The 55,032-nt window shown below is 65.5% G+C and carries 59 protein-coding genes and 2 tRNA genes (1 of these 61 only partly in view); 29 read left to right on the plus strand and 32 right to left on the minus strand.

All coding sequences use genetic code 11. The features are described 5' to 3' along the window. The first annotated feature begins 232 nt into the window (after positions 1–232). On the plus strand, positions 233–1,222 hold the full coding sequence (locus tag AC3A6B_RS00005) for a Bug family tripartite tricarboxylate transporter substrate binding protein (RefSeq protein WP_487834714.1): 990 nt from the start codon (positions 233–235) through the stop codon (positions 1,220–1,222). A 12-nt stretch (positions 1,223–1,234) separates the two neighbouring features. Here AC3A6B_RS00005 and AC3A6B_RS00010 read toward each other — a convergent pair whose 3' ends face one another. Beyond that, entirely contained in the window at positions 1,235–1,711 is a 477-nt protein-coding gene (locus AC3A6B_RS00010) for a molybdenum cofactor biosynthesis protein MoaE (protein ID WP_487834715.1), read from the minus strand. A 246-nt stretch (positions 1,712–1,957) separates the two neighbouring features. Between AC3A6B_RS00010 and dapA the strand changes: the two genes are divergently transcribed. Further along, positions 1,958–2,854: a 4-hydroxy-tetrahydrodipicolinate synthase gene (dapA, locus tag AC3A6B_RS00015; RefSeq protein WP_487835218.1), complete on the plus strand. Its 897-nt coding sequence runs from the start codon at positions 1,958–1,960 to the stop codon at positions 2,852–2,854. Here dapA and moaD read toward each other — a convergent pair. Genes moaD through AC3A6B_RS00045 form a run of 6 tightly spaced genes read right to left on the minus strand, consistent with a single transcriptional unit; the run spans position 2,841 to position 8,890 of the window. Further along, positions 2,841–3,092: a molybdopterin converting factor subunit 1 gene (gene moaD / locus AC3A6B_RS00020; RefSeq protein ID WP_126836506.1), complete on the minus strand. Its 252-nt coding sequence runs from the start codon at positions 3,090–3,092 to the stop codon at positions 2,841–2,843. The genes dapA and moaD overlap by 14 nt on opposite strands. Before the next feature lie 2 nt (positions 3,093–3,094). After that, positions 3,095–4,342 carry a molybdopterin molybdotransferase MoeA gene (locus tag AC3A6B_RS00025; protein ID WP_487834716.1) on the minus strand — a complete coding sequence of 416 codons (1,248 nt, stop codon included), beginning with the start codon at positions 4,340–4,342 and terminating at the stop codon, positions 3,095–3,097. After that, entirely contained in the window at positions 4,335–4,880 is a 546-nt protein-coding gene (gene mobB / locus AC3A6B_RS00030) for a molybdopterin-guanine dinucleotide biosynthesis protein B (RefSeq protein WP_487834717.1), read from the minus strand. Before mobB ends, AC3A6B_RS00025 begins: the two co-directional genes overlap by 8 nt. A gap of 18 nt (positions 4,881–4,898) precedes the next feature. Further along, positions 4,899–6,314 carry a threonine synthase gene (gene thrC / locus AC3A6B_RS00035; protein ID WP_487834718.1) on the minus strand — a complete coding sequence of 472 codons (1,416 nt, stop codon included), beginning with the start codon at positions 6,312–6,314 and terminating at the stop codon, positions 4,899–4,901. Then, positions 6,314–7,636: a homoserine dehydrogenase gene (locus tag AC3A6B_RS00040; protein WP_487834719.1), complete on the minus strand. Its 1,323-nt coding sequence runs from the start codon at positions 7,634–7,636 to the stop codon at positions 6,314–6,316. Before AC3A6B_RS00040 ends, thrC begins: the two co-directional genes overlap by 1 nt. Positions 7,637–7,666: 30 nt before the next feature. Next, positions 7,667–8,890, minus strand: coding sequence for a pyridoxal phosphate-dependent aminotransferase (locus tag AC3A6B_RS00045; protein WP_487834720.1), 1,224 nt, complete (start codon positions 8,888–8,890; stop codon positions 7,667–7,669). Positions 8,891–8,956: 66 nt separating this feature from the next. On the opposite strand from AC3A6B_RS00045, the gene AC3A6B_RS00050 reads away from it, so the two are divergent. The 6 genes from AC3A6B_RS00050 to AC3A6B_RS00075 all read left to right on the plus strand — a co-directional run bounded on the left by AC3A6B_RS00050 (position 8,957) and on the right by AC3A6B_RS00075 (position 13,647). Then, positions 8,957–9,343 (plus strand): Mth938-like domain-containing protein, encoded by a 387-nt coding sequence (locus AC3A6B_RS00050; protein ID WP_487834721.1) that lies wholly within the window; start codon positions 8,957–8,959, stop codon positions 9,341–9,343. A gap of 135 nt (positions 9,344–9,478) precedes the next feature. Next, positions 9,479–9,955: a peroxiredoxin gene (locus AC3A6B_RS00055; RefSeq protein WP_093109821.1), complete on the plus strand. Its 477-nt coding sequence runs from the start codon at positions 9,479–9,481 to the stop codon at positions 9,953–9,955. 191 nt (positions 9,956–10,146) lie between these two features. After that, the gene (locus AC3A6B_RS00060; protein ID WP_487834722.1) at positions 10,147–11,895 is read left to right on the plus strand and encodes a PhoH family protein; all 1,749 of its coding nucleotides are present in this window, start codon (positions 10,147–10,149) and stop codon (positions 11,893–11,895) included. A gap of 75 nt (positions 11,896–11,970) precedes the next feature. After that, positions 11,971–12,420 carry an EVE domain-containing protein gene (locus AC3A6B_RS00065; RefSeq protein WP_487834723.1) on the plus strand — a complete coding sequence of 150 codons (450 nt, stop codon included), beginning with the start codon at positions 11,971–11,973 and terminating at the stop codon, positions 12,418–12,420. A gap of 20 nt (positions 12,421–12,440) precedes the next feature. Continuing rightward, the gene (locus AC3A6B_RS00070; protein ID WP_487834724.1) at positions 12,441–12,893 is read left to right on the plus strand and encodes a GyrI-like domain-containing protein; all 453 of its coding nucleotides are present in this window, start codon (positions 12,441–12,443) and stop codon (positions 12,891–12,893) included. Between the two features lie 43 nt (positions 12,894–12,936). Continuing rightward, on the plus strand, positions 12,937–13,647 hold the full coding sequence (locus tag AC3A6B_RS00075; RefSeq protein ID WP_487834725.1) for a helix-turn-helix transcriptional regulator: 711 nt from the start codon (positions 12,937–12,939) through the stop codon (positions 13,645–13,647). A 24-nt stretch (positions 13,648–13,671) separates the two neighbouring features. Here AC3A6B_RS00075 and dnaB read toward each other — a convergent pair whose 3' ends face one another. The 7 genes from dnaB to ppsA form a co-directional block, all read right to left on the minus strand. Continuing rightward, positions 13,672–15,075 (minus strand): replicative DNA helicase, encoded by a 1,404-nt coding sequence (gene dnaB / locus AC3A6B_RS00080; protein WP_487834726.1) that lies wholly within the window; start codon positions 15,073–15,075, stop codon positions 13,672–13,674. Between the two features lie 188 nt (positions 15,076–15,263). Next, positions 15,264–15,716, minus strand: coding sequence for a 50S ribosomal protein L9 (rplI, locus tag AC3A6B_RS00085; protein WP_126836496.1), 453 nt, complete (start codon positions 15,714–15,716; stop codon positions 15,264–15,266). Between the two features lie 13 nt (positions 15,717–15,729). Next, complete coding sequence (gene rpsR / locus AC3A6B_RS00090) at positions 15,730–16,011, minus strand: 30S ribosomal protein S18 (RefSeq protein ID WP_007830781.1); 282 nt, start codon at positions 16,009–16,011, stop codon at positions 15,730–15,732. 21 nt (positions 16,012–16,032) lie between these two features. Further along, the gene (priB, locus tag AC3A6B_RS00095; RefSeq protein WP_487834727.1) at positions 16,033–16,335 is read right to left on the minus strand and encodes a primosomal replication protein N; all 303 of its coding nucleotides are present in this window, start codon (positions 16,333–16,335) and stop codon (positions 16,033–16,035) included. Positions 16,336–16,339: 4 nt separating this feature from the next. Continuing rightward, positions 16,340–16,714, minus strand: a complete 375-nt coding sequence (rpsF, locus tag AC3A6B_RS00100) for a 30S ribosomal protein S6 (RefSeq protein WP_093109828.1) — start codon at positions 16,712–16,714, stop codon at positions 16,340–16,342. Positions 16,715–16,835: 121 nt separating this feature from the next. Beyond that, on the minus strand, positions 16,836–17,333 hold the full coding sequence (locus tag AC3A6B_RS00105) for a hypothetical protein (RefSeq protein WP_487834728.1): 498 nt from the start codon (positions 17,331–17,333) through the stop codon (positions 16,836–16,838). Positions 17,334–17,543: 210 nt separating this feature from the next. Next, positions 17,544–19,937: a phosphoenolpyruvate synthase gene (gene ppsA / locus AC3A6B_RS00110; protein WP_487834729.1), complete on the minus strand. Its 2,394-nt coding sequence runs from the start codon at positions 19,935–19,937 to the stop codon at positions 17,544–17,546. A gap of 193 nt (positions 19,938–20,130) precedes the next feature. On the opposite strand from ppsA, the gene ppsR reads away from it, so the two are divergent. Next, entirely contained in the window at positions 20,131–20,952 is an 822-nt protein-coding gene (gene ppsR / locus AC3A6B_RS00115; RefSeq protein WP_093109831.1) for a posphoenolpyruvate synthetase regulatory kinase/phosphorylase PpsR, read from the plus strand. Positions 20,953–20,972: 20 nt separating this feature from the next. Here the strand turns inward: ppsR and ahpF are convergent, their stop codons facing one another. Both ahpF and ahpC read right to left on the minus strand, forming a co-directional pair. Beyond that, entirely contained in the window at positions 20,973–22,550 is a 1,578-nt protein-coding gene (gene ahpF, locus AC3A6B_RS00120) for an alkyl hydroperoxide reductase subunit F (RefSeq protein WP_487834730.1), read from the minus strand. An 81-nt stretch (positions 22,551–22,631) separates the two neighbouring features. Beyond that, the gene (ahpC, locus tag AC3A6B_RS00125) at positions 22,632–23,204 is read right to left on the minus strand and encodes an alkyl hydroperoxide reductase subunit C (protein WP_093109835.1); all 573 of its coding nucleotides are present in this window, start codon (positions 23,202–23,204) and stop codon (positions 22,632–22,634) included. 241 nt (positions 23,205–23,445) lie between these two features. On the opposite strand from ahpC, the gene bfr reads away from it, so the two are divergent. The 13 genes from bfr (at position 23,446) to hemP (ending at position 34,358) form a co-directional block, all read left to right on the plus strand. Continuing rightward, on the plus strand, positions 23,446–23,922 hold the full coding sequence (gene bfr, locus AC3A6B_RS00130) for a bacterioferritin (protein ID WP_487834731.1): 477 nt from the start codon (positions 23,446–23,448) through the stop codon (positions 23,920–23,922). A 106-nt stretch (positions 23,923–24,028) separates the two neighbouring features. Beyond that, positions 24,029–24,673, plus strand: a complete 645-nt coding sequence (locus AC3A6B_RS00135) for a PepSY-associated TM helix domain-containing protein (protein ID WP_487834732.1) — start codon at positions 24,029–24,031, stop codon at positions 24,671–24,673. 19 nt (positions 24,674–24,692) lie between these two features. Next, complete coding sequence (locus AC3A6B_RS00140; protein WP_487834733.1) at positions 24,693–25,214, plus strand: DUF2271 domain-containing protein; 522 nt, start codon at positions 24,693–24,695, stop codon at positions 25,212–25,214. A 35-nt stretch (positions 25,215–25,249) separates the two neighbouring features. Beyond that, positions 25,250–26,056: a DUF4198 domain-containing protein gene (locus tag AC3A6B_RS00145; RefSeq protein ID WP_487834734.1), complete on the plus strand. Its 807-nt coding sequence runs from the start codon at positions 25,250–25,252 to the stop codon at positions 26,054–26,056. A 74-nt stretch (positions 26,057–26,130) separates the two neighbouring features. After that, on the plus strand, positions 26,131–27,084 hold the full coding sequence (locus AC3A6B_RS00150; protein WP_487834735.1) for an FAD:protein FMN transferase: 954 nt from the start codon (positions 26,131–26,133) through the stop codon (positions 27,082–27,084). Then, the gene (locus AC3A6B_RS00155) at positions 27,081–28,442 is read left to right on the plus strand and encodes a sulfite reductase subunit alpha (RefSeq protein ID WP_487834736.1); all 1,362 of its coding nucleotides are present in this window, start codon (positions 27,081–27,083) and stop codon (positions 28,440–28,442) included. Before AC3A6B_RS00150 ends, AC3A6B_RS00155 begins: the two co-directional genes overlap by 4 nt. A gap of 225 nt (positions 28,443–28,667) precedes the next feature. Further along, complete coding sequence (locus tag AC3A6B_RS00160) at positions 28,668–30,956, plus strand: catecholate siderophore receptor Fiu (protein WP_487834737.1); 2,289 nt, start codon at positions 28,668–28,670, stop codon at positions 30,954–30,956. Between the two features lie 85 nt (positions 30,957–31,041). Continuing rightward, entirely contained in the window at positions 31,042–31,722 is a 681-nt protein-coding gene (locus AC3A6B_RS00165; RefSeq protein ID WP_487835219.1) for a Fe2+-dependent dioxygenase, read from the plus strand. A gap of 103 nt (positions 31,723–31,825) precedes the next feature. Then, a complete protein-coding gene (locus AC3A6B_RS00170; RefSeq protein ID WP_487835220.1) occupies positions 31,826–32,098 on the plus strand; it encodes a (2Fe-2S)-binding protein in 273 nt (90 codons plus the stop codon). 96 nt (positions 32,099–32,194) lie between these two features. Further along, positions 32,195–32,902, plus strand: coding sequence for an energy transducer TonB (locus tag AC3A6B_RS00175; RefSeq protein WP_487835221.1), 708 nt, complete (start codon positions 32,195–32,197; stop codon positions 32,900–32,902). Positions 32,903–32,918: 16 nt separating this feature from the next. Next, positions 32,919–33,632, plus strand: coding sequence for a MotA/TolQ/ExbB proton channel family protein (locus AC3A6B_RS00180; RefSeq protein WP_126836491.1), 714 nt, complete (start codon positions 32,919–32,921; stop codon positions 33,630–33,632). A gap of 5 nt (positions 33,633–33,637) precedes the next feature. Continuing rightward, entirely contained in the window at positions 33,638–34,051 is a 414-nt protein-coding gene (locus AC3A6B_RS00185; RefSeq protein ID WP_487834738.1) for an ExbD/TolR family protein, read from the plus strand. A gap of 94 nt (positions 34,052–34,145) precedes the next feature. Further along, positions 34,146–34,358: a hemin uptake protein HemP gene (gene hemP / locus AC3A6B_RS00190; protein WP_487834739.1), complete on the plus strand. Its 213-nt coding sequence runs from the start codon at positions 34,146–34,148 to the stop codon at positions 34,356–34,358. 178 nt (positions 34,359–34,536) lie between these two features. On the opposite strand, the gene AC3A6B_RS00195 is transcribed toward hemP, so the two are convergent. Then, complete coding sequence (locus AC3A6B_RS00195) at positions 34,537–34,944, minus strand: GlcG/HbpS family heme-binding protein (protein WP_487834740.1); 408 nt, start codon at positions 34,942–34,944, stop codon at positions 34,537–34,539. A gap of 179 nt (positions 34,945–35,123) precedes the next feature. Here AC3A6B_RS00195 and AC3A6B_RS00200 point away from each other — a divergent pair, with 179 nt between their 5' ends. Beyond that, entirely contained in the window at positions 35,124–35,825 is a 702-nt protein-coding gene (locus AC3A6B_RS00200) for a Bax inhibitor-1/YccA family protein (RefSeq protein ID WP_487834741.1), read from the plus strand. 42 nt (positions 35,826–35,867) lie between these two features. Here AC3A6B_RS00200 and rlmD read toward each other — a convergent pair whose 3' ends face one another. The 5 genes from rlmD to surE are packed head-to-tail and all read right to left on the minus strand — an operon-like array spanning position 35,868 to position 40,889. After that, the gene (gene rlmD, locus AC3A6B_RS00205; protein ID WP_487834742.1) at positions 35,868–37,304 is read right to left on the minus strand and encodes a 23S rRNA (uracil(1939)-C(5))-methyltransferase RlmD; all 1,437 of its coding nucleotides are present in this window, start codon (positions 37,302–37,304) and stop codon (positions 35,868–35,870) included. 43 nt (positions 37,305–37,347) lie between these two features. Further along, complete coding sequence (locus AC3A6B_RS00210; protein WP_487834743.1) at positions 37,348–38,388, minus strand: sigma-70 family RNA polymerase sigma factor; 1,041 nt, start codon at positions 38,386–38,388, stop codon at positions 37,348–37,350. Between the two features lie 8 nt (positions 38,389–38,396). Further along, on the minus strand, positions 38,397–39,338 hold the full coding sequence (locus AC3A6B_RS00215; protein ID WP_487834744.1) for a peptidoglycan DD-metalloendopeptidase family protein: 942 nt from the start codon (positions 39,336–39,338) through the stop codon (positions 38,397–38,399). 11 nt (positions 39,339–39,349) lie between these two features. Continuing rightward, positions 39,350–40,123, minus strand: coding sequence for a protein-L-isoaspartate(D-aspartate) O-methyltransferase (locus AC3A6B_RS00220; protein ID WP_487834745.1), 774 nt, complete (start codon positions 40,121–40,123; stop codon positions 39,350–39,352). A gap of 1 nt (position 40,124) precedes the next feature. Then, positions 40,125–40,889: a 5'/3'-nucleotidase SurE gene (gene surE, locus AC3A6B_RS00225; protein WP_487834746.1), complete on the minus strand. Its 765-nt coding sequence runs from the start codon at positions 40,887–40,889 to the stop codon at positions 40,125–40,127. Between the two features lie 126 nt (positions 40,890–41,015). On the opposite strand from surE, the gene AC3A6B_RS00230 reads away from it, so the two are divergent. Then, entirely contained in the window at positions 41,016–42,002 is a 987-nt protein-coding gene (locus tag AC3A6B_RS00230; RefSeq protein ID WP_487834747.1) for an NADPH:quinone oxidoreductase family protein, read from the plus strand. A 66-nt stretch (positions 42,003–42,068) separates the two neighbouring features. Here AC3A6B_RS00230 and AC3A6B_RS00235 read toward each other — a convergent pair whose 3' ends face one another. The 7 genes from AC3A6B_RS00235 to AC3A6B_RS00265 all read right to left on the minus strand — a co-directional run bounded on the left by AC3A6B_RS00235 (position 42,069) and on the right by AC3A6B_RS00265 (position 47,191). Next, positions 42,069–42,407 (minus strand): H-NS histone family protein, encoded by a 339-nt coding sequence (locus tag AC3A6B_RS00235; RefSeq protein ID WP_487834748.1) that lies wholly within the window; start codon positions 42,405–42,407, stop codon positions 42,069–42,071. 118 nt (positions 42,408–42,525) lie between these two features. Further along, a tRNA-His gene (locus AC3A6B_RS00240) sits at positions 42,526–42,601 on the minus strand. Positions 42,602–42,631: 30 nt separating this feature from the next. Beyond that, the gene (locus tag AC3A6B_RS00245) at positions 42,632–44,545 is read right to left on the minus strand and encodes a SurA N-terminal domain-containing protein (RefSeq protein WP_487834749.1); all 1,914 of its coding nucleotides are present in this window, start codon (positions 44,543–44,545) and stop codon (positions 42,632–42,634) included. 74 nt (positions 44,546–44,619) lie between these two features. Further along, positions 44,620–44,695 (minus strand) — tRNA-Val (locus AC3A6B_RS00250). A 17-nt stretch (positions 44,696–44,712) separates the two neighbouring features. Further along, positions 44,713–44,985, minus strand: a complete 273-nt coding sequence (locus AC3A6B_RS00255) for an HU family DNA-binding protein (RefSeq protein ID WP_007830705.1) — start codon at positions 44,983–44,985, stop codon at positions 44,713–44,715. A 227-nt stretch (positions 44,986–45,212) separates the two neighbouring features. Further along, a complete protein-coding gene (locus AC3A6B_RS00260; protein ID WP_487834750.1) occupies positions 45,213–46,298 on the minus strand; it encodes a tartrate dehydrogenase in 1,086 nt (361 codons plus the stop codon). Next, positions 46,295–47,191 (minus strand): alpha/beta fold hydrolase, encoded by an 897-nt coding sequence (locus AC3A6B_RS00265; RefSeq protein ID WP_487834751.1) that lies wholly within the window; start codon positions 47,189–47,191, stop codon positions 46,295–46,297. The genes AC3A6B_RS00260 and AC3A6B_RS00265 overlap by 4 nt, the downstream gene beginning before the upstream one ends. Before the next feature lie 74 nt (positions 47,192–47,265). On the opposite strand from AC3A6B_RS00265, the gene AC3A6B_RS00270 reads away from it, so the two are divergent. Continuing rightward, positions 47,266–48,210: a LysR family transcriptional regulator gene (locus AC3A6B_RS00270; protein WP_487834752.1), complete on the plus strand. Its 945-nt coding sequence runs from the start codon at positions 47,266–47,268 to the stop codon at positions 48,208–48,210. A 33-nt stretch (positions 48,211–48,243) separates the two neighbouring features. On the opposite strand, the gene AC3A6B_RS00275 is transcribed toward AC3A6B_RS00270, so the two are convergent. The 3 genes from AC3A6B_RS00275 to uvrC are packed head-to-tail and all read right to left on the minus strand — an operon-like array spanning position 48,244 to position 51,694. Next, on the minus strand, positions 48,244–49,125 hold the full coding sequence (locus AC3A6B_RS00275; protein ID WP_487834753.1) for a DMT family transporter: 882 nt from the start codon (positions 49,123–49,125) through the stop codon (positions 48,244–48,246). Beyond that, complete coding sequence (gene pgsA / locus AC3A6B_RS00280; protein WP_093109863.1) at positions 49,122–49,688, minus strand: CDP-diacylglycerol--glycerol-3-phosphate 3-phosphatidyltransferase; 567 nt, start codon at positions 49,686–49,688, stop codon at positions 49,122–49,124. The genes AC3A6B_RS00275 and pgsA overlap by 4 nt, the downstream gene beginning before the upstream one ends. Before the next feature lie 44 nt (positions 49,689–49,732). Further along, entirely contained in the window at positions 49,733–51,694 is a 1,962-nt protein-coding gene (gene uvrC, locus AC3A6B_RS00285; protein WP_487834754.1) for an excinuclease ABC subunit UvrC, read from the minus strand. Between the two features lie 17 nt (positions 51,695–51,711). Between uvrC and earP the strand changes: the two genes are divergently transcribed. From earP to AC3A6B_RS00305, 4 genes are all read left to right on the plus strand, one after another. Further along, positions 51,712–52,782, plus strand: a complete 1,071-nt coding sequence (gene earP / locus AC3A6B_RS00290) for an elongation factor P maturation arginine rhamnosyltransferase EarP (RefSeq protein ID WP_487834755.1) — start codon at positions 51,712–51,714, stop codon at positions 52,780–52,782. A gap of 109 nt (positions 52,783–52,891) precedes the next feature. Beyond that, positions 52,892–53,446 (plus strand): elongation factor P, encoded by a 555-nt coding sequence (efp, locus tag AC3A6B_RS00295; protein WP_093109866.1) that lies wholly within the window; start codon positions 52,892–52,894, stop codon positions 53,444–53,446. Between the two features lie 63 nt (positions 53,447–53,509). After that, positions 53,510–54,286, plus strand: a complete 777-nt coding sequence (locus AC3A6B_RS00300; RefSeq protein WP_487834756.1) for a crotonase/enoyl-CoA hydratase family protein — start codon at positions 53,510–53,512, stop codon at positions 54,284–54,286. Positions 54,287–54,327: 41 nt separating this feature from the next. Beyond that, positions 54,328–55,032, plus strand: partial view of an LOG family protein gene (locus tag AC3A6B_RS00305; RefSeq protein WP_487834757.1) — the 5' portion only. 162 nt of this gene lie beyond the right edge of the window; the window shows 705 of its 867 coding nt (coding positions 1–705); it begins with the start codon at positions 54,328–54,330; its stop codon lies off the right edge, out of view.

Below are 55,032 nucleotides of genomic sequence, written 5' to 3' on the forward strand. Positions count from 1 at the left end.
GAGCGAGCGATTGCGCGTCGGCGAGGGCTTCCTGGAATTTGGTTGTGAGTTTGTCTTGGCGCATGAATGACTCCGTTTCCCCGGCATGTAGGGATGTATGGCACGAAATTCAAGCCAAAGTCGTCGGTCGAAGCCGCGTCGGCGCCCCCTCGTACAGAATAGCCATCCGCGGCGCCGGCACGCCAGTTACTCGCCTGTTCGCCTGTTATTCATCAATCATCTGGAGTTGCTCATGTTCTGTTCAAGGTGGATTGCCGCTTCCGCATCGCGCCGGGTCTTCGCGCTCGGCCTGCTGGCCGCTGTGGCGGGCTTCGCGCAGGCGCAGCAGGGCACGCCGATCAAGCTGCTGGTCGGCTTTCCTGCCGGCGCCGGCAGCGACGCGATCGCCCGCACGCTGGCCGAGAAGCTCAAGGACCAGCTGGGCGCGCCGGTGGTGGTCGAGAACCGCGCCGGCGCGGGCGGCCAGATCGCCGCGCAGGCCCTCAAGGCCGCTGCGCCGGACGGCCACACGCTGTTCCTCTCGCACGACCACAGCATCTCGATCCTGCCCCAGGTGGTGAAAAACGCGGGTTTCAATCCGGCCACCGATTTCGTGCCGGTCGCGGGCTTCGCGACCTTCGCCAACGTGCTCGCGGTATCGGGCGGGACGCCGGCGAAGAACCTGGACGAGTACCTCAAATGGGTGCGCACCCAGCGCGGCGGCAAGGACACCATCGGCGTGCCGGCGCCGGCCTCGATCCCCGAGTTCCTGGTGAAGATGATTGGCGCCAAGTACAAGATCGACGTGCAGTCGGCGCCCTACCGCGGCAGCGCGCCGATGACGGCCGACATGCTGGGCAACCAGATCAGCGCCGGCATCGCCTCGGTGCCCGACTTCATCGAGAACCACCGGGCCGGCAAGGTGCGCATCGTGGCCACCATCGGCAGCAAGCGCCAGGCGCTGCTGCCGCAGGTGCCGACCTTCACCGAGCTCGGCTTCGCGAACCTGGAAGACCTGCCCTACTACGGCGTGTTCGCGCCCGTCGGCACGCCGCAACCGGTGATCGATCGCTTCGGCGATGCCCTGGCCAAGGTGCTGGCCATGCCCGACGTGAAGCAGAAGCTCACCACCATGGGCCTGACGGTGGCCTACGAGCCGCAAGGCCAGTTCGCAGGCCGCGTGCGCACCTACACCCAAACGTGGCAAGGCATCATCAAGGCCAGCGGCTTCACGCCTCAATAAGCAGGCGAAAACTCAAGCGTTGCCGGCGGTAATGCCCCAGCGCGCCAGCGCCGCATCGTCGGCCACGCGCGCGTCGACCCAGCGCGCGCCCTCTGGCGTCTGTTCCTTCTTCCAGAACGGCGCCTGCGTCTTGAGATAGTCCATGAGGAATTCGCAGGCCTGGAAGCTCTGGCCGCGATGGGCCGAGATCACGGCCACCATCATGATCTGGTCGAGCGGCTGCAGAAGGCCCACGCGATGGATCACGCGCGCGCCGAGGATGTCGAAGCGGCGATGCGCCTCGTCGATCATGGCTTCGATAGATTTCTCGGTCATGCCGGGGTAGTGCTCGAGCTCCATCGAAGCCACCGAGTCCCCGTCGTTGCGATCGCGCACGGTGCCGATGAAGCTGCAGACCGCGCCGACCCGCTTGTCGTCGCTGCGCAACGCGGCGATCTCCTTGGCGAGGTCGAAATCGGCCGTCTGGATAAAAACGCGCGGGCTGTCCATGGCCGGATTGTGGCACCGCGTTAGACTGCAGCGATGCCTTCGCGCGCCCTGCCTCACTGTCTTGCTTCGCTTGAAGCGGTGGCGCCTGTGCGCACGGGCGGCAAAGCCAAAAAACCCCAGCTCGTCTGACCGGAGCTTCGGTTCCGTCGTCGGATGAGCGACGGAACTGCAAGGCTCCAGCCGTAGCCGACTTCTCCTGTGCGCGCATCCGATGGTGGTTCTTCCATCGGTCGATTCCTGAAGGACATCCGCGTGCACCCCTCTTCTTCCACCCCTGATTTCTCGGGCCTCTGGATCCCGCTCGTGACGCCGTTTCGCAAGGACGGAACCATCGACCATGCGGCCCTCGCCGCGCTGGCCGAGCGGCTCACGTCCACCGGCATCGCCGGCTTCGTGGTCTGCGGCTCGACCGGCGAGGCCGCGGCGCTCGATGGCGACGAGCAGCTGGCCGTGCTCGCCACCGTCGCGAAGGCCGTGCCCGCGCTGCCGCGCATCATGGGCATCTCGGGCTACCACCTCGGCAAGACGCTGGACTGGGTTCACCGTCTGAACGACTTCGGGCTGGCCGGGCTGCTGGTGCCGGCGCCGAGCTACATCCGGCCCTCTCAGGCGGGCCTCGCCGCGTGGTTTGGCGCGATCGCCGAAGCGAGCACCGTGCCGCTCCTGGTCTACGACATCCCCTACCGCACCGGCGCGACGATCGCGCGCGAGACGCTGCTCTCGCTCGCGGCCCATCCGCGCATCAGCGCCATCAAGGACTGCGGCGGCGACATGGCGAAGACGCGGGCGCTGATCGCCGACGGCCGCCTGCAGGTGCTGGCCGGCGAAGACGCGCAGCTCTTCGGCACGCTGGCCGAAGGCGGCGCGGGCGCCATCGCGGCCAGCGCGCATCTGCAGACCGCGCGTTTCGTGCAGGTCGTGCAGCTGCTGCGCGAAGGGCGTCTGGCCGAAGCGCGCGCGCAATGGCAGCCCTTGCTGCCCTTGATCGAGGCGCTGTTCGCCGAACCGAATCCGGGGCCGTTGAAGGCCGTGCTCGCCAACGAAGGCTGGATGCAGGACGAATTGCGCGCGCCGATGACGCGCGCCGGAAGCGAACTGCGCGAGTCGCTGTTTCGAACGCAGGCCGCGCTCAGCCGCCGGTGACCGGCGGGAAGAAGGCCACTTCCTGGCCCTCGCGCAGCGCAGCGCTCTCGGCGCTCATGACCTGGTCGAGCGCCATGCGCACGGCCTTGCCGCGGGCCAGCGCGCTCGCATGCGGCTCGCCGCGCGCGATCAGCTCGTCGCGCAGCGCGGCCAGATCGGACGCGCCGGTCTCGACGGTCTCGCTGCCGGTTCCCAGCGCCTCGCGCACCGAGGCGAAGTAACGCACGGTGACTTTCATGTTCAGGCCAGGAGCGATGCGAAGGGAATGAACTGCACCACGTCGCCGGCCTTGAAGGGCTGGCCCGCCGGCGTGTCGATCACGCCGTCGCCCCAGACCATCGAGGTCAGCACGCCGGAGCTCTGGTTGGCGAACAGGTCGAGCCCGCCCGCGGCGTTGCGGCGAGCCCGCAGGAACTCGCGGCGCCGGTCGGCGCGCGGCCAGTCGAAATCGGCACGCATCGGGACCCGCGCGGGCGCGACGCGTGTCGCGCCCTGCAGCGTCAGCAGGAAAGGCCGCACGAGCAGCAGGAAAGTCAGGAAGCTCGACACCGGATTGCCGGGCAGCCCGGTGAGGTGCGCGTCGCCGATGCGGCCGTAGGCGAAGGGCTTGCCCGGCTTCATCGAGAGCGACCACAGGTCGAGCTGGCCCAGCGCCTGCACGGCGGCCTTGATGTGGTCTTCCTCGCCGACCGACACGCCGCCGGTGGTGATGATCAGGTCGCTGCGAAGCGATGCGGCGCGCAAGGCCTCGATGGTCGCGTCGCGCCGGTCGGGCACGATGCCCAGGTCGTTCACCTCGCAGCCGAGCCGCTGGAGCAGCGCGCGCATGAAGAAGCGATTGGAGTTGTAGATTGAGCCCGGCTTCATCGCCTCGGGCGCCACCTCGCCGGGCATCACGAGCTCATCGCCGGTCGACAGCAGGGTGACGCGCGGGCGCTTCGCCACGTGCAGCCGGTCGAGCCCGACGCTGGCGGCCAGACCCAGGCCTGCGGGTGTGAGGCGTTCGCCCCTGGAAAGCACCACGTCGCCGGCCGCCACGTCTTCGCCGGCGCGGCGAATCCACTGGCCCGCGGCGGGCACGATCTCGATGCGCACGCTTCCCAGGCCGCCCTCTTCGGGCTGCGCGCTGGTGTCTTCCTGCATCACGACCGCATCGGCGCCTTCGGGAATCTGCGCGCCGGTGAAGATGCGCGCGGCCGTGCCGGCGGCGAGCGCCGTGCCGACGCTGCCGGCCGGAATGCGCTGCGCCACCCGCAGCACGGCACCGGGCGCCGCGCAATCGGCGACGCGCAGCGCGTAGCCGTCCATCGAGCTGTTGTCGCGCGGCGGCACGGTGAGCGCCGACACTACATCCTGTGCGAGCACGCGGCCGTCGGCCTCGAAGGTGGAGACGCTTTCGATGCCGACTTGCGGCGTGGCAGCCGCGAGCAGGCGCGCGAGCGCCTCGTCGAGCGGCATCAGGGGAGGACGTGCGAATGGATCAGCCATGGCGTTCCATCTTGTACTCGAAACGCGCCGCGTTCTGCAGCAGCCAGTCGCCGATGCCATCGACGTCGTTCAGGTCGAAGACCGGCAGCTCGGTGGCGGTGGGCAGCAGTTCGGGCGTGTCGGTCGCGATCGCGACGATGTGCGCGTCCTCGGCGTAGCGTGCGGGGCGGGCCGCCTCGCCCTCCCCCGGCTCGCGCCAGATCTCGATCTTGAACAGGTCACTGTGCTTGAAGCCTTCGACCAGCACCCAGTCGACGCGGCCATCGAGCTCGGCCACCAAGTCGTGCACGCCGAGCTGTGTCGGCCGCTCGAACTCGCGGATCAGCGCGAGCCGCTTGTCCGACGCGACCACCACCTCGAAGGCACCGGCTTCGCGATGCCGGTAGGTGTCCTTGCCCGGATGGTCGATGTCGAACTTGTGATGGGCATGCTTGACCACCGAAACGCGCTGGCCGTGCAGCTTGAGCACGGGGATCAAGCGCTCGACCAGCGTGGTCTTGCCCGCGCCCGAGAAGCCGGCGAAGCCGATGACTTTCATGCGCCGCCTTCCTGGGGGTCAATCACAGTGCTGGGCAATGTAGGCCTTGACTGCCTCGGCATCCGCCGGCAGCTTGACGACCCGCTTGGGCAGCGCCTCGATGCCTTCGAAGCGGGCCGGACGTTCCGGCTCGTGGCCCAGCGCCTCGACGATGGTTTCGGCGAACTTGATGGGCAGCGCCGTCTCGAGCACGATCATCGGAATGCCCGGCGCGAGGTGTTCGCGCGCGGCCTTGAGGCCATCGGCCGTGTGAGTGTCGATCAGCGTGGCGAAGCGCTTGTCCGTGTCGCGGATGGTGGCGAGCCGGTCGGCATGCGTGCTGCGGCTGCTCGCGAAGCCGAAGCGCGACGCGGCTTGCGCGAAGGCCGGATCGCCGCTCAGGTCGAATCGGCCGCTGCGGCCGAGCTCGCCTTCGAACAGGCCGCGCGTCTTTGCCGCGTCGCGGCCTACCAGGTCGAACACGAAGCGCTCGAAGTTGCTGGCCTTGGAGATGTCCATCGAGGGGCTCGAGGTCTCGTGCGTGTCGGCGGCCGAACGCACGCGATAGACGCCGGTGCGGAAGAATTCGTCGAGCACGTCGTTCTCGTTGGTCGCGACCACCAGCGTGCGGATCGGCAGGCCCATCGAACGCGCCACGTGGCCGGCGCAGACGTTGCCGAAGTTGCCGGAGGGCACAGTGAAGCTGACCTGCTTGTCGTTCGTACCGGTCGCCTGGAAATATCCGGCAAAGTAGTAGACCACCTGCGCCAGGAGACGCGCCCAGTTGATCGAGTTGACGGTGCCGATCCTGTACTTGCGCTTGAAGTTCAGGTCGTTCGAAACCGCCTTGACGATGTCCTGGCAGTCGTCGAACACGCCGGCGACCGCGATGTTGTGGATGTTGGCATCCTGCAGGCTGAACATCTGCGCCTGCTGGAACGGGCTCATGCGGCCGTCGGGCGAGGTCATGAAGACGCGCACACCCTTCTTGCCGCGCATCGCGTATTCGGCCGCGCTGCCGGTGTCGCCGCTGGTCGCGCCGAGGATGTTGAGCTCCTCGCCGCGGCGCGCCAGTTCGTACTCGAACAGGTTGCCGAGCAGCTGCATCGCCATGTCCTTGAAGGCGAGCGTCGGGCCGTTGGACAGGGCCTCGAGGTACACGCCGTCCTCGAGCTCGCGCAGCGGCACGATCTCGGGCGTGCCGAACACCTCGGCGGTGTAGGTCCTGGCGCAGATCGCCTTCAGGTCGGCCGGTGGAATGTCGTCGATATAGAGCGAGAGCACCTCGAACGCCAGCTCGGCATACGGCAGGCTGCGCCACTTCGAGAGCGTGGCGGCGTCCACCTGCGGGTAGTGTTCGGGCAGGTACAGGCCGCCGTCGGGGGCCAGGCCCTCGAGCAGGATCTCGCAGAAGCGGCGGCGGTCGGGATGGCCGCGCGTGGACAGGTAGCGCATCAGGACAGCTCTTCCTTGCGGATGCGCACGATCGGCGCCAGCACCGTGGGCAGCGCCTGCAGCTGCGCGAGCGCATCGTCCAAAGTGCCTTCGCGCGTGTCATGCGTGAGGATGATCAGGTCGGTCTGCGTCGAGCCCTCGCCGCCCACCTCGTCGGCTTCGCGCTGCAGCACCGCATCGATGCTGATGCCGGCCGTGGCCAGCAGCCCCGTGACCTGGGCCAGCACGCCGGCCTCGTCCGCCACGCGCAAGCGCAAGTAGTAGCTGGTCACCACCTCGGCCATCGGCAGGACCTTCAGGTCGCTCATCGCGTCGGGATGGAAGGCCAGGTGCGGCACCCGGTGCGCCGCATCCGCCGTGTGCAGGCGCGTGATGTCGACCAGGTCGGCGATCACCGCGCTCGCGGTGGGCTCGCTGCCTGCGCCCTTGCCGTAGTAGAGGGTGGTGCCGACGGCATCGCCGTTGACCACCACGGCATTCATCGCGCCTTCCACGTTCGCGAGCAGGCGTTTAGCCGGCACCAGGCTGGGGTGCACGCGCAGCTCGATGCCCTGCGCCTTGCGCTTGGTGATGCCGAGCAGCTTGATGCGGTAGCCGAGCTGTTCGGCGTACTTGATGTCCTGCGCCGCGAGCTTGGTGATGCCCTCGATGTGCGCCCTGTCGAACTGCACCGGAATGCCGAAGGCGATGGCGCTCATCAGCGTGACCTTGTGCGCGGCGTCGATGCCCTCGATGTCGAAAGTCGGATCGGCTTCGGCGTAGCCCAGGCGCTGCGCCTCCTTCAGCACCGTGCCGAAGTCCAGGCCCTTGTCGCGCATCTCCGAGAGGATGAAGTTGGTGGTGCCGTTGATGATGCCGGCGATCCACTGGATGCTGTTGGCCGTGAGCCCTTCGCGCAGCGCCTTGATGATCGGGATGCCGCCGGCCACGGCAGCCTCGAAGGCCACCATCACGCCCTTGGCATGGGCGGCCGCGAAGATTTCGGTGCCATGCACCGCGAGCAGCGCTTTGTTGGCCGTCACCACGTGCTTGCCGGCGGCGATCGCCTCGAGCACCAGCTCCTTCGCGATGCCGTAGCCGCCGATCAGCTCGATCACGATGTCGATGTCGGGATTGGCGATCACGGCGCGCGCGTCGTTCACGACCTGCACGCCCTCGCCGACGGCGGCCTTGGCGCGCGCGAGGTCGAGATCGGCGACCATCGTGATCTCGATTCCGCGCCCCGCGCGGCGCTTGATCTCTTCCTGGTTGCGCTGGAGCACCTGGAAGGTGCCGCTACCGACCGTGCCGATGCCGAGCAGGCCTACTTGGATGGGTTTCATTCGTTTCGTCTTGTGGAGCAATGAGGGGTCTCAGGCGACCCGGTTTCTGTAGCGTTCGAGGAAGTCGGCGATGCGCTGCACCGCTTCGCGCAGGTCTTCTTCATGCGGAAGGAACACGATGCGGAAATGGTCCGGCGTCGCCCAGTTGAAGCCGGTGCCCTGCACCAGCATCACCTTGGTTTCCTTCAGCAGCTCGAGGAAGAACTGCCGGTCGTCGTCGATCGGGTAGACCTTGGGGTCCAGCTTGGGGAACATGTAGAGCGCCGCATTCGGCTTGACGCAACTCACCCCCGGAATGGCGGTGATGAGCTCGTAAGCCAGATCGCGCTGGTGGCGCAGACGGCCGCCGGGCCCCACGAGATCGTTGATGCTCTGGTAGCCGCCGAGCGCCGTCTGGATGGCCCATTGACCCGGCACGTTGGGACACAGGCGCATGTTCGAGAGCATGTTGAGGCCCTCGATGTAGTCCAGGGCCACCTTCTTGTCGCCCGACACCACGAGCCAGCCGGCGCGGTAGCCGCAGGAGCGGTAGCTCTTCGACAGCGAGTTGAAGGTCAGGGTCAGCACATCCTTCGACAGGCTGGCGATGGCGGTGTGCTTGACGCCGTCGTACAGCACCTTGTCGTAGACCTCGTCGGCGAGGATCACGAGGCCGTGCTCGCGCGCGATCTCAACGATGCCCTTGAGCAGTTCGTCCGAGTACAGCGCCCCGGTCGGATTGTTGGGATTGATGACCACGATGCCCTTGGTGCGGGGCGTGACCTTGGCGCGGATGTCGTCGAGGCTCGGCATCCAGCCGTTGTCCTCGTCGCAGAGGTAGTGCACCGGCTTGCCGCCCGAAAGGCTCGCGACAGCGGTCCAGAGCGGATAGTCCGGAGCCGGCAGCAGCAGTTCGTCGCCGTCGTTGAGCAGCGCGTTGGCGGCCATCGCGATCAATTCGCTGGCGCCGTTGCCCAGGTAGATGTCGTCGAGCGTCACGCCCGCGATGCCCTGCTTCTGGGTCTCGTGCATCACCGCCTTGCGCGCCGCGAAGATACCCTTGCTGTCCGAGTAGCCGGACGAGGCGGGCAGGTTGCGGATCATGTCCTGCTGCACCTCTTCGGGCGCATCGAAGCCGAACGGCGCGAGATTGCCGATATTGAGCTTGATGATCTTCTGGCCCTCTTCCTCCATCTGCTTCGCGGCATCCATGATCGGGCCGCGGATGTCGTAGAGCACATTGGCCAGCTTGGCCGATTTCTTGATCGCTTTCAAAGTCCCTCCAAGGGCGTCTGCACGGGGGAAAACCTATAATTTGACCACAGTTCCCCCGGCCTCCCGATGAAGCTCCAGCCCGACAAATCCGACGTCCAGACCCTTACCGCACACGGCCCGGGCTGGGTGGCCATCAACAACGAGAAGGTCGAAGGCAGCGTGGTGGTCGGCTCGCGCGGGGAGCGCTTCGCGTGGGACTGCACCCGCTTCGACCAGCTCGGAGCCGAGCATTTCGCGCAGTTGGCCTCCATGGGCGCCGAGCTGATCATCTTCGGCAGTGGCGGGCGCATCCGTTTTCCGCAGGCAGCCTGGCTGCAGCCGCTCATGGCGCAGCGCACGGGCGTGGAGACCATGGACACGGCCGCCGCCTGCCGCACCTACAACATCCTCGCGGGCGAAGGCCGCCACGTGGTTGCAGCCCTGCTGGTCGAGAGGCCGGAAGGTGGGAACTAGAGGTCGTTTCGGGGTAAAATACCGGGTTGCAAACCGGCGGCCCGCCCAGTAAAGCAACGACCAATCCTCCATTTCGAGCGCCTCCGGAGCCAGGAGCCGGCTTGAACATGGAATCAAACGGAGAAAACAAGTTTCATGGCGATCGTTGTCAACAAACCCATTCCCGAATTCGACGCCAACGCCACCGGCGGCATCAAGGTCTCGAACACCTCGCACCTCGGGCACGTGCTGGTGATGTACTTCTACCCCAAGGACAACACGCCCGGTTGCACAACCGAAGCGATGCAGTTCCGCGATCGCTACAAGGATTTCGTGAAGGCCGGCGCCACCGTTTTCGGCGTGTCGCGCGACAACATGAAGTCGCACGACGAATTCAAGGCCAAGCTCGAACTCCCTTTCGAGCTGATCGCGGACACCGAAGAGAAGATGTGCCACATGTTCGGCGTGGTCAAGAACAAGATCATGTACGGCAAGAAGGTCAAGGGCATCGAGCGCAGCACCTTCCTGATCGGTGCCGACGGCGTGCTCAAGGCCGAATGGCGCGGCCTCAAGGTCCCAGGCCATGTCGATGACGTGCTCAAAGCAGTCAAGGCGCTCAAGAAGGCTGCCTGATCTCCTGCAAGCGTGTACTTTTGCGCGGTCGCGTTGGCGATGCGCAACGTTCACGGGAGGTGACACATTCGATGTGCATAATGGTTTCATGCCGTTGAGCTCCACGACCGCATCCCCCGAACAAAGCCGCCCTGGTCTTCAGGCGGCTTTTTCGCTTTCTGGCCTCTTTCTTTTTGCGAGCGAACTGCCCCATGCCCCTGCCTCCCGCACCCACGAAACGCGCCGCACTGCTTTCACCGGACGCGCACGACGCGCCCGCCCGTTCCTCGCACGGAAGAAACGGCCGTCGTTCGTCCGATCGGCGCACTGAAGAGACCCGGTCCAGCGGGCCGCAGCCGCTCGAGCTGTTCGACCGTCACGCCGCAGAAGGCGGCGGTAGCGTCGAGGCGCCGCCCGTGCCCAAAGTCAGGGCGCTGGCGCCCTCTGCGGCGCCGACATCGCCGTCGCGCAGCCAGATCGAGAGCCGCCCCGCTCCTGCTCCCGCTGCACCGCAGAACGCGGCGCGCGCCAAGCGCAGCAAACCCAACGGCCCGGCCAAGCTGTTCGTGCTGGACACCAACGTGCTGCTGCACGACCCGATGTGCCTGTTCCGCTTCGAGGAGCACGACATCTTCCTGCCGATGATCGTGCTGGAGGAACTCGACGGCCACAAGAAAGGCACGACCGAAGTCGCGCGCAACGGCCGCCAGACCAGCCGTACCCTCGATGCGCTCGCCGGCGCGCAGGGCGCCGACATCGCCAAGGGCCTGAAGCTTGACTCCACCGGGCACCGGGAGTCCGGCGGCAAGTTGTTCTTCCAGACCGCTCCGCTCGACTACGCATTGCCGACCAGCCTGCCCCAGGGCAAGGCCGACAACCAGATCCTCGGCGTCGTGCAGGCACTGCGGGATCTCTATGCGCAAGACGAGCCGGGCCGGCCGAAGCAGGAAGTGGTGCTGGTGTCGAAGGACATCAACATGCGCGTCAAGGCGCGCGCGCTCGGCCTCGCGGCGGACGACTACCAGAACGACAAGACGCTCGAAGACGGCGACCTGCTCTACTCCGGCTCGCTGGCGCTGCCGGCCGATTTCTGGACACGCCAGAGCAAGACGGTCGAGAGCTGGCAGAGCGGCAGCAGCACCTTCTACCGCGTCAGCGGCCCGATCGTCCCGAACCTCTACATCAACCAGTTCGTCTATTTCGAAGCACCCGGCGAGCCGAGCATGTACGCGCGGGTCACCGAGATTCGCGACAAGACCGCGGTGCTCAAGACGCTCAAGGACTACGGGTCGATCAAGAATGCCGTCTGGGGCGTGAACACGCGCAACCGCGAACAGAACTTCGCGATGAACCTGCTCATGGACCCCGAGGTGGACTTCGTCACCCTCACCGGCACCGCAGGCACCGGCAAGACGCTGATGGCGCTGGCCTCGGGGCTCACCCAGGTGCTGGATGACCGGCGCTACACCGAGATCATCATGACCCGCGCGACCGTGAGCGTCGGCGAGGACATCGGCTTCCTGCCCGGCACCGAAGAGGAAAAGATGGGCCCCTGGATGGGCGCGCTCGACGACAACCTCGAGTTTCTGGCCAAGGGCGACAGCGGCGGCGCAGGTGAATGGGGCCGCGCGGCCACCAACGAGCTGATCCGCAGCCGCATCAAGATCAAGAGCATGAACTTCATGCGCGGCCGTACCTTCCTCAACAAGTACGTGATCATCGACGAGGCGCAGAACCTGACGCCCAAGCAAATGAAGACGCTGGTCACGCGCGCGGGCCCGGGCACCAAGATCATCTGCATGGGCAACCTGGCGCAGATCGACACGCCCTACCTCACCGAAGGCTCCTCGGGGCTGACCTTTGCGGTCGACAAGTTCAAGGGCTGGCCGCACAGCGGACACATCACGCTGGCGCGCGGCGAACGCTCGCGCCTGGCGGATTTCGCGAGCGACGTGCTGTAGCGAGCCTGCGTTCCTGCGCTTTGCGCGAAGGCTGCTGACAGGACGTTGTCAGTAGCCTCCGCGCAGCATGGCGGCATGAACCGCAGGAACTGGATCGCCGTCGCCAGCGCAGAACATGCACGCCGCGGGCGGGAGCATGGCAGCGTTGGCTTCATGCAGGTCGGCCATGGCAAACTCGCGCCCCTCCGGCGCGTCGCGCCGGGTGATCGCGTCGCGTACTACGCGCCCGCCGCTGTGCCCCACGGCACCGACAAGCTGCAGAGCTTCGTTTCGATCGGCGTCGTGCAGAAGGGCGAGCCGTACGAAGCGGACATGGGCGGCGGCTTCGTCGCCTGGCGACGCGACGTGAGCTACGCGGCCGCGCAGGAGGCGTCGATCCTCCCGCTCATCGACCACCTCGACTTCGTCGAGGATCCGAAGCGCTGGGGCTACAAGTTCCGTTTCGGGCTATTCGAAATCAGCGACCACGACATCCACCTGATCGCCGGCGCCATGAACGCCAGCATCAGGGCATTGGACCTTTGATTCATCAGGAGAAGAAAACCATGCAACCCGAGCTTCGACGCCATGACGCGTTCAGAGTCGCCGGCCTGACCGTGCGAACCACCAACCGCGAGGAGAACGATCCGCAGTCGGCTCGCATCGGCAAGCTCTGGATGCGCTTCTTCGACGAGCGCGCCTATGAAAGGCCGCACCGGGTCAACGACATGCGGCTCTACAGCGTCTACTCGGCCTACGAATCCGATGCGCATGGCGCCTTCGACATCACGACCGGCGTGGCCGTCTCGGACGGCCCGGCGACGGTGCCGATCGAAGCCGGCGACTACCTCGTCTTCAGCGGGCAAGGCGAAATGCCGCAGATGGTGCTCGCGGTCTGGCAGTCGATCTGGCAGTATTTCGAGCAGCATCCCGAAATCAGGCGCACCTACCGCAGCGATTTCGAGGCCTATAGCGGCCCCGAGCAGGTCGCCATCCACATCGGCGTCACCCTGGACTGACAAAGATTTCGACAAGAAGCCCGTTCGACGTTGACCTGCCCGCATGCGCCGTGCCGACCGCCTGTTCCAGATCGTCCAGCTCATCCGCGGGCGACGACTCACGACCGCCGCGTTCCTGGGACAGCGCCTGGAAGTGTCGGAACGCACCGTCTACCGCGATGTGGCCGACCTGCAGCGCCAGGGCGTGCCGATCGAAGGGGAAGCCGGCGTAGGCTATCGGTTGGGCGCGGGCTTCGACCTGCCGCCGCTCATGTTCACGCAGGATGAGGCCGCGGCCCTGGTCGCCTCGGCGCGGCTGGCCCAGAGTTCGGTCGATCCCGCGCTGGCACGCGACATCCAGACCGCGCTCGGCAAGATTCTCTCGGTGCTCCCGCCGGCAGCACGCGCCTCTGCGGAGAGCCTGGCGCTCTTCGCGCCGTCGTTCGCCATCGACGACGGCACGCGCGCGCGCTTGCAGACGCTGCGCGAAGCGGTCCAGTCACGCAACAAGCTCCGCATGGACTACCGCGACGTCAGCGGCGCGCCGAGCCAGCGCATCGTGCGGCCGCTCGGCTGTTTTTATTGGGGCCGAGTCTGGACCTTCTCGGCCTGGTGCGAACTGCGGCAGGACTTTCGTGCCTTCCGGATCGATCGCATCGACGAGGTCGAGGTCCTGCCCGATCGCTTTCGCGACGAACCCGGCAAGACGCTGGCCGAGATGCTTCGCCGTCTGCAGGAGGATCCGGCGGAGCCGCAATCGTCCCGCTTGGCGTAGCGCCGTCCAAGCCGCTGGCCGGGCTCAGAAGTCGGCGCCGCCGCTGGCCAGGTTCTCGAACTTGGTGAGCGGCTTGAGGAATGCAAGCTTGACCGTGCCCGTCGGGCCGTTGCGGTGCTTGCTGATGATCACCTCGGCCACGCCGGGCTCCTTGCTGTTCTTGTCGTAGTAGTCATCGCGGTAGATGAACATGATGATGTCGGCATCCTGCTCGATGGCACCGGACTCACGCAGGTCGCTCATCATGGGGCGCTTGTCGGTGCGGCTTTCCACGCCGCGGCTGAGCTGCGACAACGCGATCACCGGGCACTTGAGTTCTTTTGCCAGCATCTTCAACCCGCGAGAAATCTCACCCACGGCTGTGGCGCGGTTCTCGTCGCTCATGCTGCTAGACACGCTCATCAGTTGGAGGTAGTCGACCACGATCAAGCCGAGCTTCCCGTACTGGCGCGCGAGGCGGCGTGCGTTCGCACGCAGCTCACTGGTGGTGAGGCCCGGTGTCTCGTCGATGTGCAGCGACACGTTGCGCAGCTTCTCGATGGCTTCGGTGAGACGCGGCCATTCTTCGTCGGTGAGCTTGCCGGTCCGCAGGTGACCCTGGTCGATGCGTCCGATAGAACCGACGATGCGCACCGCCAGTTGTGAAGCCCCCATTTCCATCGAGAACACGGCGACCGGCAACCCCTCGTTGAGCGCCACATGCTCGGCGATGTTGATCGCCAGCGAGGTCTTTCCCATGGACGGGCGCGCGGCCAGCACGATCATGTCCCCCGGCTGCAGGCCGGAAGTCATCTTGTCGAATTCGTAGAAGCCCGTGCGCACACCCGTGATGTCATTGGGGTTCTCCGCCATCTCGGTTACGCGGTCCAGCAGCTCGACCACCAGGGAATCCATGCCCTGGAAGCCCTGCTTCATGCGCGTGCCTTCCTCGCCGATGTTGAAGATCTTCTGTTCGGCCTCGTCGAGGATCTTGTCGACCGACTTGCCTTGGGTGTTGAAGGCGTTGGTCGCGATCTCGTCGCTGGCACTCACCAGCTTGCGCAGGATCGAGCGTTCGCGCACGATCTCGGCATAACGGCGGATGTTGCTCGCGCTCGGCACGTACTGGGCCAGCGAATTCAGGTAGGCCAGGCCGCCGATCTCTTCGGCTTTGCCGAGGTTCTGCAACTGCTCGTAGACCGTGATCACGTCGGCCGGCTTGCTGGCGTTGACCAGTGTTCCGATGGCCGCATAGATCAGCTTGTGCTCATGGCGATAGAAGTCGCTGTCCACCACTACATCGCCCATGCGGTCCCAGGCGCCGTTGTCGAGCAGCAGGCCGCCGAGCACGCTCGATTCGGCCTCGATCGAATGCGGTGGGATGCGCAGCTGTGCAACTTGGCGGTCGGCCGACGGGTCGTTGTCGGCATAGGAGAAAACGGCGGACATGAACTTCCTTGCAACCTTGCATGCTAAGCCGCGCGACGCACGGCGTCACGTGGACAAGGCTGTGAATAACTGGTGATCTTCCGGTGCAGCACGCGGGACAACCGCAGGCCCCAAAAGAAAAGGCCGCCCAAAGGCGGCCCACAAGGACAAGATCGCGCCGCGATCCTGTTTTCTCCTTGCTGACAGGCTTACGCGCTTTCGCCGTACACCGTGACGGTGATGTCGACCACCACGTCGGTGTGCAATGCAACACTGACGGTGCTGTCGCCGACGGTCTTGATCGGGCCGTTGGGCATGCGCACCTGCGACTTCGCGACCTTGTAGCCCTGCTTGTTGAGCTCGTCGGCGATGTCGTTGTTGGTGACCGAGCCGAACAGGCGGCCGTCGACGCCGGCCTTCTGCGTCAGCTTGACGGTGGTGCCGCCGAGCTTCTCGCCCTGGGCTTGCGATTCAGCCAGCTTGGCGGCCGCAGCCTTTTCGAGCTCGACGCGCTTGGCTTCGAATTCGGCCTTGTTGGCTTCGGTGGCGCGGCGCGCGCGACCCGAGGGGATCAGGAAGTTGCGCGCGTAGCCGTCCTTGACCTTGACGATCTCGCCAAGCACGCCGAGGTTGACGACCTTGTCCAGAAGAATGACTTGCATGGTGTCTTGCTCCTTAAACGCGGTGTTGGTCGCTGTACGGCACCATCGCGAGGAAGCGTGCGCGCTTGATCGCGGTGTTGAGCTGGCGCTGGTAGATCGCGCGCGTGCCGGTCAGGCGCGCGGGAATGATCTTGCCGTTCTCGCTGATGAAGTCGCGCAGCGTGTCGATGTCCTTGTAGTCGATCTCTTCGACGCCAGCGACGGTGAAGCGGCAGAAGCGCTTGCGCTTGAACAGCAGCGATTGGGTGTTGCGCTTCGGGCGCTTGTCTTTGTTGAATTTCTTGAACGTGGCCATTTGGGGACCTCTCTTCGAAAATTAATCTTGCTGAAAATCCTGGATGTGCAGCACTGGATATTTGCCGTTGCCCGGTGTCGCGAGGAAGCCCTGAAAACGCCAGAGACTTCCCAACGCCTGCTTCGCGAGCCGCTCGGCCACTGCGCCGAACGCCACGGCCTTGAGGGCCGCCTTGATCTGCCGGGGCTGGGCCGCTTCGGTCACCGTCGACTCGTGTTCGAGTCGCAGGTCGATGGCGGGCAGGCCGGCAGGCGTGAAGCGCAAGGCACCGAGTTCGGCGACGCAGGCAGTCAGCACGAGGCTGTTGACTGCGGCAGCGCTCACACCATCAGTTGTTGTTGGCGGCGTACTCGGCCTGCTGGGCCTTGCGGGCCTCTTCGCGCTCGACCGTCTTCATCATCGACGACGGACCAGTTTCGGCCTTCTTCTTGACCACGGTGAGGTGGCGCAGGACGGCGTCGTTGAACTTGAAGGCGTGCTCGAGCTCGGCCATCACGGCCTGCTCCGCCTCGATGTTCACGCACAGGTAGTGCGCCTTGTTGAGCTTGTTGATCTGGTAGGCCAGCTGACGGCGGCCCCAGTCTTCAACGCGATGGACCTTGCCGCCGCCGGCCGTGATCAGGCCCTTGTAACGCTCCAGCATGGCCGGAACTTGCTCGCTTTGATCCGGATGGATCAGCAGAATGATTTCGTAGTGACGCATGGCACTCCTTGTGGATCTTCCGTGGAAGGGATAAAGCCACCTGCAGCGTCGGTAGCAGTGTGGCAAGGCAAAGCCGGCTATTGTAGCAGGGTATCGCCGTCCCGGAAGTGCCAGAGGATCGTCAAGGACCCAGGGCGCGATCGAGTGCAGCCGCCTTCTCCGGGCCCACTGCATCGCGGATCTTGGGCGCCAGCGCCACCAGTTCCTCGTAGGTTGACGTACCCTCGACCGACAGATTGAGCCGGAAGCCCCGCAGGCCCAGGCTGCCGGTGAGTTGGGTAGCGATCGGATAGGCGTCCTTGTAACGCTGCTGGTTCGTGCGCCCCTGAGCCGGATGCGCAGCTTCCTTCTGCACTTCAATGGCCGGCGCGGCCGAGGCGGCTGGCTCCGAAACCGCCGCCGCGTTGGCTGCCTCGGCCGTTCCGCCCACCTGCCCCAGCAAGCCGAGTTCGACCATCTGATCGATGTCCTCGCGTGCGATGCCCATGCCGGCCTCGAGCACTTCGCTTACCGAGCGTTTGCCGTCGCACAGGATGAATGCCGAGCGTTGGCGCGGCGTGAGCCGGATCGAACGGTCCTTGAGCGCCTGCTGCCCGGCTTCCGTCTTGACAAGAATCATGCTGTCCCCCATCGCGAAATTCCCGAGAGTGATCGAGGTTCTGTGTCCGTCCTCTGTTGACGCTCTCGGAGCTGCGCCTCCCCTAGGTCATAAGTTTGACACTAAAGATTCATCTGGTTGCAATTACACCGAGCTGACGTGGAAATTACAGGCCGGGCGTGACGGAATTTGTAGCGCGGCGGTGACAGGACCGCCGCCGCGCCTCGGGCTTCAGCGCTGCGCGAGCTGCTGCCAGGTGTCGATCACGCTGTCCGGGTTCAGGGAGATCGACTCGATGCCCTCTTGTGCCAGCCAAAGCGCGAAGTCGGGATGGTCGCTGGGGCCCTGGCCGCAGATGCCCACGTACTTGCCCTGGGCCTTGCAGGCCTTGATCACGCGGCTCAGCAAGGCCTTGACTGCGGGGTCGCGCTCGTCGAAGTCGGCCGCGAGCAGTTCGAGACCGGAATCGCGATCCAGACCCAGCGTGAGCTGCGTCAGGTCGTTCGATCCGATCGAGAAGCCGTCGAAATACTTCAGGAACTCCTCGGGCAGGATCGCGTTGCTCGGCACCTCGCACATCATGATCAGCTTGAGTTCGTTCTCGCCGCGCTTCAGGCCATGCTCGCCCAGCAGTCCCGTGACGCGCTCGGCCTGGCCCAGCGTGCGCACGAAGGGCACCATGATCTGCACGTTGGTCAGGCCCATCTCGTTGCGTACGCGCTTGAGCGCCTCGCATTCCATCGCGAAGGCCTCGCCGAAGTCCGCGCTCAGGTAGCGCGCCGCGCCGCGGAAGCCGAGCATGGGGTTCTCCTCTTCCGGCTCGTAGCGGCTGCCGCCGATCAGCTTGCGGTACTCGTTGGACTTGAAGTCCGACAGGCGCACGATCACTTGCTTGGGCCAGAACGCGGCAGCGATGGTGGCGATGCCCTCGGCAACCTTGTCGACGTAGAAGGCGCGCGGCGAGGCGTGGCCGCGAGCGACCGATTCGACCGCTTTCTTGAGGTCCGCGTCGACATTCGGGTAGTCGAGGATCGCCTTCGGATGCACGCCGATGTTGTTGTTGATGATGAACTCGAGCCGTGCCAAGCCGACGCCGTGGTTCGGCAGTTGGGCAAAGTCGAAGGCGAGCTGCGGATTGCCCACGTTCATCATGAGCTTGATGTCGATCTCAGGCATTTCGCCGCGCTGGACCTCAGTGACTTCGGTCTCCAGCAGGCCGTCGTAGATGAAACCGGTGTCGCCCTCGGCGCAGCTCACCGTGACCAGGGTCCCGTCCTTCAGCAGGTCGGTGGCGTCGCCGCAGCCGACCACGGCCGGAATGCCCAGCTCGCGCGCGATGATCGCCGCGTGGCAGGTGCGGCCGCCGCGGTTGGTGACGATGGCCGCGGCGCGCTTCATCACCGGCTCCCAGTTCGGGTCGGTCATGTCGGTCACCAGCACGTCGCCGGGCTGGACCTTGTCCATCTCGCTGATGCTGTGAACCAGGCGCACCGGGCCGGTACCGATCTTCTGCCCAATGGCGCGCCCTTCGGCCAGCACGGCGCCCTTGGCCAGCAGCTTGTAGCGCTGTTCGGCCTTGCCCTGCTGCTGGCTCTTCACGGTTTCGGGGCGCGCCTGCAGGATGTAGAGCTGGCCGTCGGTGCCGTCCTTGCCCCATTCGATGTCCATCGGCCGGCCGTAGTGTTCCTCGATCACGAGCGCGTACTTCGCGAGTTGCTCGACGTCGGCGTCGCTCAGCGAGTAGCGGTTGCGCTGCTCGGTGGGTACGTCGGTGGTCTTCACCAGCTTGCCGCTGGCTGCCTTCTCTTCGGCGCTCGCGAATTCCATCTGAATCAGCTTGGAGCCGAGGTTGCGCCGGATCACGGCGCGCTTGCCGGCCCGGAGGGTCGGCTTGTGCACGTAGAACTCGTCGGGGTTCACGGCCCCCTGCACCACGGTCTCGCCCAGGCCATAGCTCGAAGTGATGAAGACCACATCCTCGAAGCCTGACTCGGTATCGATCGTGAACATCACGCCCGCGGCGCCCAGGTCGCTGCGCACCATGCGCTGCACGCCGGCAGACAGCGCCACGACGTCGTGGGCGAAACCCTTGTGGACTCGGTAGCTGATGGCGCGATCGTTGTAAAGGGAGGCGAACACCTCCTTCATCTTGTGAAGCACGTCGTCGATGCCCACGACGTTGAGGAAGGTCTCTTGCTGGCCCGCGAACGAGGCGTCTGGAAGGTCTTCTGCGGTGGCCGACGAGCGCACGGCAAAAGAGGCTTCGGGGTTGCCCGCGCTGAGCTTGGCGAAGGCCTCCCCGATCGCCTTCTGCAGGTCGGCCGGGAAAGGCTGGGCCTCGACCATGGCGCGGATCTCGGCGCCGACCGTGGCCAGCGCGCGCACGTCCTCGGTATTCAGGCTTTTGAGCTTGGCGCTGATCCGGTCGGCCAAGCCGTCGTGGGCGAGAAACTGGCGGAACGCGTGGGCCGTGGTCGCAAACCCCGTGGGCACCCGCACCCCCTGGGGCAGTTGGGAAATCATCTCGCCGAGGCTGGCGTTCTTGCCGCCCACCGACTCGACGTCGGTCATCCTCAGGTTTTCAAACGGTACGACCAGGGCGGTCGCTTCGAAGAGTGCAGACATGGGAAAGCTCCAGAAGTTAAAACCGGGGCAACATGCAGACGGCGCGACGCAATCGTTCTTTTTGCTCTGAGCGCAGGGGCGGTGTGCATGAAAGAAGGCATTGGGGATGGGGAACGCAGGAGCGCATTCCCGATAATGGGCCGGATTGTAGGCGCCGCCCGCTTCGGCGCGCCGCAGGACAAGGCCGCCAACCATGCACACGCGCACCGTATTCTTCGTTTCCGACGGCACCGGCATCACCGCCGAAACCTTCGGTAACGCCGTTCTTGCCCAATTCGAGATGAAGCCCCGCCACGTGCGGCTCCCCTTCACCGACACGGTCGACAAGGCCCATCAGGCCGTACGGCGAATCAACCACACGGCCGAAATCGAGGGCCTGCGACCGATCGTCTTCACGACGCTGGCCAATATGGACGTGCTCGAGGTGATCGAGACCGGCTGCAAGGGCATGCTGCTCGACATGTTCGGCACCTTCGTGCGGCCGCTCGAGATCGAGCTGGCGATGAAGTCGAACCACCGCATCGGCCGCTTCAGCGACGTGAGCAAGAGCAAGGAATACAACGCGCGGATTCAGGCCATCGACTTCAGCCTGGCGCATGACGACGGCCAGAGCAACCGCGACTTGGACGGCGCCGACGTGATCCTGGTCGGCGTGAGCCGCAGCGGCAAGACGCCGACCTCGCTCTATCTCGCCATGCAGCACGGCCTGAAGGCCGCCAACTACCCGCTGATCCCCGAAGACTTCGACCGCCGGCAATTGCCGCCGGCGCTGATGCCGCACCGCAAGAAGATCTTCGGGCTCACGATCCAGCCCGAGCGCCTGAGCGAGATCCGCAACGAGCGGCGCCCGAACTCGCGCTACGCGAGCATCGAGAACTGCCGCCACGAAGTGAGTGAGGCCGAGGCGATGATGCGGCGCGCCGGCATCCGCTGGCTGTCGACCACCACCAAGTCGATCGAGGAGATCGCGACCACCATCCTGCAGGAGCTGCGGCCCGAACGGCTGACCTACTGATCGCGATCTGTTCCTGCCTCTCAGGCCGCGACGGCCTCCTCTGCCGGCGCGGAGGTCCGGATCAGGTGATCGAAGGCGCTGAGCGCCGCCTTCGCACCATCGCCGGCCGCGATGATGATCTGCTTGAACGGCACGGTCGTCGCATCGCCCGCCGCGAACACGCCGGGCACCGAGGTCTGGCCCTTCGCATCGACCACGATCTCGCCGTGCTTCGAGAGCTCGACCGTGCCCTTGAGCCAGTCGGTGTTGGGCACCAGGCCGATCTGAACGAACACGCCTTCGAGCGCCACCTGGTGGCTCTCGGCCGTCGCGCGGTCCTTGTAGACCAGGCCGTTGACCTTTTGCTTGTCGCCGGTGATCTCGGTGGTCTGCGCGTTAGTGATCACCTTGACGTTCGCCAGGCTCTTCAGCTTGCGCTGCAGCACCGCGTCGGCACGCAATTGGGTGTCGTACTCGATCAGCGTCACGTGGCCCACGATGCCGGCGAGGTCGATGGCCGCTTCGACGCCAGAGTTGCCGCCGCCGATCACCGCGACGCGCTTACCCTTGAAGAGCGGACCGTCGCAGTGCGGGCAGTAGGCCACGCCCTTGTTCTTGTACTCGTGCTCGCCCGGCACGTTGATGTTGCGCCAGCGCGCGCCAGTCGAGATCACCACCGAGCGGCTCTTGAGCGAGGCGCCGCTCTCGAGCTTGATCTCGATGAACTCCTTGCCCGGCACCAGCGCGGCGGCACGCTGGAGGTTCATGATGTCGACCTCGTAGTTGCGCACGTGCTCCTCGAGCGCCAGCGCGAACTTGGGACCTTCGGTTTCCTTGATCGAGATGAAGTTCTCGATGCCCATGGTGTCGAGCACCTGGCCGCCGAAGCGCTCGGACGCCACGCCCGTGCGGATGCCCTTGCGTGCCGCATACACAGCGGCCGCCGCGCCGGCCGGCCCGCCGCCGACGATGAGCACGTCGAACGGATCCTTGCCGGCAATCTTCTTCGCCTCGCGTTCGACGCCGCTGGTGTCGATCTTGGCGAGGATCTCTTCCAGGCTCATGCGGCCCTGGCCGAATTCGGTGCCGTTCAGGAACACGGTCGGCACGGCCATGATCTGGCGTTCCTTCACCTCGTCCTGGAACAGCGAGCCATCGATCATGGTGGCTTTGATGCGCGGGTTCTGCACCGCCATCAAATTGAGCGCCTGCACGACGTCCGGGCAGTTGTGGCAGGTGAGCGAGATGTAGATCTCGAATTCGAAGTCGCCATCGAGTGCGCGGATCTGCTGGAGCACGGCGTCGTCGACCTTCGGCGGATAGCCTCCGACCTGCAGCAGCGCGAGCACCAGCGAGGTGAACTCGTGGCCCATCGGAATGCCCGCGAAGCGGGGGCCGTGGCTCTGGCTCGGCAGGTTGATCGAGAACGAGGGCTTGCGATGGTTGTCGTCGCGGCTCTCGGTCACCTTCACCAGCGCAGACGAGTCGGCCACGTCCTTCAGCAACGATTGCAGATCGCCCGACGCCTTGCTGTCATCGAGCGAAGCGACGATTTCGATCGGCTGCGTGATGCGATCGAGATAGCTTTTCAGTTGTGCCTTGGTGCCGGCGTCGAGCATGGTGAACTCACTTTGAAAATACGAAGGGAACAAAAAAGCCCGGGAGCGAAGCGCGCCCGGGCTGTGGCGCAAACGAGCGGCTTAGATCTTGCCGACGAGGTCGAAGGAAGGCTTGAGCGTTTCGGCGCCTTCGGTCCACTTGGCCGGGCAGACTTCACCGGGGTGGGCAGCGACGTACTGGGCAGCCTTCACGCGGCGCAGCAGTTCGGCAGCATCGCGGCCGATGCCGTTGTCGTGCACTTCGATGGTCTTGATCTTGCCCTCGGGGTCGATCACGAAGGTGCCGCGATAGGCGAGGCCTGCGTCTTCGCCCTCTTCGATGAGGACCTGGAAGGCGCGTGCGAGTTGCTGGCTGGGGTCTCCGATCAGCGGGTACTGGACCTTGCCGATGGTCTCCGAGGTGTCGTGCCAGGCCTTGTGGGTGAAGTGGGTGTCGGTCGACACGCCATACACCTCGACGCCGAGTTTCTGGAATTCAGCATAGTGGTCTGCGAGGTCACCCAATTCGGTCGGGCACACGAAAGTGAAGTCGGCCGGGTAGAACACGACGACCGACCACTTGCCCTTGAAGTTCTCGTTGCTGACCGGGACGAACTTGCCGTTGTGGTACGCAGTGGCCTTGAACGGGATGATTTCGGTGTTGATCAGGGACATTCAGTTTTTCCTTGGGATGGCTGATAAAAGAAAATGGCGAGTGATTAGTATAACTACCAATCGAGACGAATTCATAGCTATGAACTATGAAAAAAATTGGAGTGGCCTATGAGGTCGGCGGCCACCGCCAAATGCGAACACCTATCACGATCAAACGCATGCAGACCGCGGCCGCATGGGTTTGCTTGCGCGCCGTCACGAGGGGCTCACACAATCGACGCTTTCAGAACAAGGAATAACCATGAAGGGCGACCCTCAAGTCATCGACCATCTCCAGGCGCAGCTCAAGAACGAGCTCACCGCAATCAACCAGTACTTCCTGCACTACCGCATGCTCAAGCACTGGGGCCTGGACAAGCTGGCCAAGAAGGAATACGAGGAGTCGATCGGCGAAATGAAGCACGCCGACAAGCTCATGGATCGCATCTTCATGCTCGACGGCCTGCCGAATCTTCAGGATCTGGCCAAGCTCAATGTCGGCGAAGACGTCCCCGAGATCCTGCAGTGCGACCTCACAGCCGAAACGGGCGCACAAGCCACCATCAAGGCCGGCATCGCCCACTGCGAATCGGTGCGCGACTATGTCTCGCGCGACCTGCTGCAAGAGATCCTGGACGACACCGAGGAACACATCGACTTCCTCGAAACCCAGATCGATCTGGTCGACAAGGTCGGGCTGCAGAACTATCTGCAGTCGCAAATGGGCGAGATCGAATAAGGCGCATCACGCCAGGCATGCGGGCTGCGGCCCGCATTTTTTTGCCCGCATCGCTTCTTGCAAATAGCATTCATTCTCATTTGTAAGGCTAGAATCGCGGGCTTCAATGACCCCCGCCGCCACCGACAATCGCCGCCGCGCCTACTGGCTCAAGACCTTGCATGAATGGCATTGGGTCAGCTCGGCGCTCTGCCTGATAGGCATGGTGCTGTTCAGCGTCACGGGATTCACCCTCAATCATGCCGCCGGCATCGAAGCCAAGCCGAAGGTCAGCAGCCTGACCGGCACCATCGACGACGCGCTGCGCGGCCACCTCTTGCAACAGCTGCCGGCTGTCAAGGCGCACAAGGGTGAGGCCGAACTCCCGGCAGAACTCCAGGCCTGGCTGCAGAAGCAATGGGCGATCGACACTTCGGGCCGCGAAGCGGAGTGGTCCGACGACGAAATCTATCTCTCGCTACCGCGCCCCGGCGGCGACGCCTGGCTGCGGCTCAGCCTGTCCGACGGGCAGATCGAATACGAACGCACTGACCGCGGCTGGCTCTCTTATTTCAACGACCTGCACAAGGGCCGCCACACCGGCGCCGCCTGGAGCTGGTTCATCGACATCTTTGCGGCCGCCACGCTGGTATTCTCGGTCACCGGCCTGTTCATTCTCAAGATGCATGCGGGCAACCGGCCTTTCACCTGGCCCATGGTCGGCATGGGCATGGTCGTTCCGGTGCTGCTCGCGCTGTTGTTCATTCATTGATCAGGAAAGAGGTTCTCCCGTGCAAGTTCGCTATTCGCTCGCGTTCGCAGCGCTCTTCGGCGCGCCCGCCTTCGCAGCCGGCCTCGCGGTCAACATCGAAGTGCCGCGCCTGACGGTGGCCGAATACCACCGCCCGTACGTCGCGGCGTGGATCGAGCGCGCCGACCAGTCGGTCGCCACCACGCTGGCCGTCTGGTACGACATCAAAAACAAGGGCAATGCGGAAGGCGAAGGCACCAAGTGGCTCAAGGACATGCGCCAGTGGTGGCGGCGCACGGGACGCGAGCTGCAGATGCCGGTCGATGGCGTGAGCAGCGCCACCCGCCCTGCCGGCAAACACCAGCTCAGCTTCACCGAAGGCTCGTTTGCGCTGCCGAAGCTGGCGCCGGGCGCCTACAAGCTGTACGTCGAAGCGGCACGCGAAGTCGGCGGCCGCGAAATCGTGAGCATTCCGTTCCAGTGGCCGCCGGCCAAGGCCGAGCAGCCCCAGGTCGCCGGCAACAGCGAACTCGGCGAAGTCCGGCTCGAGCTCAAGCCTTGATCCATCCCCTTTCATCCTTCTCATCGGGTCTCACCATGAAGTTTGCTTTTCGCACCGCCGTCCTGGCCCTTGCTCTTTCCGCCGGCGCCGCTGCCGTGCAGGCGCACAACGTGTGGCTGCTGCCATCAAGCACCGTCCTCTCGAAAGGCGACTGGATCACCGTCGACGCGGCCGTTTCGAACGACCTGTTCTTCTTCAACCACAATCCGCTGGCGCTCGACAACTTGGCCGTGACCGCGCCCGACGGCAGCGTCGTGAAGGCCGAGAACATCCATAAAGGCAAGTTGCGCAGCGTGTTCGACCTCAACCTCGCGCAGCCCGGCACCTACCGCGTCGCCGTGCTCAATGGCGGCGTGTTCGCCCGCTGGAAGGACAAGGCCACCGGGCAACCCAAGCGCGCACGCGGCACGCCGGAGAACATCGCCAGCCAGATCCCGGCCGATGCGCAGGAGGTCGAGGTGACGCAGTCGGCGGGCCGGATCGAGACCTTCGTGACCGTGGGAAAACCCAGTGTGCTCAAGCCGAGCGGCAAGGGTCTCGAATTGGTGACGACCACCAACCCGACCGATCTGGTGAAGGGCGAGAAGGCCAGCTTCGTGCTGCAGATCGACGGGCAGCCGGCCAAGGATCTCGAAGTGACGGTCACGCCCGGCAACACGCGCTATCGCGACAAGGTGGATGAGATCACGGCCAAGACCGACGCCAAGGGCCAGTTCTCCGTGACCTGGCCGCAGGCCGGCATGTACTGGCTCGAAGCCAGCACCAAGGACGGCAAGACCACGGTGCCGCAAGCCAAGGAGCGGCGCCTGAGCTATGCCGCCACCTTGGAAGTGATGCCCTGAACACGTTGCGGGACACGCCGCACATGCGGCCTTCGTTCGCGATCCGAGGCGCTGCGGGGTATGCCAATGAGGCCGTGCCGCGCCGCGCCGATCCTGCGAGCCTCCAGCAACTCGCTGGGCAGACCATGGGCACGACCTGGTCGCTCAGGTTCGACAACCTGCTCTTGATTCCTCTCGATACCGTTCGTGCGAGCGCAGAGCTTGCGCTGGACCGGGTGATCGCCCAGATGAGCACCTGGGAATCGGACTCCGACATCAGCCGCTTCAACCACGCTGCCGCCGGCAGCCGGCATGCGCTGGCGCCCGAATTTGCCAACGTGCTTGCCTGCGCATTGCAATGGGCTGCCGAAAGCGGAGGCGCCATCGATCCGACCGTCGGACCCTTGGTCGCTCTCTGGGGTTTCGGTGCACACGCCAATGCATCGCCGCTGCCGCCCTCGCCTGCCGACCTCGCTGCGTCACGCCTGCGCATCGGCTGGCAGCGCATCGCCTTCGAGCCCGCGACGAACTCGATCCTGCAGCCGGGTGATGTCTCGCTCGATCTCTCGGGCATCGCCAAGGGCTTCGCGGTCGACCAGGTAGCCGCCGAGCTGCAAAAGCTCGGGCTCGGGGATTTTCTCGTTGAAGTGGGCGGCGAACTGCGTGGTGCCGGCCGCCGCCCCGGCGGGCAGCCGTGGCAGGTGCAGATCGATGCCGCGTCCGGTGTCACGACACGCCTTGCGCTCAGCGACATGGCGGTCGCCACCTCGGGCGATCGCTGGCACCGGCGTCGACACGAGGGTCGGAGCTGGTCGCACACCCTCGATCCGCGCTGCGGCGAGCCGACCCGGCACGCGCTGCAAGCGGTGACTGTGTTGCATCGCCAGTGCATGCACGCCGACGCGCTCGCCACCGTTCTCACGGTGCTCGGCCCGGACGACGGCCTCGCCTTTGCGCAACGCCGCGGGATTGCCGCCCTGTTCGTTTGCCGGGAAGACGCAGGGCACAGGATGATCGCCAGCAACGCCTGGGCAACGCAAGTCGCATGACCGAGGCCACCGTGCGCGCGATGGCCGCCGGCTCGGCGGCGTTCGCCTACCTGTGGCTGTGCCTGGCGGTGTACTGGCGCCAACGCCGGCGTCGCCAAGCCACGGCGCGCGCCGCCGCCGCGCTCGCCGGAGACAGCCCCGAACAAGCCGCGCTGGTGCTGTTCGCGAGCCAGACCGGCCAGGCGGAAGCCATCGCCTGGCAAACCGCAGGCTGGTTGCGCGCAGCAGGGACGCCGGTCCGCGTCATGTCGCTCAACGAAGCCGATGAGAGGACCTTGCGCGACACAAGCTCTGCGCTCTTCATCGTCAGCACTTACGGTGAAGGCGACGCACCCGACGGCGCCAGCGTGTTCGCCGAGGAGGTGATGGGCGGCACCGCCGACTTCTCCTTGCTGCGCTACGCGGTGCTCGCATTGGGTGATCGCCAGTACGCGAACTTCTGCGGCTTCGGCCGTGCGCTCGACGAGTGGCTTCACTCGGCCGGCGCCACGCGCACATTCGAGCGTCTTGAAGTCGACAACACCGACCCGGCCAGTCTCGCCGTCTGGCGGGCCCGATGCGGCGGCGACGCGGTTGCGCAGGTGGAAGACGACAGCGCAAAGCCCATGCCGTGGCGTCTCGCCGCGCGCCAACGCTTGAATGCGGGCAGCGCCGGCGCCCCGGTGTACCACCTGGCGTTCGTGCCGCCGACGGGAACTGCAGCACAGTGGGAGTCCGGAGACGTGGCGCAGATCACCATCGCCAGCGATCCGGGCCGGCCGCGCGACTATTCGATCTCCTCGATTCAAGCCGACGGAGAACTCCAACTGCTGGTGCGGCAGGAACAGCACCCCGACGGAACTCTGGGTGCCGCATCGGGCCTGCTGACCTCGACCTTGGCCATTGGTGACACGGTGGCGCTGCGTCTTCGACCGCACGGCAATTTCCGCCTCGAAGGCAATGCGCAGCGGCCGCTGATTCTCATCGGCAACGGCACCGGCCTGGCCGGCCTGCGCAGCCATCTGCGAGCGCGCGCCGACGCCCGTCAGCACGACAACTGGCTGGTCTTCGGCGAGCGCAACGCCCAGCACGACTTTCTCTTCCGCGCCGAAATCGAAGCCTGGAACGCTGCAGGCGTTTTGCGCCGGCTCGACATGGTCTTCTCGCGCGATCAGCCCGAACGCCTCTACGTCCAGCATCGATTGCTGCAGGCTTCCGAAGAAGTGCTCGCATGGATCGGTCGCGGCGCGGCGGTGTACGTGTGCGGCAGCCTGAAGGGCATGGCATCCGGCGTCGATGCGGCATTGCGGCAGATCGCCGGTGACGCCGTGATCCGTGAACTCACGGCCACCGGCCGCTATAGACGCGACGTCTATTGAGGCGCAGGCTTGCACGGCCGCCCGGTTGCTAACTGGCAACAAACACAGCGGCTCTTAGTCTCAATTTTGGAAATACGTAAACAAACGTATTGAGATTAATTATCATTCCCCCGAAGTCGCGCCCTCTGCGACTCAGCTCACCCAGCCAATCCCCCGCCGCCCCTCAGGGCGCGTCTCGGACCCGCCAGTCGAGTTCTCACATGCCGTCTTTCCGGAGAACCCTTCATGGCCTATATCAAGAGCCGCAAGCACGCCGTCGGGCGCGCGCCATCCCCCCAGTTGACTGGCGCAGCAGCCGCAACCCTGATCGCGATCTCGATGCCCGTCGCGGCGCAGACCAGCACGGCGAACACGTTGCGCGAAGTCAAGATCGAAGCGACAGCCGATAGCTACAAGCCCGAAGCGTCTTCATCGCCCAAGTTCACGCAGCCGCTGGTGGATACGCCGCAAACCATCACCGTCATCAAGAAGGAGGTCCTGCAGGACCAGGGCGCGACGACGCTGACGGAGGCGCTGCGCAATACGCCCGGCATCACCTTCCAGATGGGGGAGAACGGCAACACGTCCACAGGCGACGCCGTGTTCATGCGCGGCTTCGACACCTCGGGCAGCATCTTCGTCGACGGCATCCGCGACGTGGGCACCGTGTCGCGCGACATGTTCAATATCGAACAGGTCGAGGTGGTCAAGGGCCCTGCGGGCGCCGACATCGGCCGCGGATCGCCGACCGGCTACATCAATCTGGTATCCAAGGTGCCCGCCGCCGAGAACTTCTTCGCCGGCAGCGTGAGCCTGGGCTCCGCCAGCCAGAAGCGGGCAACGGTCGACCTCAACCGGGCGCTGAACGAAACCGGTTCGGTGGCATTTCGTCTGAATGCCATGGCGCAGGACGGCGGGGTTCCGGGACGGGACCTGGTCGAGAACAATCGATGGGGCATCGCGCCTTCGCTCGCCATCGGCCTCGGCACGCCAACGCGCATCTACCTGTCCTATCTGCACATGGACCAGAAGAATCGCCCTGACGGCGGCATTCCCGTGGTCGGCCTCGAAGGCTACTACCTTGCCGATCTGGCGCGCATCGGCGGCAACGGCCCTCGGGTCGACACCAACAACTACTACGGCTTCCTGTCGGACCATGACGACGTGAAGGCCGACATGTTCACGGCGCGCATCGAACACGACATTGCGCCCGGCGTGACGATCCGCAACATCTCCCGCTGGGGCCGCACCAAGCAAGACCTGACGCTGACGGGCGTGTTCAGCAACGGGCTGCTCGTCCCGAACGTGTTCAATCCGCTGGGCTGGTCGGTGCGCACGACGCCGCAGGGCAAGCTTCAAGACAACGAGATCTTTGCGAACCAGACGAACATCACGGCGGACCTGACCCTGGGCGGCTTGAAGCACTCCATCAGCGCCGGCGTCGAGTTCGGCCGCGAAGAGCAGGACAACACCGCCATGGCTGCCCAGATCAACGCGCTCAACGGCGTGCGCTCGGGCACTTCGTTCCTTGCCTACAACAACCTCTACGCCCCCAACGTCAACCGCGCCTTCGTTCCGGTGCTGCCGACCGGCGCCAGCACCGCCGGCAAGACGACCACGGCCGCGCTGTACGCTTTCGACACCATCCAGCTCAACGAGCAATGGCTGATCAACGGCGGTCTGCGCTACGAGCACTACAAGAGCGATTTTTACAGCCTCGACGCACCTGCAGCCAATGGAACGCAACTCGCAACGCGGCTCGGCAAATCCGACAACCTTCTCACGGGCAAGCTAGGCGTGGTGTTCAAGCCGGCCCCCAATGGAAGCATCTATGCCGCCTACGCCACGTCCGCGAAACCGCCAGGTTCCGACTTCGCGCTGTCGGGCACGGCCACCAACATCAACAATCCGAACCTCGATCCTCAGAAGGCGAAGACCGCCGAGATCGGCACCAAGTGGGATCTGCTGGACAAGCGCCTCGCGGTGACCGGCGCACTGTTCCGGACCACCAACGAGAACGAACAGGCTCAGGTCGATACCTTCGGCAACACCGAGCAGTACGGCAAGACGCGGGTGCAGGGCATTGAACTGAGCGCCATCGGGCAGATCACGCCTGCATGGCAGGTCATCGCGGGCATCGCCAGCATCGACACCGAGATCCTGGAAGGGTCGCGGACAAGCACCACGCAGAACGGCGCCCAGATCCGCTTCTCGCCGAAGCTCACGGCCACGCTCTGGACGACCTACAAGTTTCCCATGGGCCTGATCGTCGGGGGCGGCGCACGTTACGTCGACACGCAGGCGCGGGCGACATCGAACGCGGCGCTGACGCCGACCACCTTCTTCCCGACGATTCCGAGCTATACGGTCTTCGACGCGATGATCGGCTACGAGATCAACAAGAACGTGGCGATCCAGCTCAACCTGTACAACCTGACGGACAAGTTCTATCTGGCGCGGGTGAACAACGCAGGGAACCGGCTGACGATCGGAACGCCGCGCTCCGCGACCTTGACTGCCAACTTCAAGTTCTGACGCGCCCCGGCATTCCACGCTCGAGGAATGCGAAACTCGCCGCCCCAGTCGTCGCGCTGGGGCTTTTTTCATGGAGACCTTGCAAATGATGTTGCATGTGCCCGATGTCCTGACGCGGGATCAGGTGCGCGAAATACGAGCAACCCTCGACACGACCGATTGGGTGGACGGCAGGGAAACCGTGGGGGAACAGGGCGCCAAGGTCAAGCGCAATCGTCAGTTGCCCGAGCTCTCCCCCGTGACTCGCGTGTTGGGCAGCACCATCCTGGCCGCACTGGCCAAGAATGCCCTGCTCTTTTCCGCTGCGCTGCCGCTGCGGTTCGTGCCACCGCTGTTCAATCGCTACGAAGGCGGCGAACACTACGGACTGCACGTGGACGGATCGGTGCGCTCCGTGCCCGGCACCGGCGAGCAATTGCGCACCGATCTGTCGTGCACCCTGTTCCTGTCCGAGCCGGAGGACTACGAAGGAGGCGAACTGGAAGTCGTGGACACCTACGGCACCCACGAAGTCAAGTTGCCGGCGGGCGATCTGATTCTGTATCCCTCCAGCAGCCTGCACCGCGTGCATCCGGTGACGCAAGGCGCGCGGATATGCGCCTTCTTCTGGCTTCAGAGCATGGTGCGCGACGACCGTCAGCGCGCCCTGCTGTTCGAACTTGACCAGACCATCCAGAAGTTGCGGGCGCGCCTGGGCGAGTCCGAAGAGAGCGTGGCCCTGACGGGCAACTATCACAATCTGCTGCGGATGTGGGCCGAGGTGTGAGCGGGGAATTCCATTGTGGGCGCAATAGTTATTGCAAATGCGAGGAATTCGTATTTATAATCAAGCCTCTTACAACCAGCCAGCCAACCGCCGCCTCACCGCCATGATCGTTTGCGTATGTCGCCGAGTGTCAGACCGCGAAATCGCACGCCATGTGCGCGCCGGCATGACCTTCGACGAAGTACAGTTTGAACTCGGCGTGGCCACCCAGTGCGGCCAGTGCGAAGGCTGCGCGCGCGACGTGGTCGCGCAATGCAGCGCTTCCCATCCGGTTGCCGCGCTCAACCGCGAATCGGAACAGAGGTCGATCCAGCTTGCCAACTCCATCACGGAAAGCAGGGCATGGAACTCTTCTCGGCACTCGGCGGCAGCCTGATCCTCGTCACCGGCTCGGTCTGGTGGATTCTTCGTAAGTAATCGGCGGTTCCGCTGCAGCCGGGCACCTTTCGCAAGGGCCGGCACTCCATAGTTGATCGTGTCTGACCGCTTTTCCTCGCCTCCTCCCTCCGTTCTGGGCCTCTCGCGCAACGCTGTCATCGCAGGCGGCGTGGTGCTCTTTCACGTCGCGGCCCTGTGGGCGCTGCAAAGTGGGCTGCTCCGCCGCGCTGCCGAGGTGGTCATCCCGGTGGAAATCCTGAGCGAGTTCATCGAGCCGCCCAAGCCGGCAGAACCGCCGCCACCGCCGCCCGAACCGCCCAAGCGGGAAGTGACGAAGACGCCTCCGCCGCCGCGGCCACAGGCGATACGGGAGCCCAAGCCCACACCGGCACCCAATGCGCCCACGGGGAGTATCGAGCCGCCGCCCCCGCCGGCGCCCGTTGCACCGCCAGCGCCGCCGGAGCCGCCTGCTCCCCCTGCCGCGCCGCCGGCACCGCCAGCGCCCAAGCTCGTCGAAATCAGCCAGGGCCAGACGCAGTACATCCGCGAACCTCGCATCACCTATCCGGCGATGAGCAAGCGATTGGGCGAGACCGGCACGGTGATCGTTGCGGTCTATTTCAACAGCGCAGGCTTCGCCAAACGCGCCGAGATTTTCAAGTCCAGCGGCTACGACCGGCTCGACCAGGCAGCGCGCGAGGCAGCCATGTCATCGCAGGTCACGCCGATCAAGCAGCCGGGCGCCAACGAGGCGACCGTGTACCTGTTGAAGGCGCCTTTCAATTTCACACTTTCCCAATAGTTCCGGAGCAGTAGTTATGGATTCCCAATTTGGCCTGATGAACGTATGGGCGCAGGGCGACTTCGTCACCAAGGCCGTCGCCTTGCTGCTGATCGGCATGTCGCTCGCGTCGTGGATCGTGATCCTGATCAAGGCGCTGGACGTCATCAAGTACAAGCGTCTCGCGAAGCACTCGCAGGACTTCTGGCACAGCGAAGACTTCGCCACCGCGCTCAACAAGCTCGGCAAGGACGACAGCAATCCGTTTCGCGCCCTCGCCCTGGAAGGCCGCGAGGCGGCGGCCCATCACCGCAACACCAAGGCCCATCTGCACGATGCGCTCGACGTGAGCGACTGGATCACGCGCGCGCTGCGCAACGGCATCGACGAATTCACCGCGCGCCTGCAGACCGGCCTGGCCATCCTGGCTTCGGTCGGCTCGACGGCGCCTTTCATCGGTCTTTTCGGCACCGTCTGGGGCATCTATCACGCCTTGATGAGCATCGGCTCGGCCGGCCAAGCCACCATCGACAAGGTGGCAGGCCCGATCGGCGAAGCGCTGATCATGACGGCGCTGGGCCTGGCGGTGGCCATTCCGGCGGTGCTGGGCTACAACGCGCTGGTGCGCGGCAACAAGTTCGTGCTGACCAAGCTCAACAGCTTCGCGCACGACCTCCATGCCTACTTCGTGACCGGGGCACGCGTCCAGAGCGGCGTCGAGGCCACCGTCGTTCCGCTCAAGAAAGGCTGAGCACCATGGCTTTCGGAACCCAGGACGAACCCGACGAGGTGATGAACGAGATCAACATGACGCCGCTGGTCGACGTCATGCTGGTGCTCTTGATCATCTTCATCATCACCGTTCCGGTGATGAAGCACGCAGTGAACATCGACTTGCCCCGAGCGAGCAGCGAGCCGGAGCAGACCAAGCCGCAGAACATCCTGTTCACCGTGGCCGCCGACGGCAGCTACTACTGGAACGAGCAGAAGATCGACGACGCCGAACTGAAGACGCGACTCGCGGCCGAAGCGGCCAAGGATCCGCAACCCGAGTTGCACATCCGCGGCGACAAGGCGGTGCGCTACGAGCGCGTTGCACAGGCGATGTCGGCAGCGCGCGAGACCGGCGTGCGCAAGATCGGCTTCATCACGGAACCCGAAGCGAAGTAGAGCGTGCTTTGCAAATCAAAAAGTTCGATCGAGACGATTGACTTTTTATTGCGAATCATTATCATTCACTCATCGCTTTCAAAGGGGAATTCCAATGCCAGCAACTCCCAACGCATTCACCGTCCTGAACCATCCCTCGCTCGACCATTCGGGCGGCGGCCGCGCCGCCGCGGAGGCGCCCCGCCCTGCAGCCCTCTTCGAGAGCACGGAGCTTCTCAAGGGCAGCAAGATCGTCGGGATCATGCACAACGGCTCGCTCTACCGGCTGCAAGCCACCAAACTCGGCAAGCTGATCCTGACCAAATAGAGATCAGCCCGCCCCTCGCGCAAGTTTCATCGTGGGGCGACTCGAGGAGATTCATCTCCGAAGGGTCGTTTTTTGCTAGCCAACGGTTCGCCGACTAGCCAAGCTTTTTTTTCCACCTTGAACGCCAAAAAAGAAAACGCCGACCCGAAAGTCGGCGTTCTTGTTTTGAAGCCTGCGATCAGAGGCCGAGCGCGGCGATGCCCGCCTTGGCAATCTGCGCGTCTTCGTTCGACTTGACGCCGCTGACGCCGACCGCACCGATCACCTGGCCATCCTTGAGGATCGGCACACCCCCCTCGAGCAGCCCCTGCACCCCGGGCGCCGTCAGGAACGACGTGCGGCCGCCGTTGATCATGTCTTCATAGATCCGGCTCTCGCGCCTTCCCATCGCCGCCGTGTGGGCCTTGGCCGGCGCGATGTGCGACGACAAGGCCGCCGCGCCGTCCAGCCGCTGCAGCCAGAGCAGGTTGCCGGCATCGTCGGCGATGGCAATGGTCACGGCCCAGTTGTTCTTGAGCGCTTCCGCCTCGGCGGCGGCGGCAATGGCCTTGACATCGGCGAGTTCGAGAAAAGACTTGGTCTTCATGGTCTTGCAAAAAGTGAACTAAGTGCCGGAGCATAGCGCCCGCACCTGTATGAGCCCTTACGGATGGCGGAAAGCGCCTTAGGGACATCCGGATGCGGGTTTTTGTCGCGGCCGGCTCTTGCGGCCACCTAGAATGGGCCCCAACTGCAGCGTTGCAGCAAACATCAGGAGTTTCAGCAATGAACGACCGCGTCAACACCCTCGACACCACCGTCGGCTACGGCCAGACGTTGCCGCAGGCAGAGCGCCAGCGCGTCCTGCGCAATACCTATTGGCTGCTCGCCCTGAGCCTGCTGCCCACCGTGCTGGGCGCCTGGCTGGGCGTCGCCACCGGCATCACCCGCTCGCTCAGCGGCGGTCTCGGCCTCATGGTCTTCCTGGGCGGCGCCTTCGGCTTCATTTTTGCGATCGAGAAAACCAAGAACTCGGCCGCCGGCGTGCCGGTGCTGCTGGCCTTCACCTTCTTCATGGGCCTGATGCTGTCGCGGCTGATCGCGATGGTGCTGGGTTTCAAGAACGGCTCCGAACTGGTCATGACCGCCTTCGGCGGCACCGCCGGCGTGTTCTTCGTCATGGCCTCGCTGGCAACGGTGATCAAGCGCGATCTGACCGGCATGGGCAAGTGGCTGTTCGTCGGCGCGCTGGTGCTGATGGTCGGCGCGATCATCAATGTCTTCGTCGGCTCGAGCGCCGGCATGATGGCGATCTCGGTCGCCGCCATCGGCATCTTCTCGGCCTTCATGCTGTATGACCTGAAGCAGGTCATGGACGGCGGCGAGACCAACTACATCAGCGCCACGCTCGCGCTCTATCTGGACCTGTTCAACGTGTTCCAGAGCCTGCTGGCCTTGCTCGGCATCTTCGGCGGCGAGCGCGACTGAGCGCCTGAGCCGCTTCAAGCAAGGGCCCCTCGGGGCCCTTTTTCATGCCCGCTCGAACACCGCGATCGACTCGACATGGGCCGTGTGCGGGAACATGTTGACCACACCGGCGAAGGTACAGCGATAGCCCGCCTGATGCACCAGGAGGCCGGCGTCGCGCGCCAGCGTCGAGGGATTGCAGCTCACATAGACGATGCGCTTCGGCGGCGACCAGCCGCCTTCGTGCAGTTCGACCTGCTGATGAAGGTCGGCGAGCGCCTTCGCCAGCGCAAACGCACCCTCGCGCGGCGGATCGACCAGCCATTTGTCCGCCGCGCCGTCGGCCACCAGCATTGCGGGTGTCATCTCGAACAGGTTGCGCGCGACGAAGCGGATCGGGGCCAGCGCCCCTCGACCGGGCACCGCGGGCCGGTTGTGCTCGAAGTTGTCGGTCGCCCGCGCCACCAGCGCGTCGCTGCCCTCGATGCCCAACACCTCGCGCGCGCGGCTCGCCAGCGGCAACGTGAAGTTGCCCAGGCCGCAGAACCAGTCGATCACGCGCTCGTCCGACTGCACGTCGAGCAGGCGCAAGGCGCGGCTGACCAGCGCGCGATTGATGTGCGGATTGACCTGCGTGAAATCGGTCGGCTTGAACGGCATCGTGACGCCGAACTCCGGCAACTCGTAAGCGAGCGCGGGACCACCGGGCTCGAGAAGCTTCACCGTCTCGGGCCCTTTGGCCTGCAGCCACCATTGCACGCCGGGGTGCTGCGCCGCAAAAGCCTGGAGCCGCCCAATGTCCGCCGCGGACAGCGGCTGCAGGTGCCTCAGCACCAGGGCGATCAACCCGAGGCCGGCGCCGTCCGGCGCGTCTCCGCAAGCCAGTTCGATCTGCGGACAGGTGTCCCGCGCCTCCATCGAGCCGACGAGCTCGCGCAAGGGCATGAGCATGGCGCTGACCTGGGCGGGCAGCACGGGGCACACCTGCATGTCCGCCAGGTAACGGCTCTTGCGCTCGTGAAAGCCGATCAGCACAGTGCCCTTCTTGGCCACGTAGCGCATCGACAGGCGGGCGCGATAGCGGTAGTGCCAGGCGGGACCTTCCAGCGGCCGCAGCATGTTCTCGGGGCGCACTTTGCCGAGATGCCACAGGTTATCTTCGAGCGCACGCTGTTTCACCGCCACCTGCGCCGCGGCATCCAGGTGCTGCATCTTGCAGCCGCCGCAGGCACCGGCGTGCAGGCCGAAATGCGGACAGCCGGGGCGCACGCGCTGCGACGATTCGCGGCGGATCGCCGCCACGGTGCCCTGCTCCCAGTTGTTCTTCTTACGGTGCACGCTGAACTGCACTTCTTCGAAAGGCAATGCGCCTTCGATGAACACCACCATGCCGTCGGCCTTGTGCGCTACGCCTTGTGCGTCGAGGTCGAGCGACTCGACGTGCAGCCATTCATCGCGGGCTTGTTGCTGCGCCGCCTTCTTCTCTATCGAATCCGTCATGCACGGATTGTCTCAGGGCTGCGCTGCGCCCTCGGCCCGGAGGCTACAAAAGTGCATCGCGCCGCACCCCGGCGCGCGCGAGCTGGCGGCGCATCTTGGCGAGCGCCTCGTTCTGGATCTGCCGCACGCGTTCCCGCGTCAGTCCGAGGCGCACGCTCAACACCTCGAGTGTTTCCGGATCGCGGTCATGCAGGCCGTAGCGGCCTTCCAGCACCTCGCGCTCGCGTTCGCTCAGTGCGAGGATCCATCGATCGAGAAGCTTCTCGACCTCGTGCGTTTGCGTCACCCCTGTCGGGTCTCCGCCCTCGTCTTCCGAAGCCACCGTTTCGGCCAGGCTGAAGCTGTCGTCGCCGCGCTCGCTGCCCGCATCGAGCGAACGTGGCGCCTCGGAGAGCGCCATCAGCTCGGCCACCGCCTGCACCTCGCGGCCCAGCAGCGCCGCGACATCTTCGACCCGAACGCCGTCGGGCCGGCGGGCGATGAAGTCGGCGTCGCCCTCCAACGCGCGGCGTGCGCGCATCACCTGCTGCAGTTCGCGAACCACATGCACCGGCAGCCGGATCGCGCGGGCCTGCATCATCGCCGCCCGTTCGATCGACTGGCGAATCCACCAGGTTGCATAAGTGGAGAAGCGAAAGCCCCGCTCCGGCTCGAACTTGTTGATCGCATGCATCAGGCCGAGGTTGCCTTCTTCGATCAGATCAACGAGCGGAACGCCGCGGCCGAGATAGGCCTTGGCGATGTTGACCACGAGCCGCAGGTTGTGCTCGATCATCGATTGCCGCGCCGCGAAGTCGCCGCTGCGCGCGGCGCAGGCGGTCTGGTATTCCTCGTCGGGAGTGAACAGTTCCGTGCGCCGGATCTCGCGCAGGTAGAGCGTCAGCGAATCGCCGCCTTCACCGCCTGGATCGACCGGCACCGCGTCGTGCGGAATCTCGGGCGGCGCGCCCTTGTCCGCGCGGTCAACGACGTCGTCCGCAGGAGCGGGCAGGCTCGCAGGCTTGTAAGGCCGGAAGGTCGAGATGCTGCCGTTGCCCGCCGCGCGCCGCACGACCGGGATGCGACGCGGGACGGAGGCAGCCATGCATGATCCTAGCGCGCGGGCAGGTAGCGCGCCGGATCGACCGGCTTGCCCTGGCGGCGGATTTCGAAATGCAGCTTCACGCGGTCTGCGTCGCTGTTGCCCATCTCGGCAATCTTCTGGCCCTTCTGCACGGACTGGTCCTCCTTCACCAGCAGGGTCCGGTTGTGCGCATAAGCGGTCAGGTAGGTGTTGTTGTGCTTGAGGATGATCAGGTTGCCGTAGCCCCGCAGGCCGGCGCCGGCATACACCACTCGCCCATCGGCTGCAGCCAGCACCGAATCGCCGGCCTTGCCGCCGATGTCGAGGCCCTTGTTCTTGGCTTCGTCGAAACCTGCAATCAGCGAGCCCTGCGCAGGCCAGATCCAGCCCACGTCTTCATCGCCCGATGCCGTCGCAGCCGGTGCCGAAGGCGAGGCGGTGACGATGGGTGGCGTAGGTTTGGCAGCCGCACTCGCCGCGGCCGCGGGAGCCGCTGCGGCGCCGGAAGACGGTGCGACGGCAGCCTGCGTGACCGGCCGCGTGACGGCGCCCGACGCATCGGTGGTACCCGCTGCGGGTGCCGGCGCCGCAGTGCCTGTGGCGCCGGCCGGCGGGATCACGCGCAGCACCTGGCCGACCTCGATCAAGTCGGGATTGTCGAGATTGTTCCAGCGGGCGATGTTCTGCCAGCTCTGACCGGTTTCGGTGCCGATGCGGCGAATGGTGTCGCCGGGACGCACCGCGTAATAGCCGGGCTTGCCGTAGTTTTCGATGCCCGGCAGCGGCTTGCCCGAAGCGTCAGTGGTGATCGGCGGGACAGCAGGTCCTCCGGGTGCAGCGACCGGCGCGCTGGTCATCGTGCCGCGGTCCTCGACCGGTACGGGGCCGCGCCTGGTAGCACACCCCGCAATCAAGAGCGCGACCAGCAGCGTCACGCCGGCAAGCCAGCCCCGATTGCCAATACCCAGCATGTGTTCTTCCTTCAAGCAATTCCCGATTTTAGGGGGACAAAGTGAACCGGCTCAAGAATGCGGCGCTCCAGTCCCCGCGCTGTTTTGTCGATCACGACAAGGGCCTGTTTGCCGACCGCGGACTGGGTCGGCGCGACGAGCCGGCCGCCCACGGCCAGCTGCGCGATCCAAGCTTCCGGCACCGCTTCGCCGCCGGCCGCCGCGATGATGCCCGCGTAAGGCGCACCCTTTGCATAGCCCACCATGCCGTCACCGAGCAGCAGATGAACCGTGGCCAGCCGGAACGAGCGGAGATTGGTGCGTGCTCGCTCGTGCAACCCGCGCAGGCGCTCGATGCTGTAGACCTCGGTCGCGATGTGGCTCAACACCGTCGCCTGGTAGCCGCAGCCGGTCCCGATCTCGAGCACGCGGCCCAAGCGGTCGGCGGGCTTGTTCGCCAATGCGGGGGCGCCGAGCAGGAGTTCGATCATGCGGGCCACCACGTTCGGCTTCGAAATGGTCTGGCCCAGACCGATCGGAAGGCTCGTGTCTTCGTAGGCCTGATTGACCAGCGCGCTGTCGACGAAAAGATGACGCTCGACAATGCCCATCGCGCGCAGCACCCGCACGTCGGCAATGCCCTGCGCGGCGAGCCGCTGAACCATGCGCGCGCGCACGGCGTCCGAGGCCATCGAAGGCGTGTGATGGACAAGCGGATTGGCAGGCACGGCGGATGTGCGCCCGCGCGTCACGGCCGACGCGGTGGGTGTGAGCCGCACGGGGAACCCGGGTCGCTGGCTCGCCATGTCAGGAGGACTCGCCCAGGCGAGCCACCGTCTCGCGCCACTGGCCCAGGTTGGCATGGTCGGTCAGATCGATCTGCAATGGCGTGAGCGCAATGTGGCCAGCCGCCGTCGCATGGAAGTCGGTGCCCTCGCCGCTGTCCTTGGCACTGCCCGCCCCCGCGATCCAGTACATGGTCTCGCCACGGGGGCTGTCCTGCGTAATCACCTTTTCGGCTGCATGACGGCGCCCCAGCCTGCAAACCTTGACCGATTTCAACTTGTCGAAGGGCAGGTTCGGCACGTTGACATTGAGAAGGAACGCACCGCCCTCGAGCATGCGTTCGCGTTCGATCTGCTCCACCAGCCGCCGGGCCGCACGGGCGGCGGCATCGACATGGGCCCAGCCCTTCTCGATCTGAGAGAACGCGATCGCCGGAATGCCGAAAAGATAGGCCTCCATCGCTGCGCCGACGGTGCCCGAGTAGATGGTGTCGTCGCCCATGTTGGCGCCGTTGTTGATGCCGGAAACCACGAGATCGGGCCGGTAATCGAGCAGCCCCTTGAGCGCGATGTGCACGCAGTCGGCGGGCGTACCCGTTACGTAGCGAAAGCCGTTGTGCGCGGTATGCACGTAAAGCGGCGCCGCCAGCGTGAGCGCGTTCGACTTGGCGCTGTTGTTGTGCTCTGGCGCGACCACTTCGACTTCAGCCACCTCCTTCAGCGCACCGTGCAGCGCAACGATGCCGGGTGCCTGGAAGCCATCGTCGTTCGAAATAAGTATCTTCATGTCGTCGGTGAGTGCGCGCGATTGTAGGCGGCCGAGGCGTCACGGCAGGGACAATGCCCGCCAGCCGGCCCGCCTATCATGGCCCGGATCCATTGCCCCCAAGACCCACCTCAAGGAGACAAGAGCATGCACGCATGGCTCTGCGAAAACCCCACCGGCGTCGACGCCCTGACCTGGAAGGAACTGCCGACACCGACGCCCGGTCCGGGCCAGGTGCTGATCGAAATCAAGGCGGCCAGCCTCAACTTCCCCGATCTGCTGATCGTGCAGAACAAGTACCAGATCAAGCCGCCGCTGCCCTTCGTGCCAGGGTCCGAATATGCGGGCGTGGTGGCGGCTGTCGGCGACGGAGTGACTCATCTTCAGATCGGCCAAAACGTCGCCTGTCTTTCCGGCACCGGCGGCTTCGGCACCCACACGCTGGCGCCGGCGGCCCTCTGCATGCCGCTGCCCGAGGGCTTCGGCCATGTCGATGCGGCAGCTTTCATCATGATCTATGCGACGTCGTGGCATGCGCTGATGGACAGGGCGCAGCTCAAGGCCGGCGAAACCGTGCTGGTGCTCGGCGCGGCCGGCGGCGTCGGAACGGCCGCAATACAGATCGCCAAGGCTGCCGGTGCCAAAGTGATCGCCGCGGCCTCCACCGATGAAAAATGCGAGCTCTGCAAATCCATCGGGGCCGACCTCACGATCAACTACACGACGCATGCGCTGCCCAATGGCTTTCGCGACGCCATCAAAGCGGCGACCGACGGCAAAGGGCCGGATGTGATTTACGACCCCGTCGGCGGCGAATTCGCAGAACCTGCGTTCCGCTCGATCGGTTGGCGCGGGCGTTATCTGGTCGTGGGCTTCGCCGCCGGCCCCATTCCCTCGCTGCCATTAAATTTGACGCTACTCAAAGGCGCGTCGCTGGTCGGCGTGTTCTGGGGGGATTTCGCCAAGCGCGAACCCAAGGCCAATGCGCAGATGATGGCCGAATTGGCGAAGTGGTATGGCCAAGGCAGGATCAAGCCGGTGATCGACCGCACCATGCCGATGGCAGAGTTGAAGGCCGCCTACGCTCACATGGGTTCGCGCGGCGTCAAAGGCAAGCTCGTGATGGTCAACTGAGGCTTCCCGCACCCAATAAAAAAGCCCGCACCTGCGGGCTTTTTTACGAGGGACTCAGCAAACCGCCTACTTGATCTCGAAGTCCGACAGCGACTTGCCGGCGGCCAGCGCCTCCGTAATCCAACGCGGCTTGCGCCCACGCCCACCCGACCATGTTTCACCGGTTGGGCTGCGATACTTTGCAGCCGCCTTGGTCCCGACCACCACTGTACTGCGCTTGCCACCACGCGTGCCGAGTTTCAGATCGGCCGCAGTCAAACCATATTCAGCGACCTTCTTGCGCAGTTCCTCGATCACACCGGCGCGCTCCTGATTGCGCAGTTCCTCGGCTTGCTTGCGCAATTGCGCAATCTGCTCGTCGTGCTTCTTGATCTGGGAATTGATGTCGGCAAGGGTCGAGGCCATCGGTGAAATCCTCCGAATTGGAAAGTAAAAATTCTAATTCAAATCCCAATTGCCGCAAGTGAGGCCGCTCCAAAAAAAAAGCGCCGATCGAATGATCGGCGCTTTCGTCAAAGGGGTTTGGGGTGGCTGATGGGACTCGAACCCACGACGACCAGAATCACAATCTGGGACTCTACCAGCTGAGCTACAGCCACCACAGAGCCTGCAATTGTAGCGGCAAAAAACTAGCGTCCGCCGGCAACGATCGGATCCGGCGGCTTTGGCACCAGGATCTCCGCCTTGAACCTGCTCTTCAGCATGTCGTAGTACGCCGCGTTCTCCGCCGCGGCCACGGCCTGCGCGACCTGCTGCGTCTCCTGATGTGCCGCCTCGGGCGCAGGCGGCGTCCGGGGCACCGTTTTGTTGACCCGCACGACGGCATAGCCTTGCGCGCCCAGATCGACCCCAACCAGCGAAGGCAGCTTGGCCGGATCGGCCCGCAAGGCGCCTTCGATGACAGGCACCGGCTGCGACTGCGTCTCGAGCCGCGAAACCGTCACCGCCGCGCCGAAGCTTGCATCGGCCGGTTTGGCTTGCCAGGCCGCGAGCTTGGCCTCGCCCTCGGTCTTGGCGAGCGCGGCTGCGCGCTCGGTGACAAGCTGGGTACGAACCTTGTCCTTGACCTCCTCGAAAGGCAGCGACCGCGCAGGGCTGTATTGCGTCACGCGCCCCGAAGCGAGTTGGTTGGGGCCTATCTCGATCGCCTCGGTGTTGTGCTTGCGTTCGAGCGAATCGGCGGCAAACAGTGCGTTCAGGAAGTTGCGGCTTGCCAGCGCACCCGCGGCGCCCGGCGCGGGCATGCGGCCGACCTTGCTCGCGGTCTGGATAGTGAGCTTCAACTTGTCGGCGGCCGGCTTCAGGCTGTCGGGCTGCTGGTAGACGATGTCGGTAAAACTCTCGGCCGCCTTGGCGAACTCCTGCGTGGCCTGCTGGCTGCGCACTTCGTTCTCGATGGCGGCGCGCGCCTGCTCGAAGGGCTGGATCACCGCGGGCTTGATGTCGTTGAGCTGGATGATGTGGTAGCCGAACTCGGTTTCGACGACATCGCTGATCTCGCCCTTCTTAAGCGCGAACATCGCATCCTCGAAAGGCTTGACCATGGCGCCGCGCGTCACGAAATCGAGGTCACCGCCCTTCTCCGCCGACCCGGGGTCTTGCGAATTCTTGCGCGCGACATCAGCGAAAGTGCCCGGTGCCTTCTTGACTTCGGCCAGCAGCTGCTGCGCCTTCGCACGCGCCTTCTCGCGCTCGGCGGCGGGCGCACTCGCGGGCGCGCTGATCAGGATGTGGCTTGCACGGCGCTCTTCCTTGGTCCCGAAGCGCGCGGCGTTCTGGTCGTAGTAGCTGCGTAGATCGGCCTCGTTGATCGCGATGTTCTTCTTCGCCGCTTCGAGATCGAGTACCAGGTATTCGATGCTCGCTTGTTCGGGCACCTGGAATTGCGCGACATGCTGCTTGTAATACGCCTCGAGATCGGCATCGCTCACATTGACCTTCGGTGCGAAGTCGCCCGGATTGAAGCGCGCGACCTGCACTTCGCGGCGGTCATAGAAGGCATTGAGCGTGGCTGCTGCCTGGGCGGGCGTGGCGAATGCCGTTCCTGAAATGCCCAGCAGCACCTGCTGCGTCGCCAGGTCGGCGCGCACCGAAGCTTCGTACTGCTCGGGGGTGCGGCCCGTTGCGCGCATGAAGCGCTCGCGATCGAACTTGCCGTCGGCCGTGCGGAAGGAAGCCAGGCCCGGATCTTCGGCGAACAGACGCGCGAGCCGCTCTTCCGACACCGTCATGTTCGACTTCGAAGCGGCCGCCGCGAGCACGCGGTCGCGCACCATGCGCTCCAGCGTCGCGTAGCGGGCGGCGTCCGAATCGAGCAAGCCCGGCTCGATGTTGGGCGCCTGCTGCCGGATCCTGTCGATCTCGTTGCGGTGCTGCGCATCCCATTCCGGCCGGGTGATGTCGGTGCCGTCTACGCGCGCAACCTTCTCTCCTTGGCCGCCGCCCTGGTAGCGATCGACGCCGAACAGCACGAACGACGGAATGATCAGCAAGAACAAGAGCCCCATGATGACCTTGTTGTACTTGCGGAAGGAATCAAACATGCTTGGACACTCTCTGCGGGATGAACGAAACAGCAAACAAAAAAGGCGAACTGAGTGTTCGCCTTTGCATCGGGTGGTGGGTGCTGAGGGGTTCGAACCCCCGACCTACGCCTTGTAAGGGCGCCGCTCTACCAGCTGAGCTAAGCACCCCACCGGGAACCAGTGTCTCAGTTCAGCGCGTCTTTGAGCGCCTTGCCGGGACGGAACTTCGGGATCTTGGCGGCCTTGATTTTAATCGCGTCGCCGGTGCGTGGATTGCGGCCCGTGCGCGCAGCGCGTTTGCCGACTGCAAAGGTGCCGAAACCGACGAGCGAGACGGAACCGCCCTTCTTGAGCGTGGTACGAATGGCGCCGATGGTCGATTCAAGTGCCCGCGTGGCAGCGGCTTTGGAGATGTCGGCGTTTTTTGCGATGTGCTCAATCAGTTCGGTTTTGTTCACAAGGGCCCCTTGCAGGAAAAATTGTTGATCGGGTAACGTCAGAAACAATGCCGGCCCCATGACGACGCCATGGGGTGCGATAAATGGAAAAGGATGGCAGTTCTGACGCGCCGGCAGCGCACTGCCGACAAGGATTACAACCACTGGTCCACGGGGTGTCAATACGACAGCCGGCCGCGCAACCCAGCGAGGACCGCGATTTTAGTGGTGTTTTGCGCCGGCTCTTTTCAAAGCGCTTGCGCCACCGCACGACCCAAGTCGGTCGTGCCCGCGCTGCCGCCGATGTCAGGCGTGCGCGGTGCGCCGCTTGCCGGTGCCAGCACTTTCTCGATCGCCGCCAGGATGGCATCGTGCGCAGCTTTGTGGCCGAGGAACTCCAGCATCATCGCGCCGCACCAGATCTGCCCGATCGGATTGGCGATGCCCTTGCCGGCGATGTCCGGTGCCGAGCCGTGCACCGGCTCGAACAGCGAGGGCGTGGTGCGATCCGGATTGAGATTCGCGCTCGGTGCGATGCCGATCGTGCCGGTGCACGCAGGGCCGAGGTCGGACAGGATGTCGCCGAACAGATTGCTCGCCACCACGACATCGAAGAAGTCGGGGCGCTGCACGAAGTGCGCTGTCAGGATGTCGATGTGGAACTTGTCGAGCTTGACGCCCGGATAGCTCTCCGCCATCGCGGCGACGCGCTCGTCCCAGTACGGCATGGTGATCGAGATGCCGTTGGATTTGGTCGCGCTGGTGAGGTGCTTCTTCGGTCGCGATTGCGCGAGCTCGAAGGCGAACTTGAGCACGCGGTCGACGCCGACGCGCGACATCACGGTCTCCTGCACGACGATCTCGCGCGCCGTCCCTTCGTACATGCGCCCGCCGATGCTGGAGTATTCGCCCTCGGTGTTCTCGCGCACGATGTACATGTCGATCTCGCCGGGCTGCCGCGGCGTGCCGTCCCGCCGAACCACGGGCGCCACGATGCCCGGCATCAGGCGCGCGGGACGCAGGTTGATGTATTGATCGAACTCGCGACGAAACAGCAGCAGGGAGCCCCAGAGCGAGACATGGTCCGGAATCTTTTCGGGCCACCCGACCGCGCCGAAGTAGATGGCGTCGTGGCCGCCGATCTGATCCTTCCAGTCGTCCGGCAGCATCTTGCCGTGCTTCTCGCAGTATTCCCAGCTCGAAAAGTCGAAATGGTCGAAATGAAGATCGATGCCGAACTTGCGTGCCGCGGCATCGAGCACGCGCAGTCCTTCGGGCATGGTTTCCTTGCCGATGCCGTCGCCGGCAATGACTGCGATTCGTTGGGTGCTCATGTCTCAAATCCTTGGGATGGGTTGAAAAAGGGCAGCGCCTCGGCCAGCAGCTCGCGCGGCGCTTCTTCGGGAATGTAGTGGCCGCACGCCAAGCTTGCGCCCGACACGTCGAGAGCGCGTTCGCGCCAGCGCGAAAGCACGTCGAAGCAGCGGCCCACGGCGCCGTGCTCGCCCCACAGCACGCGCAGCGGCTGGGCCAGCTGGAGGCCAGCGGCGACGTCCGCCCGGTCGTGTTCGAGATCGATCGTGGCTGCGGCCCGATAGTCCTCGCAGATCCCTCGCGCGGTGCCGTCGATCGCGGCGCAGCGCTCGTACTCGGCCAGGGCCTCGGGCGCAAAGGGCGTGAGACCGGCATGGCGGCTGCCCATGACGCTGCGGACATAGCGCACCGGATCGGACCCGATCAGCGCCTCGGGCAAGGGCGGCGGCTGGATCAGGAAGAACCAGTGCCAGTAAGCGCGCGCAAAGGCTTCCGAAGTGTTCTGGTACATCGCGAGGGTCGGTGCGATGTCGAGCAGCATGAGCCGTTCGACAGCCTGGGCGTGGTCCGCCGCGAGCCGATGGGCCACGCGCGCGCCGCGGTCGTGCGCCAGCACGCCGAAGCGGGAGAAGCCGTGCTGCTGCATGGCGTACAGCGCATCGAGCGCCATCTCACGCTTGCTGTAAGCGGCGTGATCCGCATCCGCCGCGGGGCGGCCCGAATCGCCGTAGCCGCGCAGATCGACCATGACGACGGTGAACAGCTCCGCCAGCGCCGGCGCGGTGCGATGCCAGATCGCATGCGTCTGTGGATGCCCATGAAGCAGCAGCAGCGGGTTGCCGCGCCCGCCGATGCGGCCGTGCACTCGCACGCCGTTGCGCGACAGATCGAAAGTGGAAAACGAAGCGAACACGGGCTGATTGTGCGTTGCGCGCCGCACAGCATCAAGCAACAATCGGGCAATTGATACTTTCCAGATTGGCAGCAATGGACCGTGGAGACCTGGAGCTGGTGATCGCCATCCGCGACCGCGGCAGCCTCGCGGGCGCGGCGACGGCGCTGGACGTCGTACCCTCTGTCGTCACCAAGCGGCTCGGCGCGCTCGAGGCACGGCTCGGTCAGCGCCTGTTCGACCGCACCACGCGCCGCCTCAACCTCACCGCCGAAGGCGAGGCCGTGTGCCTGCACGCCAAGGGTCTGCTGGCCGGCTTTGCGGCACTCGAGAACGAGCTCGGCGAGCGCCAGAACGAGCTGGCCGGCACGATCCGCCTCGTTGCCACTTTCGGATTCGGCCGCCGCTGGATCGGCCCGGCGCTCGCGGCTTTCCGCGAACAGCACCCCGCGCTGCAGCTCCAGTTGCAGCTGATGGAGCAACTCCCGGACCTCGGCGCCGAAGGCTACGACGGCGCGCTCTGGCTGTGGCCCGTCCAAAGCCGCCGGGCCGGCAGTTGGGTCACGCGCAGGATCGCGCGCAACCAGCGCGTGCTGGCCGCCGCGCCGAGCTATCTCGAACGACGCGGCAAGCCCACAGACGTCGCCGCGCTGGCCGCGCACGACTGCCTGGTGGCGCGGGAGAACGGCGACGGCGGCGAGCGCGAGGCCGCACTCTGGACGCTGCGTCACGTCAGGGACGGCAGCAAGGCGCGTGTGCGCGTCGGCGGCCCGCTGTCGAGCAATTCGGGCGAGATGGTGCGCGACTGGTGCCTCGCCGGCCAGGGCATCATGCTGCGCAGCCTGTGGGACATCGCCCCGCAGCTCGCGGCGGGCGAACTGGTGCATGTGTTGCCGCAGTTCGCGATGCCGGACGCCGACGTCCAGTGGATCGCACCCTGGCGCCCGAAGACGCCCAAACGGGTGCGCGTCCTGCTCGACTTCCTGATCGAGCGCTTTCGCGGCGAGCCGTGGAAACCCGAGGGCAGGCGTTCGCGCTGAGTCAGGCCGCAGTGACGGATCGCGGTGGCCGGTTCACCTTTCTGCACGCACGACGAGGCTCACGCCGACGGCCGTCATCGCAATGCCCGCCAAGGTCGTCGCCGTGATCGGCTCCGCGAAGAGAAGCCATGCCATCACCGCAGTACACGGCGGCACGAGATAGAGCAGGCTCGTGACTGCCGTCGCCGTGCCGCGCTGGATCAGCATGTAAAGCAGCGAGCTGCCGCCCAGCGACAGCGCCAGCACCGACCAGGCCATCGCGCCGCCCGAGTACAGGTTCCACTGAATGCTGTCGGATTCCAACGCCGCGAAGGGCATGGTGACGATCAGGGCGGCGGCGAGCTGGATGGCGCCCGCGCAGCGCACATCGCAGGGCGCCACGAAGCGTTTCTGGTACAGCGTGCCGGCGGTAATAGAGAACAGCGCCATCAGCGCCAGGCCCATGGTCAGCGCACTCACCTCCCCGCCCTCGCCGAACTTGCGCGACACCACCAGCACCAGGCCTGCGAAACCCAGGGCCAGCCCGGCCCATTGGCGGCGCGTGATCGAACCGCCCCACATGGACAACCAGACGGCGGTGAGCACCGGCTGGATGCCGACCAGCAAGGCGACCAGCCCCGAGCCCATGCCGGCCCGGACTGCGGCCCAGACGCCGCCGAGGTAGCCCGCCTGCATCAGGACGCCGGTGGCCGCGAGGTGCCACCACTGCGCACGCTGCTCGGGCCAGTGCGCGCGCGCGAGCCGCACCCAGATGAGAAAACAGACCACCGACAGCGCATAGCGCACCGCCAGGAACTTGAGCGGCGGGGCATAGGGCATGCCGTAGCGCGCGACGATGAACCCGGTGCTCCAGATGAGCACGAAGACTGCGGGCATGGCGCGCAGCCAGCCCGACGGCCGGGCCGTATCCGTCATTTCGCGCGGGCCCGGATCTCGGGAATGGCCTTCTGCAGGTAGTAGACCATCGACCAGACCGTGAGCACGGCCGAGATCCAGATCAGCCACTGCCCCCAGGCGCCGGTGTCGATCAAGCCGAACAAGGTGCCGTTGAAAAGCAGGAAAGGGATCGCGACCATCTGCACCACGGTCTTGATCTTGCCGATCATGTGGACCGCCACGCTCTTGCCGGCGCCGATCTGCGCCATCCATTCGCGCAGGGCGGAGATGGCAATCTCGCGGCCGATGATGATCAGCGCCACGAAGACGTCGGCGCGGTTCAGGTGCACCAGCACCAGCAGCGAGGCACAGACGAGAAACTTGTCGGCCACCGGATCGAGGAAGGCGCCGAAGGCCGAGGTCTGGTTGAGCCTGCGCGCCAGGAAGCCGTCGAGCCAGTCGGTCGCGGCGAACACGATGAACATCACCGTGGCGATGAGGTTGCGCATCGGCTCGGCCAGCGGCAGGTAGAACACGCCCACGATCAGCGGAATCGCGACGATGCGCGTCCAGGTCATGATCGTCGGAAGCGTCCAGAACATGCCGGCGATTGTGTCACGGGGCCGGCAGGTCCCCGAGTCGACGGTCAATGCAGCGCGCGATAGATCTCTTCGGCCAGCTCGAACGCGATGCCGTCGACCGAGGCGATGTCTTCCACGCTCGCTGCCGCCACGCCGCGAATGCCGCCGAAGCGCTGCAGCAGGCGCGCGCGCCGCTTGGGCCCGATGCCCGGAATGTCTTCCAGCTGGCTGCCGCCCACCCGCACCTTGGCTCGCCTGGCGCGCATGCCGGTGATCGCGAAGCGGTGCGCCTCGTCGCGGATCTGCGCGACCAGCATCAGCGCTGCCGAATCGCGCCCCAGGTAGACCTTCTCGCGGCCGTCGGCGAACACCAGCTCTTCGAGCCCGACCTTGCGGCCCTCGCCCTTCTCCACGCCGACGATCAGCGACAGCGGCAGGCCCAGCTCGCCGAAGACCTCGCGCGCCATCGACACCTGGCCCTTGCCGCCGTCGACCAGCACGAGGTCGGGCATGCGCGCCGCCCGCGTGCCCGGGCGCGCGTCGGTGCCCGCGCCGCCCGCGTCGCCGGCCGGCGGCGCATCCGTCTCCGCCGCCATTGCCTCGGCCAGCTTGCCGTAGCGGCGATGCAGCACCTGGCGCATCGCCGCGTAGTCGTCGCCGGGCGTGATGCCCTCGATGTTGTAGCGGCGGTACTCGCGGTTCTGCATCGTGTGGTGCTCGAACACCACGCACGAGGCCTGGGTCGCCTCGCCGGCGGTGTGCGAAATGTCGAAGCATTCGACGCGGAAGTTGTCGAGCTCGTCCGGCGCGAGTTCCAGCGCATCGACCAGCGCGCGCGTGCGCGCCTGCTGCGAACCCTCCTCGGCGAGCAGGCGCGCGAGCTGGAGGCCGGCATTGGTCTGCGCCATTTCGAGCCAGTGCCGGCGCTGCTCGCGCGGCTGGAACACTGCCGTAATGCGGGTGCCTGCCTGCTGGGCGACCGCCTCGATCAGTTCGCGGCTCACGAGCTCGCTCAATACCAGCGTGGGCGGCACCGGCACACCGATGTAGTGCTGCGCGACGAAGGCTTCGAGCACCTGCACCTCGACCGATTCGGCGGGCGGCGCAGCCTCCTCGCCTTCCATGGCGCTCTCGCCATGCTGGATCTGCGTCGCGTCTTCGACGTGCACAGGGAAGTAGGCGCGATCGCCCAGGTGCCGGCCGCCGCGAACCATCGCGAGGTTGACGCAGGCCTTGCCGCCCTGCACCTTGACCGCCAGGATGTCCACGTCCTTGTCGGAGGCGATCTCGACCGATTGCTGGTGCAGCACGCGAGACAGCGCCGACATCTGGTTGCGCAGCTCGGCCGCCTGCTCGAATTCCAGCCTTTCGGCGTGCGCCATCATGCGCGCCTCGAGCTGGGTGAGCACGGCCTGCGTGTCGCCCATCAGGAAGGCCTCGGCGTTGGCCACGTCCTGCGCATAGGCCTCTGGCGTGATGTAGCCCACGCAGGGGCCGGTGCAGCGCTTGATCTGGTAGAGCAGGCAGGGCCGCGTTCGGTTGGCGTAGACCGTGTCTTCGCAGGTGCGCAGCTTGAACACTTTCTGCAGCAGCTGGATCGACTCCTTCACGGCCCAGGCGCTCGGGTACGGGCCGAAGTAGCGATGCCTGCGATCGACCGCGCCGCGGTAGTAGGCCAGGCGCGGGAAGGTGTGCGATGCAATCTTGAGGTAGGGATAGCTCTTGTCGTCGCGAAACAGGATGTTGTAGCGCGGCTTGAGCGTCTTGATCAGGTTGTTCTCGAGCAGCAGCGCCTCGGCCTCGGAGCGCACCACCGTGGTCTCCATGCGGGCGATTTTCGAGATCATGTGGCCGATGCGCGTGCCGGCGTGGTTCTTCTGAAAATAGTTGGCGACGCGCTTCTTGAGATTGCGCGCCTTGCCCACGTACAGCACGGCGCCTGCCGCGTCGAAGTAGCGGTAGACGCCCGGCAGTTGCGGCAATGCCGCTACTTCGCTGAGCAGTTGATCGGAATGCGTCTCGGACATCTGTAGAGTATCTCGCGATGCGCTGGGACATCTTCTGCAAGGTCATCGACAACCACGGCGACGCCGGCGTCTGCTGGCGGCTGGCCTGCGGCCTTGCCGCTGGAGGCGAAACGGTACGGCTCTGGATCGACGATCCGTCGGCGCTGGCCTGGATGGCACCCGGCGGCTGCAAGGGCGTCGAGATCGTCACCTGGAACAAGAGGGATGCCGCGCAACGGGCCGCCGCCGCTCCTGCGCCGGACGTCCTGATCGAGGCCTTCGGCTGCGATCCCGCGCCCGAGCTGATCGCCCGTTTCTCCGAGCCCGTGCACACGGGCGGCGCGCGCCGCGTGTGGATCAATCTCGAATACCTCTCGGCCGAGCCCTATGTCGAGCGCCTGCACGGACTGCCCTCGCCGGTGTTCAAGGGGCCTGGGGCGAGCCTGACCAAGCACTTCTTCTACCCCGGCTTCACGCCCGCCACCGGCGGGCTGCTGCAAGAACGGGACCTGCTCGAACGCCGGCAGCGCTTCGACCGCGCCGCGTGGCTCGCGCGCCAGGGCATCGCATGGCGCGGCGAGCGCCTCGTCTGCCTGTTCTGCTATGAGCCGCCCGCGCTCGAAGCGCTGCTCACCCAGTTCGAGCGCGCCGGCGAGCCCACGCATCTGCTGGTGACCGCGGGCCGCGCGGCCCGCGCCCTGCCACCGGGGCCGGCGCAGCGCGGCGCCCTTTCCATCAACTGGCTGCCCCATTTGCCGCAAACCGACTTCGACCACCTGCTCTGGACCTGCGACCTGAATTTCGTGCGTGGCGAAGACTCGCTGGTACGCGCCCTCTGGGCCGGGTCGCCCTTCGTCTGGCAGATCTACGCCCAGGACGACGACGCCCACCACACCAAGCTGGGCGCCTTCCTCGACTGGCTGGAAGCCCCGCCTTCGTTGCGCCGCTTCCACCACCTGTGGAACGGGATGGCCGAGGGCGAACTGCCGGCGCTGGACGATGCGACGCTGGCCTCCTGGGGCACAGCCTGCGCAGGCGCGCGCGCGCGCCTGCTCGCGCAGGACGATCTTCTGACCCGCCTGCTGCGCTTCGTCGCCCAAAAAAGCTAAAATTGTGGGCTTTGCGGATTTCCGGCCGGGGTCAGTCCCGTTTGCCGCACCTTCCGCTGAACCCGCCGCGGTGAAAGTCACGAGCGGCCAACATCCAGAGACCTTGTTTATGAAAATCGCTCAAGAAATCCGCGCCGGCAACGTGATCATGCACGGCAAAGACCCGATGGTCGTCCTCAAGACCGAATACAGCCGCGGCGGCCGCAATTCCGCCACCGTGCGCATGAAGCTCAAGAGCCTGATCGCCAACTTCAATACCGAAGTCGTGTTCAAGGCCGACGACAAGATGGAGCAGATCGTGCTCGACAAGAAGGAGTGCACCTACTCCTACTTCGCCGACCCGATGTACGTCTGCATGGACACCGAGTACAACCAGTACGAAGTCGAAGCCGAGAACATGGGCGACTCGCTCAACTACCTCGAAGACGGCATGCCGGTCGAAGTGGTGTTCTACGACGGCAAGGCAATCTCGGTCGAGCTGCCGACCAGCGTCGAGCGCGAAATCACCTGGACCGAGCCGGCCGTCAAGGGCGACACCTCGGGCAAGGTCATGAAGCCGGCCAAGATCGCCACCGGTTTCGAGATCGGCGTGCCGCTGTTCGTGGCCCAGGGCGACCGCATCGAAATCGACACCCGCACCGGCGAATACCGCAAACGCGTCTAAACGCCGCCCGTTGCACCGGCAAGCAAGGCTCCCGAGGGAGCCTTTTTTGCGTACGCTCGCGCCATGAGCACAACCTCCGTACGCACCGAGATCGACGGCCCCGTCAGCACCATCGTCATGAGCCGCCCCCGGCAGCGCAATGCGGTGGACCGCGAGATGGCGACGCAGTTGCGCGAAGCCTTCGAGCGCTTCGAGGCCGACCAAAGCCAGCGCGTGGCGGTGCTCTGGGGCGATCACGGCGTGTTCTGCGCCGGCGCCGACCTGAGCGCGGTGAACGATCCGTCGCGCCACAACGTAGTGGATCCCGAAGGCGGCGGCACCGGCCCGATGGGGCCGACGCGCATGGCACTGGCCAAACCGCTCGTTGCCGCCATCAGCGGCCATGCCGTGGCCGGCGGCCTCGAGCTCGCCCTGCTGGCCGACCTGCGCGTGGCCGAAGACAGCGCCGTGCTCGGCGTGTTCTGCCGCCGCTGGGGCGTGCCGCTGATCGACGGCGGCACCGTGCGGCTGCCGCGCATCGTCGGCATGGGGCGGGCGCTGGATCTAATCCTCACCGGCCGGGCCGTGGCCGCCGGCGAGGCGCTCGCCATGGGCCTGGTCAATCGCGTGGTGCCCGACGGCGGCGCGCGCCGGGCGGCCGAACAGCTGGCGCACGAACTGGCCGCCTTTCCGCAGCAATGCATGCTGGCCGACCGCGCCTCTGCCTATGCCCAGTGGGACCTGCCCCTGGCCCAGGCCTTGCAGCAGGAAGGCCGACTGGGCGCACCGATCGTGGCCACCGAGGGTGCGGCCGGCGCGGCCCGCTTCGTCGGCGGCGCGGGCCGGCACGGCCGGTTCTGAGCGGCCGCGCGCACAATCCAAGAAAAACCCTTTGCCAGACCATGCACAACAGCACGCACGACCTCCACGACAAACGCCTCGCCGACGCCTGGGCCACCCTTCAGTCCCACGCCGACAAGGGCCTTCCCCTCCATTCCGACCCCTCGCGACTCGCCTTTGCCGACCCCGAGTTCCTGCTGCGCCGCGAAACGCGCGGGTTGCGCATGCAGCTCGAGCTCATGAAACCCGACCTCGAGATGCGCGCGCACGGCATCGAGAACACGGTGGTGGTGTTCGGCAGCGCGCGCTTCCGCAGCGAGGAGGAGTCCGGCGCCCTGATCGCCCAGGCCGATGCCGCCGGCGACACGGTGGCGGCGGCCCGCTGGCGCAGGCTGGCGCGCAGTTCGCACTATTACGAGAAGGCGCGGGCCTTCGGCAAGCTGGTCGCGCAGTACAGCGACGACAAGGACCCGGCAGACAAGCTCTTCGTCTGCACCGGCGGCGGCCCCGGCATCATGCAGGCGGCCAACCGCGGCGCCTACGAAGGCGGCGGGCTCTCGGTCGGCCTCGCGATCGCGCTGCCGATGGAGGAAGAAGCCAATCCCTACGTCACGCCGGCGCTGAGCTTTAAGTTCCACTACTTCGCAATCCGCAAGATGCATTTCATGATGCGGGCGAAGGCGCTGGTCGCGTTTCCGGGCGGCTTCGGCACGCTCGACGAGCTGTTCGAGGTGATCACGCTGGTGCAGACCCGCAAGGCCAAGCCG

This window comes from Variovorax sp. Soil_C_33, assembly GCF_057656935.1.

Coding starts and splice junctions, on each gene's coding strand:
- AC3A6B_RS00005 (WP_487834714.1), top strand. CDS start 233: ATGTTCTGTTCAAGGTGGATTGCCGCTTCCGCATCGCGCCGGGTCTTC.
- AC3A6B_RS00010 (WP_487834715.1), bottom strand. CDS start 1,711: ATGGACAGCCCGCGCGTTTTTATCCAGACGGCCGATTTCGACCTCGCC.
- moaD (WP_126836506.1), bottom strand. CDS start 3,092: ATGAAAGTCACCGTGCGTTACTTCGCCTCGGTGCGCGAGGCGCTGGGA.
- AC3A6B_RS00025 (WP_487834716.1), bottom strand. CDS start 4,342: ATGGCTGATCCATTCGCACGTCCTCCCCTGATGCCGCTCGACGAGGCG.
- mobB (WP_487834717.1), bottom strand. CDS start 4,880: ATGAAAGTCATCGGCTTCGCCGGCTTCTCGGGCGCGGGCAAGACCACG.
- thrC (WP_487834718.1), bottom strand. CDS start 6,314: ATGCGCTACCTGTCCACGCGCGGCCATCCCGACCGCCGCCGCTTCTGC.
- AC3A6B_RS00040 (WP_487834719.1), bottom strand. CDS start 7,636: ATGAAACCCATCCAAGTAGGCCTGCTCGGCATCGGCACGGTCGGTAGC.
- AC3A6B_RS00050 (WP_487834721.1), top strand. CDS start 8,957: ATGAAGCTCCAGCCCGACAAATCCGACGTCCAGACCCTTACCGCACAC.
- AC3A6B_RS00055 (WP_093109821.1), top strand. CDS start 9,479: ATGGCGATCGTTGTCAACAAACCCATTCCCGAATTCGACGCCAACGCC.
- AC3A6B_RS00060 (WP_487834722.1), top strand. CDS start 10,147: ATGCCCCTGCCTCCCGCACCCACGAAACGCGCCGCACTGCTTTCACCG.
- AC3A6B_RS00065 (WP_487834723.1), top strand. CDS start 11,971: ATGAACCGCAGGAACTGGATCGCCGTCGCCAGCGCAGAACATGCACGC.
- AC3A6B_RS00070 (WP_487834724.1), top strand. CDS start 12,441: ATGCAACCCGAGCTTCGACGCCATGACGCGTTCAGAGTCGCCGGCCTG.
- AC3A6B_RS00075 (WP_487834725.1), top strand. CDS start 12,937: ATGCGCCGTGCCGACCGCCTGTTCCAGATCGTCCAGCTCATCCGCGGG.
- dnaB (WP_487834726.1), bottom strand. CDS start 15,075: ATGTCCGCCGTTTTCTCCTATGCCGACAACGACCCGTCGGCCGACCGC.
- rplI (WP_126836496.1), bottom strand. CDS start 15,716: ATGCAAGTCATTCTTCTGGACAAGGTCGTCAACCTCGGCGTGCTTGGC.
- rpsR (WP_007830781.1), bottom strand. CDS start 16,011: ATGGCCACGTTCAAGAAATTCAACAAAGACAAGCGCCCGAAGCGCAAC.
- rpsF (WP_093109828.1), bottom strand. CDS start 16,714: ATGCGTCACTACGAAATCATTCTGCTGATCCATCCGGATCAAAGCGAG.
- AC3A6B_RS00105 (WP_487834728.1), bottom strand. CDS start 17,333: ATGATTCTTGTCAAGACGGAAGCCGGGCAGCAGGCGCTCAAGGACCGT.
- ppsA (WP_487834729.1), bottom strand. CDS start 19,937: ATGTCTGCACTCTTCGAAGCGACCGCCCTGGTCGTACCGTTTGAAAAC.
- ppsR (WP_093109831.1), top strand. CDS start 20,131: ATGCACACGCGCACCGTATTCTTCGTTTCCGACGGCACCGGCATCACC.
- ahpF (WP_487834730.1), bottom strand. CDS start 22,550: ATGCTCGACGCCGGCACCAAGGCACAACTGAAAAGCTATCTCGATCGC.
- ahpC (WP_093109835.1), bottom strand. CDS start 23,204: ATGTCCCTGATCAACACCGAAATCATCCCGTTCAAGGCCACTGCGTAC.
- bfr (WP_487834731.1), top strand. CDS start 23,446: ATGAAGGGCGACCCTCAAGTCATCGACCATCTCCAGGCGCAGCTCAAG.
- AC3A6B_RS00135 (WP_487834732.1), top strand. CDS start 24,029: ATGACCCCCGCCGCCACCGACAATCGCCGCCGCGCCTACTGGCTCAAG.
- AC3A6B_RS00145 (WP_487834734.1), top strand. CDS start 25,250: ATGAAGTTTGCTTTTCGCACCGCCGTCCTGGCCCTTGCTCTTTCCGCC.
- AC3A6B_RS00155 (WP_487834736.1), top strand. CDS start 27,081: ATGACCGAGGCCACCGTGCGCGCGATGGCCGCCGGCTCGGCGGCGTTC.
- AC3A6B_RS00160 (WP_487834737.1), top strand. CDS start 28,668: ATGGCCTATATCAAGAGCCGCAAGCACGCCGTCGGGCGCGCGCCATCC.
- AC3A6B_RS00165 (WP_487835219.1), top strand. CDS start 31,042: ATGATGTTGCATGTGCCCGATGTCCTGACGCGGGATCAGGTGCGCGAA.
- AC3A6B_RS00170 (WP_487835220.1), top strand. CDS start 31,826: ATGATCGTTTGCGTATGTCGCCGAGTGTCAGACCGCGAAATCGCACGC.
- AC3A6B_RS00180 (WP_126836491.1), top strand. CDS start 32,919: ATGGATTCCCAATTTGGCCTGATGAACGTATGGGCGCAGGGCGACTTC.
- AC3A6B_RS00185 (WP_487834738.1), top strand. CDS start 33,638: ATGGCTTTCGGAACCCAGGACGAACCCGACGAGGTGATGAACGAGATC.
- hemP (WP_487834739.1), top strand. CDS start 34,146: ATGCCAGCAACTCCCAACGCATTCACCGTCCTGAACCATCCCTCGCTC.
- AC3A6B_RS00195 (WP_487834740.1), bottom strand. CDS start 34,944: ATGAAGACCAAGTCTTTTCTCGAACTCGCCGATGTCAAGGCCATTGCC.
- AC3A6B_RS00200 (WP_487834741.1), top strand. CDS start 35,124: ATGAACGACCGCGTCAACACCCTCGACACCACCGTCGGCTACGGCCAG.
- rlmD (WP_487834742.1), bottom strand. CDS start 37,304: ATGACGGATTCGATAGAGAAGAAGGCGGCGCAGCAACAAGCCCGCGAT.
- AC3A6B_RS00210 (WP_487834743.1), bottom strand. CDS start 38,388: ATGGCTGCCTCCGTCCCGCGTCGCATCCCGGTCGTGCGGCGCGCGGCG.
- AC3A6B_RS00215 (WP_487834744.1), bottom strand. CDS start 39,338: ATGCTGGGTATTGGCAATCGGGGCTGGCTTGCCGGCGTGACGCTGCTG.
- AC3A6B_RS00220 (WP_487834745.1), bottom strand. CDS start 40,123: ATGGCGAGCCAGCGACCCGGGTTCCCCGTGCGGCTCACACCCACCGCG.
- surE (WP_487834746.1), bottom strand. CDS start 40,889: ATGAAGATACTTATTTCGAACGACGATGGCTTCCAGGCACCCGGCATC.
- AC3A6B_RS00230 (WP_487834747.1), top strand. CDS start 41,016: ATGCACGCATGGCTCTGCGAAAACCCCACCGGCGTCGACGCCCTGACC.
- AC3A6B_RS00235 (WP_487834748.1), bottom strand. CDS start 42,407: ATGGCCTCGACCCTTGCCGACATCAATTCCCAGATCAAGAAGCACGAC.
- AC3A6B_RS00245 (WP_487834749.1), bottom strand. CDS start 44,545: ATGTTTGATTCCTTCCGCAAGTACAACAAGGTCATCATGGGGCTCTTG.
- AC3A6B_RS00260 (WP_487834750.1), bottom strand. CDS start 46,298: ATGAGCACCCAACGAATCGCAGTCATTGCCGGCGACGGCATCGGCAAG.
- AC3A6B_RS00270 (WP_487834752.1), top strand. CDS start 47,266: ATGGACCGTGGAGACCTGGAGCTGGTGATCGCCATCCGCGACCGCGGC.
- AC3A6B_RS00275 (WP_487834753.1), bottom strand. CDS start 49,125: ATGACGGATACGGCCCGGCCGTCGGGCTGGCTGCGCGCCATGCCCGCA.
- pgsA (WP_093109863.1), bottom strand. CDS start 49,688: ATGTTCTGGACGCTTCCGACGATCATGACCTGGACGCGCATCGTCGCG.
- uvrC (WP_487834754.1), bottom strand. CDS start 51,694: ATGTCCGAGACGCATTCCGATCAACTGCTCAGCGAAGTAGCGGCATTG.
- earP (WP_487834755.1), top strand. CDS start 51,712: ATGCGCTGGGACATCTTCTGCAAGGTCATCGACAACCACGGCGACGCC.
- efp (WP_093109866.1), top strand. CDS start 52,892: ATGAAAATCGCTCAAGAAATCCGCGCCGGCAACGTGATCATGCACGGC.
- AC3A6B_RS00300 (WP_487834756.1), top strand. CDS start 53,510: ATGAGCACAACCTCCGTACGCACCGAGATCGACGGCCCCGTCAGCACC.